At 71.9% G+C, this 54486-nt stretch carries 53 protein-coding genes and 1 pseudogene; 31 read left to right on the forward strand and 23 right to left on the reverse strand.

The features are described from left to right. Window positions 1-278 precede the first annotated feature (278 nt). Window positions 279-863, reverse strand: a pseudogene (locus ACIG5E_RS26625) (DUF4185 domain-containing protein); the annotation flags it as partial. 68 nt (window positions 864-931) lie between these two features. Between ACIG5E_RS26625 and ACIG5E_RS26630 the strand changes: the two are divergent. Further along, window positions 932-1168 carry a zinc ribbon domain-containing protein gene (locus ACIG5E_RS26630; RefSeq protein ID WP_396537408.1) on the forward strand — a complete coding sequence of 79 codons (237 nt, stop codon included), beginning with the start codon at window positions 932-934 and terminating at the stop codon, window positions 1166-1168. A 296-nt stretch (window positions 1169-1464) separates the two neighbouring features. On the opposite strand, the gene ACIG5E_RS26635 is transcribed toward ACIG5E_RS26630, so the two are convergent. Next, window positions 1465-2064, reverse strand: a complete 600-nt coding sequence (locus tag ACIG5E_RS26635; protein WP_396537410.1) for a cysteine hydrolase — start codon at window positions 2062-2064, stop codon at window positions 1465-1467. A 93-nt stretch (window positions 2065-2157) separates the two neighbouring features. Continuing rightward, window positions 2158-3447 (reverse strand): MFS transporter, encoded by a 1290-nt coding sequence (locus ACIG5E_RS26640; RefSeq protein WP_396537571.1) that lies wholly within the window; start codon window positions 3445-3447, stop codon window positions 2158-2160. A gap of 157 nt (window positions 3448-3604) precedes the next feature. Here ACIG5E_RS26640 and ACIG5E_RS26645 point away from each other — a divergent pair, with 157 nt between their 5' ends. Further along, complete coding sequence (locus ACIG5E_RS26645) at window positions 3605-4540, forward strand: LysR family transcriptional regulator (protein ID WP_396537412.1); 936 nt, start codon at window positions 3605-3607, stop codon at window positions 4538-4540. A 67-nt stretch (window positions 4541-4607) separates the two neighbouring features. Here ACIG5E_RS26645 and ACIG5E_RS26650 read toward each other — a convergent pair whose 3' ends face one another. After that, window positions 4608-4901, reverse strand: a complete 294-nt coding sequence (locus ACIG5E_RS26650; RefSeq protein WP_396537414.1) for a hypothetical protein — start codon at window positions 4899-4901, stop codon at window positions 4608-4610. A gap of 147 nt (window positions 4902-5048) precedes the next feature. On the opposite strand from ACIG5E_RS26650, the gene holA reads away from it, so the two are divergent. After that, window positions 5049-6047, forward strand: coding sequence for a DNA polymerase III subunit delta (gene holA / locus ACIG5E_RS26655; RefSeq protein WP_396537416.1), 999 nt, complete (start codon window positions 5049-5051; stop codon window positions 6045-6047). Between the two features lie 64 nt (window positions 6048-6111). Here the strand turns inward: holA and ACIG5E_RS26660 are convergent, their stop codons facing one another. From ACIG5E_RS26660 to ACIG5E_RS26670, 3 genes are all read right to left on the reverse strand, one after another. Next, window positions 6112-6783, reverse strand: coding sequence for a hypothetical protein (locus tag ACIG5E_RS26660; RefSeq protein ID WP_396537418.1), 672 nt, complete (start codon window positions 6781-6783; stop codon window positions 6112-6114). Window positions 6784-7248: 465 nt separating this feature from the next. Beyond that, on the reverse strand, window positions 7249-7518 hold the full coding sequence (gene rpsT / locus ACIG5E_RS26665; RefSeq protein ID WP_030233686.1) for a 30S ribosomal protein S20: 270 nt from the start codon (window positions 7516-7518) through the stop codon (window positions 7249-7251). A gap of 152 nt (window positions 7519-7670) precedes the next feature. After that, window positions 7671-7976: an antibiotic biosynthesis monooxygenase family protein gene (locus ACIG5E_RS26670; protein WP_396537420.1), complete on the reverse strand. Its 306-nt coding sequence runs from the start codon at window positions 7974-7976 to the stop codon at window positions 7671-7673. A 248-nt stretch (window positions 7977-8224) separates the two neighbouring features. Here ACIG5E_RS26670 and lepA point away from each other — a divergent pair, with 248 nt between their 5' ends. Continuing rightward, window positions 8225-10093: a translation elongation factor 4 gene (lepA, locus tag ACIG5E_RS26675; RefSeq protein ID WP_396537422.1), complete on the forward strand. Its 1869-nt coding sequence runs from the start codon at window positions 8225-8227 to the stop codon at window positions 10091-10093. A 52-nt stretch (window positions 10094-10145) separates the two neighbouring features. Here lepA and ACIG5E_RS26680 read toward each other — a convergent pair whose 3' ends face one another. Together ACIG5E_RS26680 and ACIG5E_RS26685 are read right to left on the reverse strand one after the other, a co-directional pair. Next, window positions 10146-12170 carry an ABC transporter ATP-binding protein gene (locus ACIG5E_RS26680; protein WP_396537424.1) on the reverse strand — a complete coding sequence of 675 codons (2025 nt, stop codon included), beginning with the start codon at window positions 12168-12170 and terminating at the stop codon, window positions 10146-10148. Beyond that, window positions 12167-13900, reverse strand: coding sequence for an ABC transporter ATP-binding protein (locus ACIG5E_RS26685; protein WP_396537426.1), 1734 nt, complete (start codon window positions 13898-13900; stop codon window positions 12167-12169). The genes ACIG5E_RS26680 and ACIG5E_RS26685 overlap by 4 nt, the downstream gene beginning before the upstream one ends. A gap of 320 nt (window positions 13901-14220) precedes the next feature. Between ACIG5E_RS26685 and ACIG5E_RS26690 the strand changes: the two genes are divergently transcribed. The 3 genes from ACIG5E_RS26690 to ACIG5E_RS26700 are packed head-to-tail and all read left to right on the forward strand — an operon-like array spanning window position 14221 to window position 18043. Continuing rightward, entirely contained in the window at window positions 14221-16158 is a 1938-nt protein-coding gene (locus ACIG5E_RS26690; protein WP_396537428.1) for an AMP-dependent synthetase/ligase, read from the forward strand. 56 nt (window positions 16159-16214) lie between these two features. After that, complete coding sequence (gene hemW / locus ACIG5E_RS26695) at window positions 16215-17444, forward strand: radical SAM family heme chaperone HemW (protein ID WP_396537430.1); 1230 nt, start codon at window positions 16215-16217, stop codon at window positions 17442-17444. A 41-nt stretch (window positions 17445-17485) separates the two neighbouring features. Next, window positions 17486-18043, forward strand: coding sequence for a Uma2 family endonuclease (locus tag ACIG5E_RS26700; protein ID WP_396537432.1), 558 nt, complete (start codon window positions 17486-17488; stop codon window positions 18041-18043). On the opposite strand, the gene ACIG5E_RS26705 is transcribed toward ACIG5E_RS26700, so the two are convergent. After that, window positions 18034-18867, reverse strand: a complete 834-nt coding sequence (locus tag ACIG5E_RS26705) for a DUF3097 domain-containing protein (protein ID WP_396537434.1) — start codon at window positions 18865-18867, stop codon at window positions 18034-18036. The two genes, ACIG5E_RS26700 and ACIG5E_RS26705, sit on opposite strands and share 10 nt — an antisense overlap. A 162-nt stretch (window positions 18868-19029) precedes the next feature. On the opposite strand from ACIG5E_RS26705, the gene ACIG5E_RS26710 reads away from it, so the two are divergent. Further along, window positions 19030-19515 (forward strand): hypothetical protein, encoded by a 486-nt coding sequence (locus tag ACIG5E_RS26710; RefSeq protein ID WP_396537436.1) that lies wholly within the window; start codon window positions 19030-19032, stop codon window positions 19513-19515. Between the two features lie 28 nt (window positions 19516-19543). On the opposite strand, the gene ACIG5E_RS26715 is transcribed toward ACIG5E_RS26710, so the two are convergent. Together ACIG5E_RS26715 and htpX are read right to left on the reverse strand one after the other, a co-directional pair. Beyond that, window positions 19544-20131 carry a hypothetical protein gene (locus ACIG5E_RS26715; RefSeq protein WP_396537438.1) on the reverse strand — a complete coding sequence of 196 codons (588 nt, stop codon included), beginning with the start codon at window positions 20129-20131 and terminating at the stop codon, window positions 19544-19546. A gap of 32 nt (window positions 20132-20163) precedes the next feature. Further along, window positions 20164-21084, reverse strand: a complete 921-nt coding sequence (gene htpX, locus ACIG5E_RS26720) for a zinc metalloprotease HtpX (RefSeq protein WP_396537440.1) — start codon at window positions 21082-21084, stop codon at window positions 20164-20166. Between the two features lie 266 nt (window positions 21085-21350). Here htpX and hrcA point away from each other — a divergent pair, with 266 nt between their 5' ends. The 15 genes from hrcA (at window position 21351) to era (ending at window position 35721) form a co-directional block, all read left to right on the forward strand. Beyond that, a complete protein-coding gene (gene hrcA, locus ACIG5E_RS26725; RefSeq protein WP_396537442.1) occupies window positions 21351-22385 on the forward strand; it encodes a heat-inducible transcriptional repressor HrcA in 1035 nt (344 codons plus the stop codon). A 73-nt stretch (window positions 22386-22458) separates the two neighbouring features. Further along, window positions 22459-23598 (forward strand): molecular chaperone DnaJ, encoded by a 1140-nt coding sequence (gene dnaJ / locus ACIG5E_RS26730; protein WP_396537444.1) that lies wholly within the window; start codon window positions 22459-22461, stop codon window positions 23596-23598. 92 nt (window positions 23599-23690) lie between these two features. After that, complete coding sequence (locus ACIG5E_RS26735) at window positions 23691-24440, forward strand: 16S rRNA (uracil(1498)-N(3))-methyltransferase (RefSeq protein WP_396537446.1); 750 nt, start codon at window positions 23691-23693, stop codon at window positions 24438-24440. Window positions 24441-24544: 104 nt separating this feature from the next. After that, complete coding sequence (locus tag ACIG5E_RS26740; RefSeq protein WP_396537448.1) at window positions 24545-27772, forward strand: PDZ domain-containing protein; 3228 nt, start codon at window positions 24545-24547, stop codon at window positions 27770-27772. 130 nt (window positions 27773-27902) lie between these two features. Further along, window positions 27903-28628, forward strand: a complete 726-nt coding sequence (locus tag ACIG5E_RS26745; protein WP_396537450.1) for an RDD family protein — start codon at window positions 27903-27905, stop codon at window positions 28626-28628. A gap of 76 nt (window positions 28629-28704) precedes the next feature. Next, window positions 28705-29058, forward strand: coding sequence for a histidine triad nucleotide-binding protein (locus ACIG5E_RS26750; RefSeq protein ID WP_396537452.1), 354 nt, complete (start codon window positions 28705-28707; stop codon window positions 29056-29058). A gap of 6 nt (window positions 29059-29064) precedes the next feature. Continuing rightward, window positions 29065-29988: a ribonuclease Z gene (locus tag ACIG5E_RS26755; RefSeq protein WP_396537454.1), complete on the forward strand. Its 924-nt coding sequence runs from the start codon at window positions 29065-29067 to the stop codon at window positions 29986-29988. Window positions 29989-30290: 302 nt separating this feature from the next. Next, window positions 30291-31316, forward strand: coding sequence for a PhoH family protein (locus ACIG5E_RS26760; RefSeq protein ID WP_396537573.1), 1026 nt, complete (start codon window positions 30291-30293; stop codon window positions 31314-31316). A gap of 14 nt (window positions 31317-31330) precedes the next feature. Next, entirely contained in the window at window positions 31331-31825 is a 495-nt protein-coding gene (ybeY, locus tag ACIG5E_RS26765) for an rRNA maturation RNase YbeY (RefSeq protein ID WP_189917985.1), read from the forward strand. A 19-nt stretch (window positions 31826-31844) separates the two neighbouring features. Further along, complete coding sequence (locus ACIG5E_RS26770; RefSeq protein WP_396537457.1) at window positions 31845-33167, forward strand: hemolysin family protein; 1323 nt, start codon at window positions 31845-31847, stop codon at window positions 33165-33167. 33 nt (window positions 33168-33200) lie between these two features. Further along, entirely contained in the window at window positions 33201-33437 is a 237-nt protein-coding gene (locus ACIG5E_RS26775) for a hypothetical protein (protein WP_396537459.1), read from the forward strand. Between the two features lie 43 nt (window positions 33438-33480). Next, on the forward strand, window positions 33481-34032 hold the full coding sequence (locus ACIG5E_RS26780) for a DUF4383 domain-containing protein (protein WP_396537461.1): 552 nt from the start codon (window positions 33481-33483) through the stop codon (window positions 34030-34032). Between the two features lie 31 nt (window positions 34033-34063). Further along, the gene (locus ACIG5E_RS26785) at window positions 34064-34417 is read left to right on the forward strand and encodes a cytidine deaminase (protein ID WP_396537463.1); all 354 of its coding nucleotides are present in this window, start codon (window positions 34064-34066) and stop codon (window positions 34415-34417) included. 131 nt (window positions 34418-34548) lie between these two features. Further along, a complete protein-coding gene (locus ACIG5E_RS26790; protein WP_396537464.1) occupies window positions 34549-34731 on the forward strand; it encodes a hypothetical protein in 183 nt (60 codons plus the stop codon). Window positions 34732-34791: 60 nt separating this feature from the next. Next, window positions 34792-35721 carry a GTPase Era gene (era, locus tag ACIG5E_RS26795; RefSeq protein WP_396236059.1) on the forward strand — a complete coding sequence of 310 codons (930 nt, stop codon included), beginning with the start codon at window positions 34792-34794 and terminating at the stop codon, window positions 35719-35721. Window positions 35722-35759: 38 nt separating this feature from the next. Here era and ACIG5E_RS26800 read toward each other — a convergent pair whose 3' ends face one another. Both ACIG5E_RS26800 and ACIG5E_RS26805 read right to left on the reverse strand, forming a co-directional pair. Further along, window positions 35760-36026 carry a protealysin inhibitor emfourin gene (locus tag ACIG5E_RS26800; protein ID WP_396537466.1) on the reverse strand — a complete coding sequence of 89 codons (267 nt, stop codon included), beginning with the start codon at window positions 36024-36026 and terminating at the stop codon, window positions 35760-35762. A 100-nt stretch (window positions 36027-36126) separates the two neighbouring features. Further along, entirely contained in the window at window positions 36127-37149 is a 1023-nt protein-coding gene (locus tag ACIG5E_RS26805) for a M4 family metallopeptidase (protein WP_396537468.1), read from the reverse strand. A gap of 335 nt (window positions 37150-37484) precedes the next feature. Here ACIG5E_RS26805 and leuA point away from each other — a divergent pair, with 335 nt between their 5' ends. The 4 genes from leuA (at window position 37485) to ACIG5E_RS26825 (ending at window position 41939) form a co-directional block, all read left to right on the forward strand. Then, a complete protein-coding gene (leuA, locus tag ACIG5E_RS26810; RefSeq protein ID WP_396537470.1) occupies window positions 37485-39281 on the forward strand; it encodes a 2-isopropylmalate synthase in 1797 nt (598 codons plus the stop codon). Between the two features lie 239 nt (window positions 39282-39520). Further along, window positions 39521-40192, forward strand: coding sequence for a TerB family tellurite resistance protein (locus ACIG5E_RS26815; RefSeq protein WP_396537472.1), 672 nt, complete (start codon window positions 39521-39523; stop codon window positions 40190-40192). Between the two features lie 156 nt (window positions 40193-40348). Further along, window positions 40349-41095, forward strand: coding sequence for a DNA repair protein RecO (recO, locus tag ACIG5E_RS26820; RefSeq protein ID WP_396537474.1), 747 nt, complete (start codon window positions 40349-40351; stop codon window positions 41093-41095). Between the two features lie 4 nt (window positions 41096-41099). After that, window positions 41100-41939 (forward strand): isoprenyl transferase, encoded by an 840-nt coding sequence (locus tag ACIG5E_RS26825; protein WP_396537476.1) that lies wholly within the window; start codon window positions 41100-41102, stop codon window positions 41937-41939. An 87-nt stretch (window positions 41940-42026) separates the two neighbouring features. Here ACIG5E_RS26825 and ACIG5E_RS26830 read toward each other — a convergent pair whose 3' ends face one another. The 4 genes from ACIG5E_RS26830 to ACIG5E_RS26845 are packed head-to-tail and all read right to left on the reverse strand — an operon-like array spanning window position 42027 to window position 45194. Next, on the reverse strand, window positions 42027-42437 hold the full coding sequence (locus ACIG5E_RS26830) for a Fur family transcriptional regulator (RefSeq protein WP_030290780.1): 411 nt from the start codon (window positions 42435-42437) through the stop codon (window positions 42027-42029). Window positions 42438-42472: 35 nt separating this feature from the next. Further along, complete coding sequence (locus ACIG5E_RS26835) at window positions 42473-43432, reverse strand: metal ABC transporter permease (protein ID WP_396537478.1); 960 nt, start codon at window positions 43430-43432, stop codon at window positions 42473-42475. After that, window positions 43429-44193: a metal ABC transporter ATP-binding protein gene (locus tag ACIG5E_RS26840; RefSeq protein WP_396537480.1), complete on the reverse strand. Its 765-nt coding sequence runs from the start codon at window positions 44191-44193 to the stop codon at window positions 43429-43431. Before ACIG5E_RS26840 ends, ACIG5E_RS26835 begins: the two co-directional genes overlap by 4 nt. A 14-nt stretch (window positions 44194-44207) precedes the next feature. After that, window positions 44208-45194: a metal ABC transporter substrate-binding protein gene (locus ACIG5E_RS26845; protein WP_396537482.1), complete on the reverse strand. Its 987-nt coding sequence runs from the start codon at window positions 45192-45194 to the stop codon at window positions 44208-44210. A 191-nt stretch (window positions 45195-45385) separates the two neighbouring features. Between ACIG5E_RS26845 and ACIG5E_RS26850 the strand changes: the two genes are divergently transcribed. Continuing rightward, on the forward strand, window positions 45386-46768 hold the full coding sequence (locus ACIG5E_RS26850) for a glycine--tRNA ligase (RefSeq protein WP_396537484.1): 1383 nt from the start codon (window positions 45386-45388) through the stop codon (window positions 46766-46768). Window positions 46769-46858: 90 nt separating this feature from the next. On the opposite strand, the gene ACIG5E_RS26855 is transcribed toward ACIG5E_RS26850, so the two are convergent. The 5 genes from ACIG5E_RS26855 to ACIG5E_RS26875 form a co-directional block, all read right to left on the reverse strand. Next, on the reverse strand, window positions 46859-47989 hold the full coding sequence (locus ACIG5E_RS26855; RefSeq protein WP_396537486.1) for a hypothetical protein: 1131 nt from the start codon (window positions 47987-47989) through the stop codon (window positions 46859-46861). Between the two features lie 74 nt (window positions 47990-48063). After that, on the reverse strand, window positions 48064-48276 hold the full coding sequence (locus tag ACIG5E_RS26860; protein WP_396537488.1) for a hypothetical protein: 213 nt from the start codon (window positions 48274-48276) through the stop codon (window positions 48064-48066). Then, window positions 48273-48851 carry an NADAR family protein gene (locus ACIG5E_RS26865; RefSeq protein ID WP_396537490.1) on the reverse strand — a complete coding sequence of 193 codons (579 nt, stop codon included), beginning with the start codon at window positions 48849-48851 and terminating at the stop codon, window positions 48273-48275. Before ACIG5E_RS26865 ends, ACIG5E_RS26860 begins: the two co-directional genes overlap by 4 nt. A gap of 73 nt (window positions 48852-48924) precedes the next feature. Further along, window positions 48925-50058: a threonine aldolase family protein gene (locus ACIG5E_RS26870; RefSeq protein WP_396537492.1), complete on the reverse strand. Its 1134-nt coding sequence runs from the start codon at window positions 50056-50058 to the stop codon at window positions 48925-48927. Between the two features lie 106 nt (window positions 50059-50164). Next, complete coding sequence (locus ACIG5E_RS26875; protein WP_396537493.1) at window positions 50165-51166, reverse strand: LuxR C-terminal-related transcriptional regulator; 1002 nt, start codon at window positions 51164-51166, stop codon at window positions 50165-50167. Between the two features lie 162 nt (window positions 51167-51328). Here ACIG5E_RS26875 and ACIG5E_RS26880 point away from each other — a divergent pair, with 162 nt between their 5' ends. From ACIG5E_RS26880 to ACIG5E_RS26890, 3 genes are all read left to right on the forward strand, one after another. Continuing rightward, window positions 51329-51685, forward strand: coding sequence for a hypothetical protein (locus ACIG5E_RS26880; RefSeq protein ID WP_396537495.1), 357 nt, complete (start codon window positions 51329-51331; stop codon window positions 51683-51685). 146 nt (window positions 51686-51831) lie between these two features. Then, window positions 51832-51975 carry a hypothetical protein gene (locus tag ACIG5E_RS26885; RefSeq protein WP_396537497.1) on the forward strand — a complete coding sequence of 48 codons (144 nt, stop codon included), beginning with the start codon at window positions 51832-51834 and terminating at the stop codon, window positions 51973-51975. A 205-nt stretch (window positions 51976-52180) separates the two neighbouring features. Continuing rightward, complete coding sequence (locus tag ACIG5E_RS26890) at window positions 52181-54292, forward strand: hypothetical protein (protein ID WP_396537498.1); 2112 nt, start codon at window positions 52181-52183, stop codon at window positions 54290-54292. Window positions 54293-54486: the final 194 nt, after the last annotated feature.

The following is a 54486-nucleotide window of genomic DNA, read 5'->3' on the forward strand; positions in this document are numbered from 1 at the left end:
CGCCCGGCAGCGCGGGGTGCCGTACCCCGAGGCCGCCACCCGGGCGACCGCGGCGGGCATGATCGCGGGCGGACTGGCCCTCGGCACCGGGCTCGGGGGCGGGGGGGGGGGGGGGGGGGGGGGGGGGGGGGGGGGGGGGGGCCCCCGGGCCGGGGGGGGGGGGCCCCCCCGCGGCCCCCCCCCCCCCCCGCCGCAGCGAAACGCCCGCCCCGCGGGGCACCGCACCCACTGGTGAGCCGGGGCACCGCCCCCACCGGTGAGCCACCGAACGTGCAGCCTCAGGACAGCATGTTGATCCGGTACTGCATGATCCGGTAGTTCTTCGGGTCGTACCACTGGCTGACGACGATGTGGAAGTTGCCGAACGTCGAGCCCGGGATGACGAAGCCGCCGTACGGGCTGGCGACGAGGTTGCCGACCTCCTGGCCCGGGGTGCCGGGAAGGATCACGGTCTGCTCCAGCGTCCTGGTCAGGTCCGAGGTCGGGAGGGCGAAGACCATCGCCCTGATCGACAGCGGGTCCATGTTCAACCAGGTGAGGACGTACTTGCCGTCCATGGCGCGGAAGCACATCTCGCCCCACTTGCGGGTGCCGAAGACGGTCGTCGGGGAGGGGGCGTTCCACTGCCAGTTGCCGTCGGCGAAGCCCCAGGGCTCGTAGGCGCCCGGATTGCCGAGGCTCTCCTTCCGCACCCGGTGCAGCAGCATCCCCGATTCCACGGCGCGGTTGAAGACCGTGGACAGCACGTAGCAGTAGCCGTCGTCGGCCACGGCGTAGGTCTTCTGCTGGAACTGGCCGCCGTGCAGGTCGCCCGGCCACTGGCACAGGTACTCCCAGCTCTCGCCGTTGTCGGTGGAGCGCCAGCCACTCCTGGGCGTTCGCCCAGCTCGGAGCGTTCGTCGCCTACAAGGCCGAACGCGCGGGCGTTCCCGTGGTCCACGTGGACCCGAGGAACACCTCCCGCCAGTGCTCCTCCTGCCGGCACACCCACAAGACCAACCGAGTGGACCAAGCGACGTTCGCGTGCCGCGCCTGCGGCACCACGATGCACGCGGATGATGGGGGCACCTCCCGGCCGAAGGCTGGGGGAGCCTCCCGCAACATCCGCCACCGCGCGGACGCTGCGTGGCAGCGGGGCACAGCCAACTGCCCCACCAGCGCCCCGTAGAGCGCCGGTCAGACGCGGTGACCGCTGACGGGGCGACTCGCCAGGCACACGGTCAACCACAAGCCCGGGGACTTCAGTCCCGGGTAGTTGACGAGCGACTCCCGGAAGGCGGAGGGGGTGTTTCGGCAGTCGGTTGCCGTCCGCCACTGTGGATCAGGAGGCCCGGGCGCCGGTGGGGACGGCCGCCTGACACTCCGTCGATTCACCCGGTGGTGTGCGGTCCCGGTCATCGGGCGGCCGCCGTGCCGGGCAGGTCCGCCGCCCACGATCGGGGGCCTCCGGGGGGCGGGATCGTGTCAGCCGGCCCGGAGCAGCTCGGGCAGTCCGGCGGTGTCGACGAGGTGGGACCGGGTGGGGAGGACCTGGCGGAGCAGGACGTCGTGGACTTTGGGGTTCGGGTCGGCGATGGCGTCGGAGAGGACGTAGAGCAGGTAGTCGCGGTCGGCCGCGTCGAGGACGGTGGACAGGACGGCGCCGCTGGTGCTGATGCCGGAGACGACCAGGGTGGTGATGCCGCGTTCGCGCAGCTGCCGGTCGAGGTCGGTGGTGGACATGGCGCCGTACCGGGTCTTGCGGACGAGGATGTCGCCGGGGCGGGGGGTCAGACGCTCGTGGACGGCGGTGGTGGGGTCCTCGTGGTGCATGGCGCGGTGCCGGGCGAGTGGGCCGAAGGATTTGTTGGCGTCCGGGATGGCGTCCCAGTCGGCCTCGGTGAAGCCGACCCGTACATGGGCGACGGTGCCGCCGGCGGCCCGGACGTCGGCGACGGCCCGTTCGATGCGGCCGAGCAGGGCTTCCCGGGTGCCCTCATCGGGCAGGACGGCCAGGACGGCGGGCTGGCAGTCCAGGACGAGAAGAGCGGTGTGCGCGGGGTCGAGTGCGGGGGCGGCGCTCATGGGGGTGTCCTCCTTGCGGATGTGGATGTGGATGTGGATGGGGTGCGACCGGCGGCGACCGGCAAGCGACCGTCCGCCGGCCGAACGCTGGCGTCAGGAGTGGCTGAGGGCCGGCTCCGGCTCCTGCGCCGACGCGTGCTCGTGTCGGGGGAGCAGCAGCGGGGTCGCGAGGATGAGCAGCCCCGCGACGGCGAGGGCGGTGCGCGGGCCGGTGACGTCGGCGAGCAGCCCGCCGAGTGCGGTGCAGACGGCGATGGACGCCTGCTGGCCGATCGACCAGGCCGACAGGGTGCGGGCGACCAGGTGCTTGGGGGTGCGTTCGAGCCGGTAGGTGGCGAGCACCGGGTTGTAGAGGCTCATGTTGACGATGATCGCCAGCTCGACGGCCATCACGGTGACCAGGCCGACGACGCCGGGGCGGACGAAGACCAGGCCGATCAGCCAGGCGGCGCGCAGGGTGCCGACGGTCCGGAAGACCCGGTGGCGTCCGTAGCGGGCCACGACGCGCTGGGCGAGCCGCGAACCGATGAGCCCGCCGAGGCAGGGGGCGGCGAAGGCGAGGCCGTACTGCCAGGCGGGGAAGTGGAGTTGGCGCAGCAGGAGTACGGCCAGCAGCGGTTCGGTGGCCATGATCAGGCCGCCGACGAGCATGTTGTTGAGGTAGAGCGGCCGCAGGCCGGGGTCGCCCAGGATGTGCCGCCAGCCGTCGAGTACCGCGCCCGCCCGCACCGGGGCCTTGCCGGTGTGCTGCGGGGCCTCCTCCCGGCCGCGGATCGCGGTGATGCCGAGGGCGGAGAGCAGGTAGCTGAGGGCGTCGGCCACGATCGTGGTGACCGGTCCGAACAGGCCGATCGCGGCCCCGCCGAGCGGTGGTCCGACCGCGATGGAGCTCCAGTTGGTGGATTCGAACCGGGCGTTGGCCACCAGCAGGTCGTCCGGCCGGACGAGGGCCTTGAGGTGGGCGCCGCTGGCCGCGTTGAACGCGATCTTGGCCGCGGCGACGACGGCCGAGACCACCAGCAGCTGGACGAAGCCGAGCAGGCCGAAGGTGTAGGCGAGCGGGATCGTGGCCATGGCCGCGAACCGGATCAGGTCCATCGCGATCATCACCGGGCGCTTGCGCCGGAACTCCACCCATGGTGCGAGCGGCACCGCGATCAGCGCGCCCACCGCGGGGCCCACCGCGGACAGCGCGGACACCTCGGCCGGCCCGGCGTGCAACGCCAGTACGGCGATCAGCGGCAGGGCCCCGAACCCCAGCCCGGACCCGTACGCGCTCACCGCGTACGCCGCCCAGAGCCAACCGAACTGCCGCCCGAGCCGCTTCCTGCCCGTCCTGCCCACCTCGCCCTTCTTGCCCAACTCGCTCTTCTTGCCCACCATGCCCACCTTGCCCACCATGCTCGGCGCGCTCCCTCGACGTCCTGTTCGAACAAACCGACGTTGACCGGTGAGAGCTAACCGAGCGGCACAACCGCAGGTCAAACAACCGTCTCGCCGTCCCTCCACAACCGCCCGTTGTTCACTAAGGTGGATCGGCGTGGACCTCGAAGCCGTACGCACCTTCGCCGCCGCCGTGGAAGCGGGCCAGTTCCAGAAGGCCGCCGCCGACCTGGCGATCACCCAGCAGGCCGTCTCCAAGCGCATCGCCGCCCTGGAGCGCGATCTCGGCGTCCGGCTGTTCACCCGCACCCCACGCGGCGCCGAGCTCACCATCGACGGGCAGGCCTTCCTGCCCCACGCGCGCGAGCTGCTGCGCGCCGCCGAGCGCGCGGTCGCGTCCGTGGGCGCCGGCCGTCGCCCGCTGCGGGTCGACGTGATCGCCTCGCGCGGCGCGGCGGCGGGCCTGATGCGCGGGTTCCACGCCGCGCACCCCGAGTTCGACCTCGACGTGGTGATGCTGTTCGAGATCGAGGCGGCCGTCACAGCACTGCGCTCCGGTGCGATCGACGCGTCCTTCCGCGCCGTCGCCATGCCCGGCCGGCCCCTTCCCGAGGACATCGAGTCCGTCCGGGTGCTCGACGAGCCGCTGCAGCTCCTCACCGGCCCGGCCCACGCGCTGGCGGGCGCCCGCTCGGTGACCGTCGCCCAGCTCGTCGGGCACCGGATCTGGATGCCCGGCATCGTCCCCGGCACCGAGTGGGGCGCCTACTACGACGACCTCGTCGCCGGGTTCGGCCTCACCATCGAGGCGACCGGCCCCAACTTCGGCTCCGACGTGCTCCTGGACACGGTCGCCGACACCCCGGCCCTGGCCACCTTCATGAGCGAGCAGACCCGCCTCGTCTGGCCCGCCGGTCACGACCTCCGCCGCATCCCGGTGACCGACCCGACGCCCGTCTACCCGCACTCCCTCCTGTGGCACCGCGACAACCCCCACCCGGCCCTGGCCGCCCTCCGCGCGCACCTCGCCGCGACCAGGCCCGCCCTCGACGCCCCCGGCACCTGGCGGCCGGGCTGGGTGCTCCCGCGCTGATCGGCCGCCGGGGCCGGAGGGCGGGGGCCAGCGGACCGGGGTCAGCGGACGTCGACGAAGATGCTGGTCAGGCCTCTTCGCGCCAGCCGTCGTGGGACGTGGCGAGGGCGTCGACGGCGTGCAGCAGGGCGGGGGTCCAGCCGGTGGACGGCGGGTCGAGGACGACCAGCCACTGGGCGTCCTCGGCGTCGTCCTCGCCGGCCAGGGCGTCGCGGACGATCTCCAGTTCGCCGAGGTCCGGGTGGGCGGCGCTGAGTTCCTCGGCGGCCTCGTCGGCGGCGTCGCGGTCGGGCAGGACGAGCAGCTGGCGGACGAACGGGTCGTCGACGTCCGGGAGGTCGGGGGTGTGGTTCTCGGTCACCGGTCCATTCTCCAGGTCGGGCGGAACGGTCCGGCAGGGCGGTCGGCCGGTACGGTGGTCGGCCCGTACGGCGGTCGGCCGGTACGGCCGTCGGCCCGGACGGTCGCCGGGCGGGAGTGTCCGCGGCGCGTGGGATGCTGGTAGGCGATGGCCAGGAAGAGTGCACCCGACGACCTGCTCGCCCCGCTGACCCTCGCGGTCGGCCAGGAGGAGCTGCTGCTGGACCGCGCGGTCGCCCAGGTGGTGGCCGCGGCGAAGGCCGCGGACCCGGACACCGACGTACGGGACCTTCCGCCCGGCGGGTTGCAGCCCGGCAGCCTGGCCGAGCTGACCACCCCCTCGCTGTTCGCCGAGCGCAAGGTGATCGTGGTCCGGGCCGCCCAGGACCTCTCCGCCGACTCGGTGAAGGAGGTCAAGGCCTACATCGAGGCGCCGGCCGAAGAAGTGATCATGGTGCTGGTGCACGCCGGCGGGGCCAAGGGCAAGGGTCTGCTGGACGCCGGGCGCAAGGCGGGCGGACGCGAGGTGGCCTGCGCCAAGCTGGCCAAGGCGAGCGAGCGACTGGCCTTCGTCAAGGGCGAGTTCCGCACCCTGGGCCGCTCCGCGACCCAGGAGGCCTGCCAGGCGCTGCTGGACGCGCTCGGCAGCGACCTGCGCGAACTTGCGGCCGCGTGCAGCCAGTTGACCTCGGACGTCGAGGGCACCATCGACGAGACGGTGGTGGCCCGCTACTACAGCGGCCGGGCCGAGGCGACCGGCTTCGAGGTGGCCGACCTGGCGGTCACCGGCCGGGCGGCGGAGGCGCTGGAGCGGCTGCGCTGGGCGCTGGCCGTCGGCCAGCCGCCGACCGGCATCACCTATGCGCTGGCCTCCGGCGTGCGCAGCATCGGGCGGCTGGCCACGACCGGGCGGAACATGCGCCCGGCCGATCTGGCCCGCGAGTTGGGCATGCCGCCGTGGAAGGTGGACCGGGTCCGCCAGCAGATGCGCGGCTGGACGGGCGACGGGGTGGCCACCGCGCTGACCGCGATCGCCCAGGCCGACGCCGCCGTCAAGGGCGGCTCGGACGATCCGGCGTTCGCCCTGGAGCGCGCGGTGGTCGCCGTCGCCAAGGCCGCCCGGGCCGGCTCCCGGCCCGCGTACTGACACGCCCGACCGGCCCGCCCGCCGCCCGCCGCCCAGCGCCCGACAGGCCGCCCGTCGCCCCGCGCTACTTGCGCATGGCCCGGACGGCGTTGCCGGCGTCCGTCTGCAGCATGCCGCGCAGCTCGTCCATGGACGGCGGGGTGGTCTTCCCCTGGGTGTAGCTGGCGCTGTAGGTGATGTAGAAGGTCATCCCGCCGTCGCGGACGTCCACCTCGGCGTAGATGTCGCGGTACTTGTCCGCGCCGTCGTCCTTGTACACGAAGTACGCGTCTTCGCCGATCCCCGTGATGTTCGAGATCTGGTAGCCGCGCGACCGGTAGGTCTCCTTGTTGGCCGAGAGCTCGGGCGCGGGGTTCACCGCCTTGTGCAGGTCGGCGCGCAGGTAGACCGAGGCGTACTCGCTGTCGCTGGTGCCGCCGATCCGCTTGAGGGACATCGAGCAGTTCATGCTGTCCAGGGCCGGGTTCCGGTCGGTGTGGTGGCTCGGCGAGGTGCTGCTCGTGTTGACCGAGTACTTCCCCAGCAGCTGGTCGGGCTTCCCGACGGCGCAGAAGTCGTCCGAGACGTGGTAGCCGCCGAGGCTGCGCGGCGCGGAGTCGCCGCTGTTGCCGACCATGCCCGGGATGACCAGCACGGCGGTGGTCCAGCCGGCCGAGGCGAGCAGCGCGCCGACGAAGGCCCAGACGGCGTTGCGCCGCAGGTTGCCCCTGGAGCGGCCCCCGGACGCCCCACCCACAGGGCCGGGACCGGCGCCGGGAGCGGCCGCGGGAACACCCGTGGGAACGGTGACGGGAACGGCACCGGGAACGCCCGCGCCCGGCGAGGCGGGCAGTCCGGGCGGCGGACCGAAGCCGGTCGCCCCCGGTGCCTGCTGCGGAAACCCGTACCCCGGCCCGTTCGGCGCCGGGGTCGGCGGCGGTGGCGTCGTCATTGGATGTTCCCCCCTCGGGACTGGCGCCGGGATGCCCCCCGCATCCTCGGTCGCGCGTGATCGACCATAGCGGCCGGGGCGCGGAACGCGACAGGCGCCGCAGTCGGCCTCTGGGGAAGAGGCCGGCTGCGGCGCCTGCCGTACAGCTGGTGTGCACCGCACCCGCGTGGCGAACGCAGGCCGCGTGCGGTGCGAGTCTCGCACGCCTCAGGGGTCCGGGTAGAGGGCCGGGCCGTCCGGAGGCGGTGGGGGCCGGAGCCCCCGGAGGCGTCAGGCCTGGACGGCCGCGTTGACGCGCTTGGTGATGGCCGACTTCTTGTTGGCGGCCTGGTTGGCGTGGATGACGCCCTTGCTCACGGCCTTGTCCAGCGCCTTGGAGGCGGCGCGGGCCAGCACGGCGGCCTTCTCGGTCTCGCCGGCGGCAGCGGCCTCACGGGCCTTGCGCAGAGCGGTCTTCAGCGAGGACTTGACGGCCTTGTTGCGCAGGCGCGCCTTCTCGTTGGTCTTGTTGCGCTTGATCTGGGACTTGATGTTCGCCACGAAGGAGCCTCAGTCTTGTCTAAAAGGTTTGAACGGGCTGCACGTGAAGGCCGTCGGACCAGCTGAGAGGGCATGCCGGGGCCAGGTGCAGCTGACCACGCTACCAGGGGCCCGCCGCCCGCCCCAAACCGGCCGCCGGGCCCGCGGGCCGGTCAGGCGCTCAGCACCGGCTCCCCGTAGTGCTCGACCTCCGGGAACGGCCGGTAGAACCGGTGCAGCAGCTCCCGCCACTGCTGGTACTCGGCCGAGCCGCGGAACCCCTCGGTGTGGTCGGCGAGCGTCTCCCACTCCACCTGCAGCAGGAAGCGCGAGCCGCGCCCCTCGTCCAGACAGCGGTGCAGCCGGAGGGAGCGGAAGCCGCGCTGGACGGCGATCAGGGGACGGGCCTCGGCGAAGGCGGCGAGGAACTCGTCCTCCCGGCCGGGCAGGACGTCGAGCAGGGCGCTTTCAAGGATCATGGCAGCCCATCCTGCCGTCACTGCGGAGCGGGGCGGAAGCCCCCGGAAAACCCCCAGGAACACGCCTGGAACACCCCCGGGAATGCCCCGGCGGAGGGCCGCGAGGTGCCCGAACGGTGTCCGGTGCCGCAGTCGTGGGAAGATGGGAGGAACTATTTCGATCGGACGAGACTGTCCGGTCCCCGGGATAGCCGGTCAGCGATGATCCGGACACCCCCGGCCCCGGACCAACGGAGAATCGGACCAAGGTGCCCGCGACCCCCAGCAATGTGCCAGAGCCCAGCCGTACCGACCCGGCGCTGATCCGCAACTTCTGCATCATCGCCCACATCGACCACGGCAAGTCGACGCTCGCAGACCGGATGCTGCAGATCACCGGCGTCGTCGACCCCCGGCAGATGCGTGCCCAGTACCTCGACCGCATGGACATCGAGCGCGAGCGCGGCATCACCATCAAGTCGCAGGCGGTCCGCCTCCCGTGGGCCCCGAAGACCGGGCCGGACGCCGGGACGACGCACATCCTCAACATGATCGACACCCCCGGCCACGTGGACTTCACGTACGAGGTGTCCCGCTCCCTCGCGGCCTGCGAGGGAACCATCCTGGTGGTCGACGCGGCCCAGGGCATCGAGGCGCAGACCCTCGCCAACCTGTACCTGGCGCTGGAGAACGACCTCACGATCGTCCCGGTCCTCAACAAGATCGACCTGCCGGCCGCCCAGCCGGAGAAGTACGCGGCGGAGATCGCGCACATCATCGGCTGCGACCCCTCGGACGTCCTGCAGGTCAGCGCCAAGACCGGCCTCGGCGTCGAGGACCTGCTGGACCACATCGTCAACACCATCCCGGCCCCGGTCGGCGTCGCGGACGCCCCGGCCCGCGCGATGATCTTCGACTCGGTGTACGACTCCTACCGCGGCGTGGTCACCTACGTCCGTGTCGTGGACGGCCAGCTCACCAAGCGCGAGCGCATCCAGATGATGTCCACCGGCGCCACCCACGAGCTGCTGGAGATCGGTGTCATCTCGCCCGAGCCGAAGGTCGCCGACGGCCTCGGCGTCGGCGAGGTGGGCTACATCATCACCGGCGTGAAGGACGTCCGGCAGTCCAAGGTCGGTGACACGATCACCTCGATGCACAAGGGCGCCACCGAGCCGCTCGGCGGCTACAAGGACCCGCGCCCGATGGTGTTCTCCGGCCTGTACCCGCTGGACGGCTCGGACTACCCGCTGCTGCGCGACGCCCTGGACAAGCTGCGGCTGAACGACGCCGCCCTGGTGTACGAGCCGGAGACCTCGGTCGCGCTGGGCTTCGGCTACCGCTGCGGCTTCCTCGGCCTGCTGCACCTGGAGATCATCCGGGAGCGCCTGGAGCGCGAGTTCAACCTCGACCTGATCTCCACCGCCCCGAACGTGGTCTACCGGGTGGTGATGGAGGACGGCACCGAGCACACCGTCACCAACCCGAGCGAGTTCCCGTCCGGCAAGATCGCCGAGGTGTACGAGCCGGTCGTGCGCGGCACCATCCTCGCGCCCAACGAGTTCGTCGGCGCGATCATGGAGCTCTGCCAGTCCCGCCGCGGCAGCCTGCAGGGCATGGACTACCTGTCCGAGGACCGGGTCGAGCTGCGCTACACCCTGCCGCTCGCCGAGATCGTCTTCGACTTCTTCGACCAGCTGAAGTCCAAGACCCGCGGCTACGCCTCGCTCGACTACGAGCCCATCGGCGAGCAGACCGCCGCCCTGGTCAAGGTCGACATCCTGCTGCACGGCGACGCGGTGGACGCCTTCTCCGCGATCGTGCACAAGGACAAGGCCTACGGCTACGGCGTCATGATGGCCGGCAAGCTGCAGAAGCTGATCCCGCGCCAGCAGTTCGAGGTGCCGATCCAGGCGGCCATCGGCTCCCGGGTGATCGCCCGCGAGACGGTCCGCGCGATCCGCAAGGACGTCCTCGCCAAGTGCTACGGCGGTGACATCTCCCGCAAGCGGAAGCTGCTGGAGAAGCAGAAGGAGGGCAAGAAGCGGATGAAGATGGTCGGCAGCGTGGAGGTCCCGCAGGAGGCCTTCATCGCCGCGCTGTCCACCGACGCCGAGACGCCGAAGGACAAGAAGTAGCGACGACGGAAGGGCCCGGGGCGATCGGCCCCGGGCCCTTCCGCGTACCCGGTCAGTCGACCTCGGCCACGGCCTCCGCGAACTGCGCCTGGTAGAGCCGGGCGTAGGCGCCGTCGGCGGCGATCAGCTCGTCGTGCGAGCCCTGTTCCACGATGGAGCCGTTTTCCATCACCAGGATGACGTCGGCGTCGCGGATGGTGGAGAGGCGGTGGGCGATGACGAAGCTGGTGCGGCCGCTGCGCAGCCGGGCCATGGCCCGCTGGATGAGCACCTCGGTGCGGGTGTCGACCGAGCTGGTGGCCTCGTCCAGGACCAGGATCGACGGCTGGGCGAGGAAGGCCCGGGCGATGGTGATCAGCTGCTTCTCGCCCGCGCTGACGCCGGTGCCCTCGTCGTCGATGACGGTGTCGTAGCCGTCCGGGAGGGTGCGCACGAACCGGTCGACGTGGGCGGCCTTGGCGGCCTCGATGACCTGTTCGCGGGTGGCCGACCCGGCCCCGTACGCGATGTTGTCGGCGATGGTGCCGCCGAACAGCCAGGTGTCCTGGAGGACCATTCCGATGCCGGAGCGCAGGTCCTCGCGGGACATCGCCGCGATGTCGACGCCGTCGAGGGTGATCCGTCCGGAGCTGACCTCGTAGAACCGCATCAGCAGGTTGACCAGGGTGGTCTTGCCGGCGCCGGTGGGGCCGACGATGGCGACGGTCTGGCCGGGTTCGACCTTGAGCGAGAGGTCGTCGATGAGCGGCTTGTCGGGGTCGTAGCGGAAGGACACGTCCTGGAAGGCGACCCGGCCGTGGACCGTGTCCGGCTTCTCGGGCATGGCCGGTTCGGGGCTCTGCTCGGGGGCGTCGAGCAGCTCGAAGACGCGCTCGGCGGAGGCGACCCCGGACTGCACCAGGTTGGCCATGCTGGCGACCTGGGTGAGCGGCTGGCTGAACTGCCGGGAGTACTGGATGAAGGCCTGGACGTCGCCGATGGACAGCGAGCCGCTGGCCACCCGGAGCCCGCCGACCACCGCGACCAGCACGTACTGAAGGTTGCCGATCAGCATCATCGCGGGCTGGATGATCCCGGAGATGAACTGGGCGCGGAAGCTGGCGTGGAACAGCGCGTCGTTGTGCTCGCGGAAGGTCGCGGCGGACTCGCGCTGCCGGCCGAACACCTTGACCAGGGTGTGGCCGGTGTACATCTCCTCGATGTGGGCGTTGAGTTGGCCGGTGGACTTCCACTGCTGGACGAACTGCGGCTGGGCCCGCTTGCCGACCTTGGCGGCGACGACCACCGACAGCGGCACCGAAATCAGGGCGATCAGCGCCAGCAGCCAGGAGATCCAGAACATCATCGCCAGCACGCCGACCACGGTGAGCAGCGAGTTGACGACCTGTCCCATGGTCTGCTGCATGGACTGGCCGATGTTGTCGATGTCGTTGGTGACCCGGCTGAGCACCTCGCCGCGCGGCTGCTTGTCGAAGTAACTGAGCGGCAGGCGGGCGAGTTTGGCCTCGACGTCCTGGCGCAGCCGGTAGCCGGCGGACTGGATCGCCTTGGTGGCCAGGCGGCCCTGGAAGATGCCGAAGACGGCGGAGGCGACGTAGATGCCGAGCACCCAGAGCAGGATGGAGCCGATGGCGCCGAAGTCCATGCCGTGGCCGGGGGTGAAGTCGACCGCGGAGAGCAGGTCGGCGACGCCGCCCTGGCCGTGGGCGCGCAGCCCCTCGATGACCTCGGCCTTGGAGGTGCCGGGCTGGAAGCGGGCGCCGATGACGCCGGCGAAGATCAGGTCGGTGGCGTCGCCGAGGATCTTGGGGCCGGTGACGGCGCAGCTGATGCCGAGGACGCCGAGCACCAGGACGCCGATCAGCAGCTTGCGTTCGGGGCGCAGCAGGCCGAGGACGCGCTTGCCGGAGCCCTTGAAGTCCATGGACTTCTCGGCGCCCTGGCCGCCCATGAAGCGGCCCGGTCCGGCCGGGCCGCGGCGGGCGGCGGCGGCCTGGGAGTCGCTGGGCAGCCGGTCCTGCGGCTTGCCGGACGCAGCTTCGGCCGTCGGCCCGGCGGGCCTTCCTGGGGTGGTCACGCCGCCTCCTGCTCGGTGAGCTGGGAGAGCACGATCTCCCGGTACGTCGGGTTGTCGGCCATCAGTTCGTGGTGGGTGCCGCTGCCGACGACGGCGCCCTCGTCGAGGACGATGATCCGGTCGGCGTCGCGGATGGTGGAGACGCGCTGGGCGACGATCAGGACGGTGGCGTCGGCGGTCTCGCGGGCGAGGGCCTTGCGCAGCTTGGCGTCGGTGGCGTAGTCGAGCGCGGAGAAGGAGTCGTCGAAGAGGTAGACGTCGGGCCTGCGGACGAGTGCCCGGGCGATGGCCAGGCGCTGGCGCTGGCCGCCGGAGACGTTGCTGCCGCCCTGGGCGATGGGGGCGTCCAGGCCTTCGGCGAGCTTCTCGACGAACTCCTTGGCCTGGGCGATCTCCAGGGCGTGCCAGAGTTCCTCGTCGGTGGCGTCGGGGTGGCCGTAGCGGAGGTTGCTGGCGACGGTGCCGGCGAACAGGTACGGCTTCTGCGGGACGATGCCGACGCTGTCGGCGATGGCGTCGGCGGAGAGCTCGCGCACGTCCACGCCGTCGAGCAGGACCTGCCCGGAGGTGGCGTCGAAGAGCCGGGGGACGAGGCCGAGCAGGGTGGACTTGCCGCTGCCGGTGGAGCCGATGATGGCGGTGGTCTCGCCGGGGCGGGCGGTGAGGTCGATGCCGCGCAGCACCGAGGCCTCGGCGCCGGGGTAGCGGAAGTCGACGTCGCGCAGTTCCAGGTTGCCGCGGCGCAGCAGCTCGGTGACCGGGGCGGCGGGCGGGACGACGCTGGAGGAGGTGCCCAGGACCTCCTGGACGCGCTCGGCGCAGACCTCGGCGCGCGGCACCATCATGAACATGAAGGTGGCCATCATGACGCTCATCAGGATCTGCATCAGGTAGGAGAGGAAGGCGGTGAGCGCGCCGATCTCCATGTCGCCGCTGTCGATGCGGTGGGCGCCGAACCAGAGCACCGCGACGCTGGAGACGTTCACGACCATCATCACGGCCGGGAACATGACGGACATCAGCCGGCCGACCTGGCGGGCGGTGTGGGTGAGGTCCTCGTTGGCGTCGGCGAAGCGGGTCTGCTCGTGGTCGTCCTTGACGAAGGCGCGGATGACCCGGATGCCGGTGATCTGCTCGCGCAGCACCCGGTTCACGGTGTCGATCTTCACCTGCATGCTGCGGAACTTCGGCCGCAGGGCGCGCACCAGCAGGGCGACGACCACGCCGAGCGCGGGGATGACGGCGAGCAGCAGCCCGGACAGCGGGACGTCCTGGTTGAGCGCCATGATGATGCCGCCGACGCACATGATCGGCGCGGCGACCATCAGGGTGAAGCTCATCAGAGCCAGCATCTGGACCTGCTGGACGTCGTTGGTGGTGCGGGTGATGAGGGAGGGGGCGCCGAACTGGCCGACCTCGCGGGAGGAGAAGCCCTGCACCCGGTCGAAGACGGCGGCCCGGAGGTCGCGGCCGAAGGCCATGGCGGTGCGGGCGCCGAAGTAGACGGCGCCGATCGAGCACAGCGCCTGGACCAGGGTGACGCCGATCATCACGGCGCCGAGGCGCAGGATGTAGCTGGTGTCGCCCTTGACCACGCCCTTGTCGATGATGTCGGCGTTGAGCGTCGGCAGGTAGAGCGCCGCCAGGGTGGATACCAGTTGGAGGATCACCAGCAAGGTGATCGGTCGGGAGTACGGGCGCAGGTACGCCCGGAGCAGTCTGATCAGCACTGGCCCACTCTTGTCGTCGCCGGTCGGGTTCGCACCCCAATTCTCGTCGTTCTGTAGCGTCGTACAGACGATTCGCGGGCTGTCCGGCTGAGGTTTGCCGGGCCTTTGCCATTGCCGCGGCCGGTCCGGGCATCGGCCCCGCGGGGGCGTGCCAGCTGGATCCGCCCCCTTACGGAATGACCGATTTCCCCCTAGGCTGCTGACTGCGCCCTTGTTACTGACCGGTATGGCTCTCCGCTCAGGTGGACCGGGGCCCGGCGGCCGCCCCCACGGACGCCGCGACAATCCCTCAGACGGCCACCCGCCCCCGGAGGTCCTCGTTGAGTTCCGCGCAGTCCCTGATCGACTCCGGCAAAGCCGACATCGTCGCCGGGCGTCCCGCCTCCGTCGCCCACCTGTTCCTGGAACGCGTCGCCGCCACCCCGAACGCCGAGGCCTACCGCCACCCCGCCTCCGTCGACGAGCAGGCCGCGGACGGCGCGCCGGGCGCCGAGCAGTGGCGCTCGCTCACCTGGGCGCAGACCGCGGTCCGGGTCAAGGCGGTGGCCGCCGGCCTGATGGCGCTCGGCATCCAGCCGGAGGACCGGGTCGCGCTGGCCTCCTCCACCCGGATCGAATGGATCCTCACCGACCTCGGCGCGATGTGCGCGGGCGCGGCCATCACCACGGTCTACCCGAGCACCAACGCGGACGAGACGGCCTTCATCCTCTCCAACTCCGGCTCCCGGGCCATGTTCGCGGAGAACGCCGCCCAGCTGGCCAAGGCCGTCGACCACATCGACCAGCTGCCCGAGCTGCGCACCGTGATCCTCTTCGACGCCCCCGCCGAGGAGCCCCGGCCTGAGACACTCCAGACGGCCGGCCTGGACCTGATCACCCTGGCCGAGCTGGAACGGCGCGGCGCCGAGTACCTGGAGCAGCACCCGGACGCGGTCGAGAAGGCCGTGGCCGCGCTCGACAAGGAGCAGCTGGCCACCCTCATCTACACCTCCGGCACCACCGGCCGCCCCAAGGGCGTGCGCCTGGTGCACGACTGCTGGTCGTACGAGGGCAAGGCCCAGGAGGCCAGCGGCCTGCTCGGCCCCGACGACGTCCAGTTCATGTGGCTGCCGCTGTCGCACGTCTTCGGCAAGACGCTGATCTCCGGCCAGATCGCCACCGGCCACGTGATGGCGGTGGACGGCCGGGTCGACCGGATCATCCACAACCTGCCGGTCATCCGGCCCACCGTGATGGCCTCGGCGCCGCGCATCTTCGAGAAGGTCTACAACGGCATCGCCGGCCGGGCCCGGGCCGAGGGCGGCGCCAAGTACAAGATCTTCATGTGGGCCGCCCGGGTCGCCCGCGAGTACGCCCGGGTGGTCCAGGAGAACCGGATCGCCACCGGCACCGAGAGCGCCCCGCTCGGCCTGCGGCTGCAGCACGCGCTCGCCGACAAGCTGGTGTACGCGAAGATCCGGGCCGCCTTCGGCGGCCGGATGCGCGGCGCCGTCTCCGGCAGCGCCGCGCTCGCCCCCGAGATCGGCTACTTCTTCCTCGGCGCCGGGGTGCCGATCCTGGAGGGCTACGGGCTGAGCGAGACCAGCGCCGGCTCCTGCGTCAACCGCAAGGAGGACGTGCGGATCGGCACGGTCGGCCGCGCGCTGCCCGGCACCGAGGTGCGGATCGCCGAGGACGGCGAGGTCCTGCTGCGCGGCCCCGGCGTCATGCGCGGCTACCACGACCTGCCGGAGAAGACCGCCGAGGTGCTGGAGCCGGACGGCTGGTTCCACACCGAGGACATCGGCGAACTGACCCCCGACGGCTTCCTGCGGATCACCGACCGCAAGAAGGACCTGTTCAAGACCTCCGGCGGCAAGTACGTGGCGCCCAGCGAGGTCGAGGGCAAGTTCAAGGCGGCCTGCCCGTTCGTCAGCAACATCCTGGTGATCGGCAACGGCCGCAACTACTGCACCGCGCTGATCGGCCTGGACGAGGCGGTGCTGATGCCGTGGGCCGCCGAGCGCGGCCTGGCCGGGAAGAGCTACGCCGAGCTGGCCGTCGAGCCGGCCGTGCACCAGCTGATCGAGGGCTTCGTCAAGCGGGTCAACGCCGACCTCCAGCGCTGGCAGACGATCAAGAAGTTCCACCTGCTGCCGCGCGACCTCGACATCGAGCACGGCGAGCTCACCCCCAGCCTGAAGATCAAGCGCCCGGTGGTCGAGCGGACCTACGCGGACGCCGTGACGGCCATGTACGAGGGCGCCAACGAGGCCTGAGCCCGGCTCCCGTACGGTCCGCGCGGGGTTCGCGGGCCGTACGGGACAATGGGGTCATGCCCTCCGCACTCCCCGACGGCGAACCGGTGCCGTCCGACGGTTCCCTGCCCACCGACGCCCTTGCCGGGCTGGGCCGGCGGCCGTTCGGCTTCTACCTGCATGTGCCGTACTGCGCCAGCCGCTGCGGCTACTGCGACTTCAACACCTACACCGCCACCGAACTGCGCTCCTCCGGGGCGGTCGCCTCGCAGGAGACCTACGCGGACAACGTGGTCGCCGAGATCCGGCTCGCCCGCAAGGTGCTGGGCCCCGTCGACCTCCCGGTGCAGACGGTGTTCCTCGGCGGCGGCACTCCCACCCTGCTGCCGGCCCGCGACCTGGTGAAGATGCTCGCCGCGCTGCGCGAGGAGTTCGGGCTCGCCCCGGACGCCGAGGTCACCACCGAGGCCAACCCGGAGTCCGTCGACCCCGCGTACCTGAGCGAGCTGCGCGAGGGCGGCTACAACCGGATCTCCTTCGGCATGCAGAGCGCCCGCCCGCACGTCCTCCAGCTGCTCGACCGCCACCACACCCCCGGCCGCCCCGAGGCCTGCGTCGCCGAGGCCCGCGCGGCCGGCTTCGAGCACGTCAACCTCGACCTGATCTACGGCACCCCCGGCGAGTCCGACGACGACTGGCGGGCCTCCCTGGACGCCGCGATCGGCGCCGGGCCGGACCACGTCTCCGCGTACTCCCTGATCGTCGAGGACGGCACCAAGCTGGCCGCCCGGGTCAAGCGCGGCGAACTGCCGATGATCGACGACGACGTGCACGCCGACCGCTACCTCATCGCCGAGCAGGCGCTCGGCGCGGCCGGCTACAGCTGGTACGAGGTCTCCAACTGGGCCACCACCCCCGAGGGCCGCTGCCGCCACAACGAGCTCTACTGGACCGGCGCCGACTGGTGGGGCGCCGGCCCCGGCGCCCACAGCCACGTCGGCGGCGTCCGCTGGTGGAACGCCAAGCACCCCGCCGCCTACGCCCAGGCCCTCGCCGAGGGCCGCACCCCGGCGCTCGGCCGCGAGGTCCTGAGCGACGAGGACCGCCGGGTCGAGCGCATCCTGCTGGAACTGCGCCTGGTCGAGGGCGTCCCGCTCGACCTGCTGGCCCGGGCGGGTCGCGAGGCTGCCGCCAAGGCCCTCGTCGACGGCCTCCTCGCCCCCGAACCCTACGAGGCCGGCCGCGCCGTCCTCACCCTCCAGGGGCGGCTGCTGGCGGACGCTGTTGTACGTGACCTGGTGGACTGACATTCGTTAACGTGGGTGTCAGCCGTCGGAGGGAGCGTGCGATGACCGCCATCGATGATCGGATGACCGGGATCTTCGAGAACCTGGAGGTTCCGGAAGGCGTCAAGGCCGAACTCATCAGGGGGGAAATCGTGATGATGGCCGGGCCTGACATGGTCCACAACCTCATCGTTTCCGCGATTCAGCACCAGACCCCGTACGCCCGGTGGCGGGCGCTTCAGACCCAGGATCTGATCATCTCCGGCGAGGCCAGCGAACCCCAACCGGATCTGGTCGTGTTCGAGCGCGGTGTCGTCCCGGAGGCGGGCCGTCTGCTGTCCGCCTCCGCGGTGACCTTGGTGGTGGAGGTGGTCTCCAAGACCAGCGTGCACCGGGACTACCGGACCAAGCGTGAGATGTACGCCCAAGGCGGGATTCCGGCGTACCTCATCGTCGATCCGCTCAAGGGCGTGTGCGTGCTCCTCACGGATCTGACCACTGACACGCCTTCGGGTACCCCGGTGTACTGGTCCGAGCGGACCACCAAGTTCGGTGACCCGATTCATGTCGACCTGCTTGACATCGCCCTGGACACCTCGGAGTTCCAGACCTACTCCTGACCGGGCAGGGCGGTGAAGTCGATCAACTCCTCGACCTTCGCGAGGAGTTCGGGCTCCAGGTCCTTATAGGAGTTCACCTTCGACAGGATGTGCTTCCAGGCCGCCGGGGTGTCCGTCGGCCAGCCGAGGCGGCGGCAGGTGCCCTCCTTCCAGTCCTCGCCGCGGGGGACGGCGGGCCAGGCGGGGATGCCGACGCTGGAGGGCTTCACGGCCTGCCAGATGTCGATGTAGGGGTGGCCGACGATCAGGACGTTCTCGCCGGTGACCTGGGCGGCGATGCGGTGTTCCTTCGTTCCCGGGAGCAGGTGGTCGACCAGGACACCGAGGCGGCGGCCGGGGCCGGGGGCGAAGCCGGCGACGATCGCGGGGAGGTCGTCGATGCCCTGGAGGTACTCGACGACGACGCCCTCGATCCGCAGGTCGTCGCCCCAGACCCGTTCGACCAGTTCGGCGTCGTGCCGGCCCTCGACGTAGATGCGGGACTCGCGGGCGACCCGGGCGCGGGCGCCGGGGACGGCGACGGAGCCGGAGGCGGTGCGGCCCGGCGTACGGGCGGGGGCGGGGCCGGTCGGGCGGACCAGGGTCACCACTCGGCCCTCCAGCAGGAAGCCGCGCGGCACCATCGGGAACACCCGGTGCTTGCCGAAACGGTCCTCCAGAGTGACGGTGAAGCCCTCCGCGGTCTTCTCGCAGCGCACCACCGCCCCGCAGAAACCGGTGGCCGCCTCCTCGACCACCAGGTCCCGCTCGGCGGCCACCTCGGGTGCCGGCTGCTGCTTCTTCCACGGCGGGGTGAGGTCGGGTCCGTACTGGTGGCTGCGCATGGAGGCGACTATACGGACGGGCCGTCAGAGACGCCGCCGGGCATCGGGGCGAAGGGGTAGAACGTGCCCTCACTCGACCCTTGTACACGGACACGGCGCGCCACATTGCGCACAACATAATTCCTGTTCGCCAACTGGCTCGACCGGTGCACACTGCTCGGCGTGACAGAGACCGAAGAGAAGACCAGTCAACCCATTGAGTGGTGCGTCATCGCCAACGTGGCGCGCCTGACCACCCATGGACCCGGCGGAGAGGAGGTCCAGTCCGGCCTCAAGCACTTCCCGCCCGGAGCGAAGCTCCGGGTGCTTCCGCCCCGCTACCAGGACGAGGACGATCGGCTCCAGGTGATCGGGATCCACCGTGGGGGTCGCAGGCGGCAGATCTCCATGGTCCTCTTCCGACGGCACCTGGAGAACTTCCGGGTCAAGGCCGTCTACAGCCCTGCGGTGCAGAAGGTACGGGAAGAAGGCGGTTACTGGAACTGGGGCCGCGTGTGGTGCTGCCCGGAGATGGCACAGCCCTGGGCCGATCGATGGAACGCTCTTGCCGCCGGGCAACCGTCCCAGGAGTTTCCGCCATGGCCGGTCCGGTCGACCTTCGGTCCTGACGCCGGGCCCTGTCCTCACCAAGTTCCAGGAACCGTCTGAGGAGCTGAGGCATCGCTGATCACAGCTCTCACTCCTCCATGCCCGGGGCGCCCCAGACGGGGAACCAGCGGGACAGGTCCGGCTCGATCCGAAGATCATTCTTGAGGAGGTTGGAGATCTCGATCTCCAGAGGGTTGTTCCGTTTCTCCTGGCCAGGCTGTTTACACACCGGGTAGAAGGTGCCGCGCTTGTAGAGGTAGACCAGGGCCAGCGACTGCCCCTCCGGATTGCGGAAGCCGACCAGCGAGCAGAGCAGCTGCGGGCCGAAGCCGTTCGCCTCCAGCTCGCTGTTGACCGCGTGCAGGTCGTTCACCAGTTCCGGCAGTTCCTGGGGGGTGTGCCGGGCGAGCAGCCAGGAGTAGCCGTAGCCGTCCTTGGAGGCCTCCACCGGGACGCCGCCGCGCTCGGTGTCGGCGTCCAGCAGCGCCCGGACCTGCTGCTCCACCTGGACGAAGGACGCGCCCTCGACGGCAGCGAAGCAGACCGAGCCGAGCCCGGTGGGCAGGAACCCGGCCGCGGCCTCCAGGGTGAGTGCGGCGGACGGCACACCGAACAGCTGGTCGAGGTCGGGCTTGACGGGCTTGGTGCGGCCGAACAGGGCGTCCAGGAATCCCACGGGGGTCCTTTCGTGAACGGGGTCGTAACGGGTCAGCGGCCGAGCTGCTCGGAGATCTTCGCCAGCTGGGCCAGTCGCTTCTCCAGCGTCGGGTGGGTGGAGAGCAGCTGGGAGGCGGTCTCCTTGGCGTTCAGCGCGGGGGCGAAGTAGAAGGCGTTGTAGGGCTGCGACTTGCGCAGGTCCTCGGTGGGGATGGCGGAGATCTGCCCGGTCACCTTGGTGAGGGCGGAGGCCAGGGCGCTGGGCCGTCCGGTGAGCTGGGCGGCGGCCCGGTCGGCGGCCAGCTCGCGGTAGCGGGAGAGCAGCCGGGTGAGCAGGAAGCTGATGGCGTAGACGACCATCGACACCAGCGGGATGATCAGCGCCGCGATGGCCGCGTTCTGGTCGTTGTTGTTGCGGCCGCCGCCCATGAACCCGCCGTACATGGCGATCCGGGTCATCGCCCCGGCGAGCACGCCGAGGAAGCCGGCGATGGTCATCACCGCGACGTCCCGGTGGGCGACGTGCGACAGCTCGTGCGCCAGGACGCCCTCCAGTTCCTCCGGTTCGAGCCGGCGCAACAGGCCGGTGGTCACGCACACCACGGCGTTCTGCGGGTTGCGGCCGGTGGCGAAGGCGTTGGGCATGTCGTTGTCGGCGACCGCCACGCGGGGCTTGGGCATGTCGGCCAGGGCGCAGAGCCGGTCGATGGTGCCGTGCAGCTGGGGGTACTGCTCCTCGGTCACCGGCCGGGCGCCCATGGCCCGCTCGGTGATCTTGTCGCTGAACCAGAACTGGGCCACGAACAGCCCGCCGGAGATCAGCACGATCAGCGGCCAGGCCCCGCGCAGCAGCGCGATCAGCAGGCCCGTGAAACCGACGTACAGCAGCCCGATCACGAACATCGTCGCGACCATGCGGCCGGTCAGGCCGCGGTCGGGCGCGAAACGGGTGTGCTGGCCCGAGCTCGACATCTCTTGCTCCTCCGTTCGCCGTCGCTTTCGATGCTGCCACCCGGACGGCCCCGGGGCACCACCCCCGCACGCGGAGTGTCGTGGTGGCCGTCCGGAACTGCGGGCAGGATCACCCTGGCCGGGCCGTTCCTGCGGTAGGACCCGGGCCGTACACTGGCAGGTACGGTTTTGGCACTCGTGTGCGCAGAGTGCCAAGGTCGGGCCCTCCGAGGAGCGGCTCGCAGCATCACAGACGGACAACGTGCGAAGACGGAGGTGCGTGCCCCATGGCCGGTGAGGTCCGCCAGCTGGACGACCGCAAGCTCGCCGTGCTGCGCGCGATCGTCCAGGACTACGTGGGCACCGAGGAGCCGGTCGGCTCCAAGGCCCTGGTGGAGCGGCACAACCTCGGGGTGTCCCCGGCCACGGTCCGCAACGACATGGCGGCGCTGGAGGAGGAGGGGTACATCCACCAGCCGCACACCAGCGCCGGGCGCATCCCCACCGACAAGGGCTACCGGCTGTTCGTCGACAAGCTCGCCGAGATCAAGCCGATGAGCTCCCCGGAGCGCCGGGCGATCCGGCACTTCCTGGACGGCGCCGTCGACCTGGACGACGTGGTCAGGCGCACGGTGCGGCTGCTCGCCCAGCTGACCCGGCAGGTCGCCGTGGTGCAGTACCCCTCGCTCACCCGCTCCACCGTCCGGCACATCGAGCTGGTGGCGCTCGCCCCGGCCAAGGTGATGCTGGTGCTGATCACCAACACCGGCCGGGTCGAGCAGCGGATGATCGACTGCCCGGGCACGGTCGGCGAGACGGTCCTGGCGGACCTGCGGGCGCGGATCAACGCGCGGGCGGCCGGCCAGCGGCTTCCGGACGTCCCGGGACTGCTGGAGGAGCTGCCGGGGATCTTCGAGCAGGTCGACCGGCCGACCGTCAGTACTGTCCTGGCGACGCTGTTCGAGGCGCTCGCCGAACAGAACGAGGAGCGGATCATGCTGGCCGGCACGGCCAACCTGACCCGCTTCGGGCACGACTTCCCGCTCACCATCCAGCCGGTGCTGGAGGCCCTGGAGGAGCAGGTCGTCCTGCTCCGCCTCCTGGGTGAGACCGCGGACGCCGCGATGACGGTCCGGATCGGGCGGGAGAACGCGTACGAAGGGCTGAATTCCACCTCGGTCGTTTCGGTCGGCTACGGTTCGGGCGACGAGAGCGTGGCGAAACTGGGCGTGATCGGTCCGACCCGGATGGACTACCCGGGCACAATGGGGGCGGTGCGAGCGGTGGCACGGTACGTGGGGCAGATCCTGGCCGAGTCGTAGCAAGCAACCGCCGTCGGAAGTCCGGCGGCGGTGTCCAGTCGCACTACTACAGGCGGAACAAGCGGAGCATTTGGTGGCCACGGACTACTACGCGGTACTCGGCGTCCGACGGGATGCGGGGCAGGACGAGATCAAGAAGGCGTTCCGGCGCCTGGCACGCGAACTGCACCCGGACGTCAACCCGGACCCGAAGACGCAGGAGCGGTTCAAGGAGATCAACGCCGCCTACGAGGTGCTCTCCGATCCGCAGAAGCGCCAGGTCTACGACCTCGGCGGCGACCCGCTGTCGCCCGGCGGCGGTGGCGCGGGCGGCTTCGGCGCCGGCGCGGCGGGCTTCGGCTTCTCCGACATCATGGACGCCTTCTTCGGCGCCGCGGCCGGCCAGCGCGGCCCGCGCTCGCGCACCCGCCGCGGCCAGGACGCCATGATCCGGCTGGAGATCACCCTGGAGGAGGCCGCCTTCGGCACCACCAAGGAACTCCAGGTCGACACCGCCGTCACCTGCACCACGTGCAACGGCGAGGGCGCGGCCCCCGGCACCTCCGCCCAGACCTGCGACATGTGCCGCGGCAAGGGCGAGGTCTCCCAGGTCACCCGGTCCTTCCTGGGCCAGGTCATGACCTCCCGCCCGTGCCCGCAGTGCCAGGGCTTCGGCACCGTCGTGCCGACCCCGTGCCCCGAGTGCGCGGGCGACGGCCGGGTGCGGGCCCGCCGCACCCTGACGGTCAAGATCCCGGCCGGTGTGGACAACGGCACCCGGATCCAGCTGGCCGGCGAGGGCGAGGTCGGCCCCGGCGGCGGCCCGGCCGGCGACCTGTACGTCGAGATCGCCGAGACCAGCCACAGCGTCTTCCAGCGGCGCGGGGACGACCTGCACTGCACCGTCACCATCCCGATGACGGCCGCCGCGCTCGGCACCCAGGTGCCGCTGCAGACCCTGGACGGGCTGGAGGAGGTCGACATCCGGCCCGGCACCCAGTCCGGCCAGTCGATCCCGCTGCACGGCCGGGGCATCACCCACCTGCGCGGGGGCGGCCGGGGTGACCTGATAGTGCATGTCGAGGTGCAGACGCCCACCAAGCTCGACCCCGAGCAGGAGGAGCTGCTGCGCCGGCTCTCCATACTGCGCGGCGAGGAGCGGCCGTCCGGCCAGTTCGCGCCGGGCCAGCAGGGCCTGTTCTCGCGCCTGAAGGACGCCTTCAACGGCCGGTAGTCGTCCGGGAAGGGGTGCCGGGGGCAGTTCCCCGGCACCCCTTCCGTGTTGTCCCCATTCGGCCGCAGGCCCCTCCTGGAAAGGTCCTCGTCATGACCGCGCCCGTCTTCGTCGTCGAGACCGAGCGGATCGCCGCCGCCGCGCCCGGGACCGTGGTGCGGCTCGACGGCGCCGAGGGGCGGCACGCGGCGGCGGTGAAGCGGCTGACGGCCGGCGAGGCGGTGACCCTGGCGGACGGGCTGGGCCTGGGCGTGGACGGCACCGTCGCCGAGGTACTGGGCAAGGACGCCATCGACGTCACGGTGGACGCCGTGCGGCGGGAGCCGGAGCCGGCGCCGCGGATCGTGGTCGTCCAGGCGCTGCCCAAGGGCGACCGCGGCGAGCTGGCCGTGGAGACCATGACCGAGGTCGGCGTGGACGTGGTGATCCCGTGGGCCGCCTCCCGGTGCATCACCCAGTGGAAGGGCGAGCGCGGCGCCAAGGCGCTCGCCAAGTGGCGGGCCACCGCCCGGGAGGCGGGCAAGCAGTCCCGTCGGCTGCGCTTCCCCGAGGTGCGCGAACCGATGACCACCCGGCAGCTGGCGCCGCTGCTCGCCGGGGCCGCCCTCGCCGCCGTGCTGCACGAGGAGGGTGCCGAGCCGCTCGCGCAGACCGCGCTGCCCGCCGGCGGGGACATCGTGCTGGTGGTCGGCCCGGAGGGCGGGGTCTCCCCGGAGGAGCTGGCCGCCTTCGCCGAGGCGGGCGCCAAGCCGTACCGGCTGGGCCCCTCGGTGCTGCGCACCTCGACCGCCGGGGTGGCCGCCGGGGCGCTGCTGCTGGGGCGCACCGGCCGCTGGGCGTAGGGCTTGTCGGACGCGCCTCAGGGCCCGTCCGCGCTCCCCGTGCGCCCGCCGGGAGTCTCGGGAAAACGGAGCGGCTCGTACCCGCACCTGCTTACGCTGACCGGGTGACGGACTCCCTGAGCACCACCGCGGGCGCCTATCTGCGCCACCCCCATCTGCACGGTGAGCTGGCCGCCTTCGTCGCCGAGGACGACCTGTGGCTCGCCCCGCTGGACGGCGGCCGGGCCTGGCGGCTGACGGCCGATCACCTGCCGGTGCACCACCCCAGGTTCTCCCCGGACGGGCGGCACATCGCCTTCACCTCCACCCGGGACGGCGCCCCCGAGGTGCACGTGGTGCCGGTGGACGGCGGTCCGTCGAGGCGGCTGACGTACTGGGGCAGTCAGCAGACCCAGGTGCACGGCTGGACGGCGGACGGGCGCCCCATCGCCGCCACCACCGCGGGCGAGGCCACCCTGCGCCGCACCCACGCGTACGCCGTGCCGCTGGACGGCGGCGAGCCGCAGCGGCTGCCGTACGGGCTGGTCGGCGGGCTGGCCTTCGAGCCGGACGGCGACCGGGTGCTGCTGGTCAGTGCCAACAACCGCGAGCCGGCCTGGTGGAAGCGCTACCGGGGCGGCCGGGCGGGCAAGTTGTGGCTCGGCCGGGACGAATTCGTCCGGATCCACGAGGAGTTGGACGGTCAGCTCGGCTCGCCGCTGTGGGTCGGCGAGCGGATCGGGTTCCTGTCCGACCACGAGGGCGTCGGTGAGCTGTACTCCAGCCGCCCGGACGGCTCCGACCTGCGCCGCCACAGCACAGACCCGGACGGCTTCTACGCCCGCAACGCCAGCACCGACGGCACCCGGGTGGTCTTCCACCGGGCCGGCGACCTCTGGCTGCTGGACGACCTGGAGGGTGCCGCGCCCCGCCGCCTGGACGTCCGGCTGGCCGGCCCGCGCGCCGGCCGGCGCCCCCGCCCGGTCCACGCCGGGCACTGGCTGGAGACCGCCGCCCCCGACCGCACCGGCCGGGCCTCCGCCGTGGTGGTGCGCGGCAGCGTGCACTGGCTGACCCACCGGGAGGGCCCGGCCCGGGTGCTGGACGAGACGCCGGGCGTGCGCGGGCGGCTGGCCCGGGTGGTGCCGGGGGAGGACGGCGCCCAGGGCGTGCTGTGGGTCTCGGACGCCGAGGGCGAGGACGCGCTGGAGTTCGCGCCCGCCGTGGACGGCGCCGCGCGCCGCCGGCTGGCGGCCGGGCGGCTCGGCCGGGTCAACTCGCTGACCGTCTCCCCGGACGGCCGGCAGGCCGCGCTCGGCGTGCACGACGGCCGGGTGCTGCTGGTGGCGCTCGCCGACGGCGCCGTGCACGAGCTGGCCCGCAGCCGGGACGGCGAGGTCAGCGGGCTGACCTTCAGCCCGGATTCGGCCTGGCTGGCCTGGTCCCGCCCGGTGCACGGCCTCGGCCCGTACTCGCTGCGCCACATCGTGCTGGCCGACCTGGCCACCCGCACCGTCAGCGAGGCCACCCAGCCGCGCTTCTTCGACACCTCGCCGGCCTTCACCGCGGACGGCCGCCACCTGGCCTTCCTGTCGGTGCGCAACTTCGACCCGGTGTACGACTCGCACGGCTTCGACATGGCCTTCCCGGGCGGCTGCCGCCCGTACCTGATCACGCTGGCCGCCGACACGCCCTCGCCGTTCGGGCCGCAGCGGGCCGGGCGCCCGCTCGGCGGGGAGGAGGACGAGCCGCGCGGCAAGAAGGAGGACGGCGAGACCGACGCCCTGCCGGTGACCAGGGTCGACCTGGACGGCCTCGCCGACCGGATCGTGCCCTTCCCGGTCGAGGGCGGCCGTTTCGGCCGGCTGCGCGCCGCCAAGGACGGCGTGCTGTGGACCCGTTCCCCGCTGCTCGGCGAACTGGGCGACGACGCGGCCTCGTTGGACGACGAGCGGCCCCGGCCGGTGCTGGAGCGGTTCGACCTGAAGCGGCGCCGCGCCGAGCAACTGGTGCACGGCCTGGACGACTTCGCGGTCAGCGGGGACGGCACCCGGGTCGCCGTGCTGGACGAGGGCGAGCTGCGGATCGTCCCGGCCGACCACAAGGCGGGCGGCGAGGACGACGAGACCGCCGTCGACCTCACCCGGCTGAGGGTGACCGTCGATCCGGCCGCCGAGTGGCGCCAGATGTACTCCGAGAACGGCCGCCTGATGCGCGACAACTTCTGGCGCTCGGACCTCGGCGGCCTCGACTGGGCGGGCGTGCTGGAACGCTACCGCCCGCTGGTGGAGCGGATAGGCTCGCACGACGAACTGGTCGACCTGCTCTGGGAGGTGCACGGCGAACTCGGCACCTCGCACGCCTACGTGCTCCCGTACGGCCGACCCACCGAGCCGGCCCGCCGGCAGGGGCTGCTCGGCGCCGACCTGGTCAAGGACGGCGAGCAGTGGCGGGTCGCCCGGATCCTGCCCGGCGAGTCCTCCGACCCCCGGGCCCGCTCGCCGCTGGCCGCGCCCGGCGCGGCGATCCGCTCGGGCGACGCGGTCCTCGCCGTCAACGGGCGCCCGGTGGACCCGGTCACCGGGCCGGCGCCGCTACTGGCCGGCACCGCCGGGCAGCCGGTCGAGCTGACCGTGGCCGGCAAGGACGGCACGGACCTCCGCCATCCGGTCGTCGTCCCGCTCGCCGACGAGGAGCCGCTGCGCTACCACGACTGGGTGGCCGGCCGGCGGGCCGCCGTGCGCGAGCTGTCCGGCGGCCGGCTCGGCTACCTGCACATCCCCGACATGCAGTCGGCCGGCTGGGCCCAGCTGCACCGCGACCTGACCACCGAGATGGCCAAGGAGGGCGTGATCGTCGACGTGCGGGAGAACCGCGGCGGTCACCTCTCGCAGCTGGTGATCGAGAAGCTGGCCCGCCGGATCGTCGGCTGGGACTTCGCCCGGGACATCGCCCACCCGATGCCGTACCCGGCCGACGCCCCGCGCGGACCGGTGGTCGCGCTGGCCGACGAGTTCTCCGGCTCGGACGGCGACACCGTCAACGCCGCGATCCAGGCGCTCGGGATCGGCCCGGTGGTCGGCACCCGCACCTGGGGCGGCGTGATCGGCATCGACAGCCGCTACCGGCTGGTCGACGGGACCTTGGTCACCCAGCCCAAGTACGCGTTCTGGCTGGAGAAGTACGGCTGGGGCGTGGAGAACCACGGCGTCGACCCGGACGTCGAGGTGCCGATCGCCCCGCACCAGCGGGCGGCTGGCGAGGACCCGCAGCTGGCCGAGGGCGTCCGGATCGCCCTCGCCGCCCTGGCCGAGACCCCGGCGCGCACGGCACCGGCGGCGCCCTGGATGTAGTCGGGAGGTGCAGTCCCGGAGCGGGAAGTCGGCGAGGTCGACCTCCCGCTCCGGGGCGTGGGTAGGATGCGGGGCTGTTCTTGATCGCGATCTTGCATCATCTGATCGACAGCTCACGGGGGATCACACCATGGCGCAGGGCTATCCGCCGCCGCAGTACCCGCAGTACCCGCAGAACGGCTACGGGCCGAACCCGTACGGCCAGCAGCCGCAGCCCCAGCCGTATGCCCAGCCGCAGCCCCAGCCGTACGGCCAGCCGCCGCAGCCGTACGGCCAGGGCCCGTACCCGCCGCAGGGCTACCAGCAGCAGCCCTACGGGCAGCCCGAGCAGTTCCAGCAGCCGTACGTGGAGCAGCCGCACGCGCAGCCCGCGCTCCCGCCGTGCCCGCCGGAGGCGAACGGCGGGCGGCGCTTCCTGGCGATCGTGCTGGACTTCGTCCTCGTCTTCAGCCTCGGCTTCGCCGCCGCCATCGCCGACGACAACACCGCGAAGCACGCCAAGCCCGTCGTGCACGCGGTCGGCCACGCCGCCACCCAGAGCCCGGTGGTGCCGTTCTGGGTGGCGTTCCTGGGCGTCGGCCTGCTGGCCTCGTTCCTCAACCAGGTGGTGCTGGCCCGGCTGACCGGCTTCAGCGTGGGCAAGGGGATCATGGCGATGCGGGTGGTGCGCCGCAAGCGGGTGATGCGCCCCAACATGTGGCGGCTGACCAGGCGCTGGCTGCTCGGCTTCGTCTTCCTCGCGGTGGTGATCATCTCCGAGGACGTCGAGGTGTCCGAGGGGGACATCGTCGGGATGCGGTCGGTGCGTTGGAAGCACCTGCAGGAGTACCAGCAGGCGGTCGGGCGGCTCGGCTAGGCTGCGCCCGTACGGCCCCAATTCGACGAAGACCCAGCGACCTTCAACGAAGACCCAGCGACCCGAGGAGAAGCCGATGGCCGGCGAGCCGCAGCCCGACTGCCTGTTCTGCAAGATCGTGGCGGGCGAGATCCCGGCGACCGTGGTGCGCAAGACCGAACGCACCCTCGCCTTCCGCGACATCGCCCCCAAGGCCCCGGTGCACGTCCTGGTCATTCCGCACGTCCACTACCCGAACGCCGCCGCGCTGGCCGCCGCCGAGCCGGAGATCGCCGGCGAACTGCTCGCCGAGGCGGGCGCGGTGGCGAAGGACGAGGGCATCGAGGACTACCGGCTGATCTTCAACACCGGTGCGGGCGCCGGGCAGACCGTCTTCCACGCCCACGTGCACCTGCTCGGCGGCAAGCGCATGACCGAGAGCATGGTCTGATCCCAGGTGTCGCAGCGCGAACTCGTCGTCCTGGGCACCGCCAGCCAGGTGCCCACCCGGCACCGCAACCACAACGGCTACCTGCTCCGCTGGGACGGCGAGGGCCTGCTGTTCGACCCCGGTGAGGGCACCCAGCGGCAGATGCTGCACGCCGGGGTCTCGGCCACCCAGATCACCCGGATCGCGGTGACCCACTTCCACGGCGACCACTGCCTGGGCCTCGCCGGGGTGATCCAGCGGATCAACCTTGACCGGGTCCCGCACCCGGTGGACGTCTACTTCCCGGCCTCCGGCGAGGTCTACTTCGAGCGGCTGCGGCACGCCACCGCCTACCACGAGACCGCCGTGCTGCGGCCCCGGCCGATCGACGAGCCGGGCCCGCTGCCCGCGCCCGGCGCCCGCTTCGCGCTGGACGCGGTCCGGCTGGACCACCCGGTGGAGTCCTTCGGCTACCGGCTGTCCGAGCCGGACGGCCGCCGCCTGGTGCCCGAGCGGCTCGCCGCGCTCGGCGTGTACGGCCCGGCCGTCGGCCGGCTCCAGCACGAGGGCGCGATCGACGTGGAGGGCCGCACCGTCACGCTGGACGAGGTCAGCGAGCCGCGACCGGGCCAGAAGTTCGCCTTCGTGATGGACACCCGGCTGTGCGAGGGCGTGCACCGACTCGCCGAGGGCGCCGACCTGTTGGTGGTCGAGGCCACCTTCACCGACGCCGACGCCCAGCTCGCCGAGGACCACGGCCACCTCACCGCCGGCCAGGCCGCCAAGGCCGCCGCCGAGGCCGGGGTGCGCACCCTGGTGCTGACCCACTTCTCCCAGCGCTACCCGGACCTGAGCCAGCACCTGGCCGACGCCCGCAAGCACTTCGACGGGGAGCTGGTGCTCGCCGAGGACCTCGCCCGGGTGCCCGTCCCGGCCCGCCGCCACCCGTGACCGGCGCGCCACCGCCCGGGCCCGGTACGGAAGTCCGACGGAAAAAGGGTTCGCGCCACCCTGCGATCTGCCGCAGCATCGTCGGGTGCGGCCCCGCCGCCCGCCGCAGCGATCACGCTCGCGGCGTACCCTGGTGCCCCGGAGAGACCGAGCGGCACACGAGACCACGGATGGGATGAGGCAGGCCCCAGCGCCGACCTATGAGTGACACATCGCAGACCCGTACCGATGGGCAGTCGCGCCCCGAACCGGCCGACGACGGCCGTGTGAGCGCCCGGATCGTGATCCCCGAGAAGCACCCGATGGTCACCCTGCTCGGCACGGCGGACTCGCTGCTGCGCGTGATCGAGCAGGGCTTCCCCGCCGCCGACATCCACGTCCGCGGCAACGAGGTGACCGCCACCGGGGCGCGTGCCGAGGTCGCCCTCGTGCAGAAGCTCTTCAACGAGATGATGCTGGTGCTGCGCACCGGCCAGCCCCTGACGGAGGACTCCGTGGAGCGCTCCATCGCCATGCTTCGCGAGGAGGGCCCGGACAGCCCGGCGCCGTCCCAGGTGTTCACCGCGAACATCCTCTCCAACCGGGGCCGCACGATCCGCCCCAAGACGCTCAACCAGCAGCGCTACGTCGACGCGATCGACAAGCACACGATCGTCTTCGGCCTCGGCCCGGCCGGCACCGGCAAGACCTACCTGGCGATGGCCAAGGCCGTCCAGGCCCTGCAGGCCAAGGAGGTCAACCGGATCATCCTGACCCGCCCGGCGGTCGAGGCGGGCGAGCGGCTGGGCTTCCTGCCCGGCACCCTCTACGAGAAGATCGACCCGTACCTGCGCCCGCTGTACGACGCGCTGCACGACATGATGGACCCGGACTCCATCCCGCGCCTGATGGCGGCCGGCACCATCGAGGTCGCCCCTCTCGCGTACATGCGCGGCCGCACCCTCAACGACGCCTTCATCATCCTCGACGAGGCCCAGAACACCTCGCCCGAGCAGATGAAGATGTTCCTCACCCGCCTCGGGTTCAACTCCCGGGTGGTGGTCACCGGCGACACCAGCCAGATCGACCTCCCGGGCGGCACCCGCAGCGGTCTCAAGGTCGTCCAGGAGATCCTGGCCGACGTCCCGGACATCCACTTCTCCGTCCTCACCAGCACCGACGTGGTCCGCCACAAGCTGGTCGGCCGGATCGTGGACGCCTACGAGCGCTGGGACGCGCGGCAGGAGGCCGAGGAGAACGCCCCGGCCCCCCGCAAGCCCGCCCAGCGGCGCCCCGGCAAGACCACCGTGGCGCGCGCACCCCGACAGTCCCATCGCACCGAAAGCTGAGCACACAGCCCGTCATGTCGATCGACATCGCCAACGAGTCCGGCTGGGACGCCGATGAGGAAGCCATCCTCGACGTCGCCCGCTTCGCCCTGGACAAGATGCGGATCCACCCGCAGTCCGAACTGTCCGTGATCCTGGTGGACGGTGCGGCGATGGAGGAGCTGCACATCCAGTGGATGGACCTGCCCGGCCCGACCGACGTGATGTCGTTCCCGATGGACGAGCTGCGTCCCGGCAAGGAGGGCGAGGAGCTGCCGCAGGGCCTGCTCGGCGACATCGTGCTCTGCCCCGAGGTCGCCGAGCAGCAGGGCAAGGCGGCCCCCTCCAAGCACTCGATGGACGAGGAGCTTCAACTGCTCACCGTCCACGGCGTGCTGCACGTCCTCGGCTACGACCACGAGGAGCCGGACGAAGAGGAGGAGATGTTCGCCCTCCAGAAGCGCATCCTGGACGACTGGCGGGCGGGCCGCGGCCTCGGCGGCATCTCGCCGGCCCCCACCACCCACTGAGCGCGGAGCCCGAACCCCTGTGAGTGGTGAGAGTACGAGCTTCATCCTCGGGGCCGTGGCCCTGGTCGTGCTCGGCTGGCTGGCCGCGTGTGCCGAGGCGGGCATCTCCCGGGTCTCCCGGTTCCGGGCGGAGGACGCCGTGCGCAACGGGCGGCGCGGCTCCGCGCGGCTGCTGGCCGTCGCCTCCGACCCGTTCCGCTACCTCAACCTGGCCACTCTGATCCGGGTGGCCAGCGAGATGGCGGCCGCGGTGCTGGTCACCGCGGTGTGCGTGCGCAACATCCACCCGACCTGGCAGGCCGTGCTGCTGGCCTTCGGCGTGATGGTGCTGGTGTCCTTCGTCGCGGTGGGCGTCTCGCCGCGCACGATCGGGCGCCAGCACCCGATCTCCACCGCGACCGCGGCCTCCTTCGTGCTGCTGCCGCTGGCCGCGGTGCTCGGCCCGATCCCGCGGCTGCTGATCCTGCTGGGCAACGCGCTGACCCCGGGCAAGGGCTACCGGGAGGGGCCGTTCGCCTCCGAGGCGGAGCTGCGGGCGCTGGTCGACCTCGCCGAGAAGGACGACCTGATCGAGGACGAGGAGCGCCGGATGGTGCACTCGGTCTTCGAGCTGGGCGACACCATCGTGCGCGAGGTGATGGTGCCGCGCACCGATCTGGTGATGATCGAGCGGCACAAGACCGTCCGGCAGGCGCTCACCCTGGCGCTGCGCTCGGGCTTCTCGCGGATCCCGGTGGTCGGCGACAACGAGGACGACGTGGTCGGCATCGTCTACCTCAAGGACCTGGTGCGCCGCACCCACATCAACCGCGAGGCGGAGGCCGAGGAGGTCGGCGCGGTGATGCGCCCGGCCGTGTTCGTCCCGGACTCCAAGCCGGCCGGCGACCTGCTGCGCGAGATGCAGCAGCGCCGCTCGCACGTCGCGATCGTGATCGACGAGTACGGCGGCACGGCGGGCCTGGTCACCATCGAGGACGTCCTGGAGGAGATCGTCGGCGAGATCACCGACGAGTACGACCGGGAGATCGCGCCGATCGAGGACCTCGGCGACGGCTCGTACCGGATCACCGCCCGCCTGCTGGTCGAGGACCTGGGCGATCTGTTCGGCATCGAGCTGGAGGACGAGGACGTCGAGACCGTCGGCGGCCTGCTGGCCAAGCACCTCGGCCGGGTGCCGATCCCCGGCTCCTCCTGCGAGATCCCGCTGCCCGAGCCGGTCGCGGACGGCCTGACCGGCATCCTGCTGACGGCCGAGTCCTCGGCCGGGCGCCGCAACCGGATCGGCTCGATGGTCGCCTCGCCGGTGCGCGGGGCGGAGGCGGCGGGGGCTCCGGGCGAGTAGCGGGTGGGCGGTGGCCGCGCGACCATGGAGGGCATGACGCACAAACTGCGCGCGGAGTACGGCCCGCAGGGGGCGGCCGGCGGGGTCAGGTCCTGGCACGTGGTGCGGGACGAGGACCCGTCGACGGCGCTCTGTGGCCGGACCATGCCCGACGACGCCGAGACGCGGCCCGAGCAGGAGTGGGGCACCGGGCTTCGTTGCTGCCAGCAGTGCGGCTCGCTCTACATGCACGAGACGCCGCACATGCAGGGGAGCCATCCGTACAGCTAGCCGTCCGTACGGCTGGCGAGTCGCCGAAGCTCTGGAGGTCGCCATGAAGCTGCAAGACGAACTGCCGACCGTCGATCGCCGGCTCGCCCTGGTGTGGCGGGTCGGGGCGGGGCTGGGGGGGATCTTCCTGATCGTGTTCGGGATCCTGGGGCTGGCCGACCACCCCGGCTTCCTGGCCACCCACGGTGACCGGATCGCCGGGCTGTCGACCAACGGGGCGCTGAGCATCCTGTCCATCGTGGCGGGTGCGATCCTGCTGGTCGGGGCCGTGATCGGCGGGAACTTCGCGTCCAACCTCAACATGGTGGTCGGTGTGCTGTTCGTCCTGTCCGGCTTCTACGGACTGACGGTGCTCGGCCGGCCGGACGCGAACATCCTCAACTTCCGGATGTCGAACGTGCTGTTCGCGTTCGTCTTCGGGATCGTCGTGACCACCTTCGGGATGTACGGCCGGGTGAGCAGCCACCTGCCGCACGACAACCCGTTCTGGCGCAAGCGGATCTCGGACGAGGAGCAGCTGCCGTCCGGGGCCGCGAAGACCTTCGTCAAGGTGCTCAACCCGAACCGCGGGCGCACCCACCCGGTCGGCCACTGAGGCCGGGCCGGGGCCGCCTATGCTCGGCGGCATGAGTGACATCGTCGAACTCGACCCCGAAGACAAGAAGATCATCACCCTGGCCCGCTCGGCCCGCGCCCGCAACGGCGTGACCGAGGGGGCCGCGGTGCGTGACGAGACCGGCCGCACCTACGTGGCCGGGACGGTCGCGCTGGAGTCGCTGCGGCTGAGCGCGCTGCAGACGGCGGTGGCGATGGCGGTGGCCAGCGGTGCGAAGTCGCTGGAGGCGGCGGCCGTGGTGAGCGAGGCCGAGCAGCCGGCCGAGGCCGACCTGGCGGCCGTGCGGGACCTGGGCGGGGCCGGGACGCCGGTGCTGCTGGCCGGTCCGGACGGAACGCTGCGGGTGTCGGCCCAGGCCCGCTGAGGGGCCGCTGAGGGGCCGCTGCGGGGCCGCTGCAGGGCCGTCGCAGGACTGTCGTGGGGCCGTCGTCGGCCTCCTGGGGCCGTAGGACGGGCCTTGCCCCCATGTGTTCAGCCGATAATCTCACCGGGGGAGTGGACTCGGTGAGGGGCTGGGGCATGGGGGCGTTGGCGTTCGTCGCCGGGCTGGTGCTGTTCGTGATGGGGATGGGCAAGTGGCAGGAGACCGGCACGGTCTACTGGCTCTGGGGCTCGCTCGCCTTCCTGGTGCTGCTGGTGCTGTTCTCACTGGTCGGGCGGGGCGGCCGCAAGGGCTGAGCGGAGCGTGACGACCGACCCCGGACGGCGCGGCTCCGGTGATCAGGGAGAATGGAGCCCATGAATGCCCCTTCCTCCTCGTACCGCTCCGGGTTCGCGTGCTTCGTCGGCCGTCCCAACGCGGGCAAGTCGACCCTGACCAACGCCCTGGTGGGGACGAAGGTCGCGATCACCTCCGACCGCCCGCAGACCACCCGGCACACCGTGCGCGGCATCGTGCACCGCCCGGACGCCCAGCTCGTGCTGGTCGACACCCCCGGTCTGCACAAGCCCCGCACCCTGCTCGGCGAGCGCCTCAACGACCTGGTCCGCACCACCTGGGCCGAGGTCGACGTGATCGGTTTCTGCCTGCCCGCCGACCAGAAGATCGGCCCCGGTGACAAGTTCATCGCCAAGGAGATCGCCGGGATCAAGAAGACCCCCAAGGTCGCCATCGTCACCAAGACCGACCTGGTCGACTCCAAGCGGCTGGCCGAGCAGCTCATCGCCATCCAGCAGCTCGGCGTCGAGCTGGGCTTCGAGTGGGCCGAGATCATCCCGGTCTCCGCCGTCGGCGACAAGCAGGTCGAGCTGGTCGCCGACCTGCTCACCAAGCTGCTGCCCGAGGGCGACCAGCTCTACCCGGAGGGCGACCTCACCGACGAGCCCGAGCAGATCATGGTCGCCGAGCTGATCCGCGAAGCCGCCCTGGAGGGCGTGCGGGACGAACTGCCGCACTCGCTGGCCGTCGTGGTCGAGGAGATGCTGCCCCGCGAGGGCCGCCCCGCCGACCGCCCGCTGCTGGACATCCACGCCAACGTCTACATCGAGCGGCAGAGCCAGAAGGCGATCGTGATCGGCGCCAAGGGCGCGCGGCTCAAGCACGTCGGCACCACCGCCCGCAAGCACATCGAGGCGCTGCTCGGCACGCCGGTCTACCTGGACCTGCACGTCAAGGTGGCCAAGGACTGGCAGCGCGACCCCAAGCAGCTGCGCAAGCTCGGCTTCTGACCAGTTCGGCTTCTGAAGTCGCCGGTGCGGCGCGGGGGTCAGGCGCCCTCGCGCAGCACCAGCGACACCAGCTCCCGCTGCGAGTCGGTGAGCTTGGGGTCGGCGCAGTACACCGTCCGCCCGTCGACGGTGATCTCGTAGTGGAAGCCGTCCGGCACGCCGTACGAGGGGGCGCGCAGCCCGCCCGCGACGGCTTCGCGGGCGAGCGCGTGGACGTGCGGGGCGTCCGTGCGGTCGACGGTGTCGAGCTCCGCGTGGCGGAAGATTCCGGCGAGGCCGCCGGTCCGGGTCACCTGGATGCGCATGGTGTCCATGGTGCTACGCAGGGAAGGCTTTTGCGGCACTTTTCCCGGACCGTGACCTTGAGCCCGGCTCAACCCGCTCTTCGTCATGAGGGGCTGGGGCTCAGCCGGGGCTGACGCCGACCTGGGCCCAGGCGGCCGTCACGGTGTCCGCGATCGAGGCCTGGTCGGGGTAACGGGCCTTGGCGGCGGCCACGGTGGCCCGGGCGAAGGCGGTGAAGTCGGCGTCGGCGGGCAGCCCGCCGCCGGTCAGGGCGTCGTACCAGATCCGCCCGGCGCGGTCCCAGGACTGGCCGCCGAGGGTGGTGGCCAGCAGGTAGAACGCGTGGTTGGGGATGCCGGAGTTGATGTGCACCCCGCCGTTGTCCTCGGCGGTGTTCACGTAGTCCCGCATGTGCGCGGGCTGCGGGTCCTTGCCGAGCTGGGGGTCGTCGTAGGCGGTGCCGGGGGCCTTCATCGAGCGCAGCGCCACGCCCTGGATGCCGGGGGCGAGCAGCCCGGCGCCGATCAGCCAGTCGGCGTCGGCGGCGTTCTGGTGCAGCGCGTACTGCTTGACCAGCGAGCCGAAGACGTCGGAGACCGACTCGTTCAGCGCGCCGGGCTGGTCCTGGTACTCCAGGCCGGCGGTGAACTGGGTGACGCCGTGGGTGAGTTCGTGGCCGATGACGTCGATGCAGGCGGTGAAGTCGCCGAAGATCTCGCCGTCGCCGTCGCCGAAGACCATCTGCCGGCCGTTCCAGAAGGCGTTGTCGTAGTTCTGGCCGTAGTGCACGCTGGCGTCCAGGCGCAGGCCCCGGCCGTCGACCGAGTCGCGGCCGAAGGCCTGGGAGTACAGCGCGAAGGTGTCGCCGAGGCCGTCGTAGGCGTGGTTGACGGAGGGGTCGGTGACCGGGGCCCGGCCCTCGGTGCGGACGGTGCGCCCGGGCAGCTGCTGGCCGTGCCCGGCGTCGGAGATCACCCGGTTCAGCCCGGGGGCGCCGGCGGTCGGCGGGGGAGCGGCGAGACGGGCCGCGCGGTGCGCGGTGTCGAGGGCGAGGGAGCGGACGGCGGGCTCGTGACCGGCCTCGGCGAGGCGGTCCAGGACGTACGGCGGGACGATCGCGCAGATCGGTACTGCTGCTGTCATGTAGCCCAGAGTGAGGCCTCGATGACCGGTTGTCACCATCTTTGGCAGGATCGATCGACGTCTCAAGGAGTGGAACGGAAGCCCGGATCACTTCGGGGGCGCGCGGCGCTGGGTTACGCTGGGTCCCATCATGCGCAACGGGCTGCTTCTTCTTAGCTGCCGCGTCGAGGGCCTGTAGTCCACTGGGGCCGGCTCCCTCGCCGCGGGGAACGAGCTGTGCGCGGAATCCGCGATCCAACGGCGTATCGCGAGCGGCAGCAGAGGCCGGCCAGTCGGTGTTGATCCCTCCCGACCCGCCCGTACCACGCATCCACAGGAAGCCGAGAGTCACCTCCATGACCGAGCAGACCTCCGCCGCGTCCGTCCCCGCCGCTCGCGCCTTCGTCGACCGGCCGACCCCGATCACCGCCGCCTCCGTCCGCCAGCGGCCCTCGGGCATGCGGCACGGGCGCTACCTGCCGTTCGGCACCGTCGACCTGCCGGACCGCACCTGGCCGGACAAGGTGATCACCAAGGCGCCGCGCTGGCTCTCCACCGACCTGCGGGACGGCAACCAGGCGCTGATCGACCCGATGTCCCCGGCCCGCAAGCGGAAGATGTTCGACCTGCTGGTCGCCATGGGCTACAAGGAGATCGAGGTCGGCTTCCCGTCCTCCGGCGCCACCGACCACGCCTTCGTGCGGTCGCTGATCGAGGAGGGGGCGATCCCGGAGGACGTCACCATCTCGGTGCTGACCCAGGCCCGCGAGGAGCTGATCGAGAAGACCGTGGAGGCGCTGGTCGGTGCCCCGCGGGCGACCGTCCACCTGTACAACGCGACCGCCCCGCTGTTCCGCCGGGTGGTGTTCCGCAACGACAAGGCGGCCACCAAGGCGATCGCCGTGGACGGCACCCGGCTGGTGATGGAGTACGCGGAGAAGCTGCTGGGCGACGACACCGTCTTCGGCTACCAGTACTCGCCGGAGATCTTCGTGGACACCGAGCTGGACTTCGCGCTGGAGGTCTGCGAGGCGGTGATGGACGTCTGGCAGCCGGGTGAGGGCCGCGAGATCATCCTGAACCTGCCGGCCACCATCGAGCGGGCCACCCCGAACGTCCAGGCCGACCAGTTCGAGTGGATGTCGCGCAACCTGTCCCGCCGCGAGTTCGTCTGCCTGTCGGTGCACCCGCACAACGACCGCGGCACCGCCGTCGCCTCCGCCGAACTCGCGTACATGGCGGGCGCCGACCGCATCGAGGGCTGTCTGTTCGGGCAGGGCGAGCGGACCGGCAACGTCGACCTGGTGACGCTGGGGATGAACCTGTTCTCGCAGGGCATCGACCCGCAGATCGACTTCTCCGACATCGACGAGGTGCGCCGCACCGCCGAGTACTGCAACCAGATGGAGGTGCACCCGCGCCACCCGTACGCCGGCGACCTGGTGTACACCTCCTTCTCCGGCTCGCACCAGGACGCCATCAAGAAGGGCTTCGAGGTCCTGGAGGCGGACGCCAGGGCGGCCGGGGTGCCGGTGGAGGAGCACACCTGGGGCGTGCCGTACCTGCCGATCGACCCGAAGGACGTCGGCCGCACCTACGAGGCGGTCATCCGGGTCAACAGCCAGTCCGGCAAGGGCGGTGTCGCGTACGTCCTGAAGAACGACCACAAGCTGGACCTGCCGCGCCGGATGCAGATCGAGTTCTCCCGGATCATCCAGGCCAAGACCGACGCCGAGGGCGGCGAGGTCACCCCGGCCGAGATCTGGCGGGTCTTCGAGGACGAGTACCTGCCGACCCCGGCCAACCCGTGGGGCCGGCTGTCGCTGGCCGGCTCGCGCAGCCTGACCACCGAGGACGGCCGGGACGCGCTGACCGCCGAGGCCGTGGTGGACGGCGCCCCGGTGACCCTGTCCGGCGCCGGCAACGGCCCGGTCTCCGCCTTCGCGGACGCGCTGGCCCGGATCGGCGTGGACGTACGGGTGCTGGACTACGCCGAGCACGCGCTGAGCGAGGGCGGCGACGCCCAGGCCGCCGCGTACGTGGAGTGCGCGGTGGACGGCAAGGTGCTGTGGGGCGTGGGCATCGACGGCAACACCGTGCTGGCCTCGCTGAAGGCGATGATCAGTGCCGTCAACCGCTCACAGCGCGGCTAATTCGTACGGGTGGTACGCGAAGGGCCGTCCTGGCGGGCGGCCCTTCGCCCTACGGGTCGCACATTGTGGCCTGCGCCACATTTTTTCGGATCGGAAGCCGTTCGAGGTACTGACACGTGCCGGTAACCATGGCAACATCGATCCACCGGAAAGCCGGGTCGGTGGGACGGCCTCGGTGTCCGGTCGCGTGACCTGCCCATAGTTGTGCAGGCCGCCTGCCATGTCTGGGGAGTGGCGCCGTGACCAGGTTGTGGGGTGTTCGCCCGAGGTGGCGGACTGACGTTCTCGGTGACTTCTTCTGCCCGGGCTGCGGCGGGGACCGCAACTACCGGCGGCAGCACGGCCGGCGGTGGCTGCGGCTGCTGGGGACACCCGTCCTCCCGCTCGGGCCGGTGATCGGCAGCGTGCAGTGCACCAGCTGCCACGGGCGCTACGGCGTCGAGGCCCTGGAGCAGCCCACCAGCGTGCGCCTCGGCGCGATGCTGCGGGACGCCCAGTACACCATCGCGCTGGCCCTGCTCGCGGCCGGCGGCACCGCCCACCGGGCGGCCCGCGAGGCGGCCTGCACGGCGGTGCGCGAGGCCGGGTTCGAGGACTGCGGAGAGGCCCAGGTGCTGGCCGCGCTCGCCGCGCTGTCCGGGCTCGGCGGAGAGCTCTACGACGCCCACGGGATGGCCGGCGGCCTGGCCGTGGAGCTGCACGCGGTGCTCGAACCGCTCGCCCCGCACCTGGCCCAGCAGGGCCGGGAGCGGCTGCTGCTGCTGGGCGCCGCGATCGCCCTGGCCGACGGGCGCTACCTGCCGCAGGAGCGCGACGCGCTGGCCGCGGTCGGGAGCTGTCTGGACCTGCCGAAGAGCCAGGTGCCGGCGCTGCTGGAGGCGGCGACCCGGGCGCCGTACGAGAACCTGTAGGACCCGGCGCCCGGGCACCCCGTAGACCTTCCGCATCCCCCACAAACGGGCCCGATCCCCCCTCCGGGCCCGCCGTGACCCGCATCGCAGTGGTCTCCCCCACGGCCCCCGGTGCGGGCAACACGGCTGTCCGTGGGCTGGGGGACAATGGACCGCATGAGTCTTTTCCGGGACGACGGCGTCGTGTTGCGGGCGCAGAAGCTCGGCGAGGCCGATCGGATCATCACCCTGTTGACCCGCCAGCACGGCAAGGTGCGCGCGGTGGCGCGCGGGGTGCGGAAGACCAAGTCCAAGTTCGGGGCCCGCCTGGAGCCGTTCTCGCACGTCGACGTGCAGTTCTTCAGCCGGGGGAGCGAGCTGGTCGGCCGCGGGCTGCCGCTGTGCACCCAGGTGGAGACGATCGCCCCGTACGGCGGTTCGATCGTCACCGACTACGGCCGCTACACCGCCGGCACGGCGATGCTGGAGACGGCCGAGCGCTTCGCCGAGAACGAGGGCGAGCCGGCCGTCCAGCAGTACCTGCTGCTGGTGGGCGGGCTGCGCACGCTGGCGGCCGGGCTGCACGAGTCGCACCTGGTGCTGGACGCCTTCCTGCTGCGCTCGCTCGCGGTCAACGGGTACGGCGCGAGCTTCACCGACTGCGCCAAATGCGGCCTGGACGGGCCGAACCGTTTCTTCTCGCTCCCCGCAGGGGGGGTGCTGTGCGCGGACTGCCGAGTGCCCGGATGTGCCGTACCCTCCCCTGAGACACTGGTACTGCTCGGGGCACTGCTGTCAGGGGACTGGCGGACGGCCGACGCCTGCGAGCCGCGGTACTGGCGGGAGGGCAGCGGCCTGGTCGCGGCCTATCTGCAGTGGCACCTGGAGCGGGGCATCCGCTCGATGAGATACGTGGAGAAGTGAGCACATGGTAGCGCGACGGCTCTTCGGCGGCGGCAAGCAGCGGGTCTACGAACCCCCGACCCCGCACCCCAGCGGCGCAAAGCCCCCGAAGATCCCCGGCGAGCTGGTCCCGGACCACGTCGCCATCGTGATGGACGGCAACGGCCGCTGGGCCAAGGAGCGCGGGCTGCCCCGCACCGAGGGCCACAAGATCGGCGAGTCCGTCGTGCTGGACGTCCTCAGGGGCGCGATCGAGCTCGGCGTCAAGAACATCTCGCTGTACGCGTTCTCCACCGAGAACTGGAAGCGCTCCCCCGACGAGGTGAAGTTCCTGATGAACTTCAACCGGGACGTCATCCGCCGCCGCCGCGACGAGATGGACAAGATGGGCGTGCGGATCCGCTGGGCGGGCCGGATGCCCAAGCTGTGGAAGAGCGTCGTCCAGGAGCTGCAGGTCGCCGAGGAGCAGACCAAGGGCAACGACGCGGTGACGCTCTACATGTGCGTCAACTACGGCGGCCGGGCCGAACTCGCCGACGCGGCACAGGCGATCGCGCTGGACGTCGCGGCCGGGAAGCTGGACCCGAAGAAGGTCAACGAGAAGACCCTCGCCCGCTACATGTACCACCCGGACATGCCGGACGTGGACCTGTTCCTGCGCCCCAGCGGCGAGCAGCGCACCTCCAACTTCCTGCTCTGGCAGTCCGCGTACGCCGAGTTCGTGTTCCAGGACGTGCTCTGGCCGGACTTCGACCGCCGCGACCTGTGGCGCGCCTGCGAGCAGTTCGCGATGCGCGACCGCCGCTTCGGCGGGGCGATCCCGAACGAGCTCCCCGCGCCGGGCGTGCTGCCCGCCCAGCGCTGACGGCCTCCCGGGCACGAGGAGGGGCCCGCAGGAACGATTCCTGCGGGCCCCTTCCGGCTGCCCGTACCGGCTGCCCCGGTACGGGCTTCAGTCCTTCTTCGCGCAGTCCGCGCAGGTGCCGAAGATCTCCAGGGTGTGGGCGATGTCGCTGAACCCGTGCTCGGCGGCGACCGCGTTGGCCCAGCGCTCGACCGCCGGGCCCTCGACCTCGACGGTGGCGCCGCAGTGCCGGCAGACCAGGTGGTGGTGGTGCCCGCTGCTGCACCGGCGGTAGACGGCCTCGCCGTCCGCGGTGCGCAGCACGTCCACCTCACCGGCGTCGGCGAGCGACTGCAGGGTGCGGTAGACCGTGGTCAGACCGACGGAGTCCCCGCGGTGCTTGAGCAGGTCATGGAGCTCCTGCGCACTGCGGAAGTCCGCGATCTCGTCCAGGGCCGCCGAGACGGCGGCACGCTGCCGGGTCGAGCGGGCGCGCGGCGACGGGCCTGCGGTGGTCACCGTGGGTCCTCCTGGGGTCATGGGCGTCACGCACCTCATTGTGCCAGCCCGGCCCGCCGCTCCGGGGTGGTCGTGTCGGAGGAAGTCTTTCCCGGCTCTTGGCCGGGGGTTTGGCTTGGGAGCTGACCAGGGATCCGGACGTCGCAGACCTGCGGTCCCTGCTCGGTGTCGCCGCGGCGGTGGCGGCGGCGGGCGAGCGGGGCGGCGATCACGCTGAACACCGCGAAGACCGCGATGGCGAGCAGCACGATGGCCGGGCCGGAGGGCACGTCGAGCTGGTAGGAGCCGGTGACGCCGGCCAGCGAGACCACGACGCCGAGCGCGATCGAGGCGGCCTGGGTGGCGGCGAAGGAGCGGGTGAGCTGCTGGGCGGCGACCACCGGAACCACCATCAGGGCACTGACCAGCAGCAGCCCGACCACCCGCATGGCGACCGTGACGGTGACGGCGGCCATCACCGCGAGCAGCAGGTTGAGCGTGCGCACCGGCACGCCGGTGACCCGGGCGAAGTCCTCGTCCTGGCAGATCGCGAAGAGCTGGCGGCGCAGGCCGACGGTCACCGCGATGACCACGGCGCCGAGCACCGCGATGGTGACCAGGTCCTCGGGGGCGACGGTGAGGATCGAGCCCCACAGGTAGCTCTCCAGGGAGCCGGCCCCGGCCTGGGCGGACATCGAGACCAGCAGCTTGCCGCAGGCCATGCCGCCGTAGAAGAGCATCGCGAGGGCGATGTCGCCGCGCTGGTTGCCGCGCGAGCGGACCAGCTCCATGGTGACCGCGCCGAGCACGCAGACCAGCACGGCCATCCAGACCGGGCTGGTCTGGAAGATGAAGCCGAGGCCGACGCCGGTCATCGCGACGTGGCCCATGCCGTCGCCCATCAGGGCCTGGCGGCGCTGCACCAGGTAGATGCCGACGGCGGGGGCGGTGATCCCGACCAGCACGGCGGCGAGCAGGGCGCGCTGCATGAAGTCGTAGGAGAGCATCTCGGTCATGCGAGCAGCCTCGGCGGGGTGAGGTCGGCGTGCGGGTGGACGCGGTCGTGGCCGGGCAGCGCGTGCAGGCCGGTGTTGGGCACGGGCGGGCCGTCGTGCGCGACGCAGCCGTCCCGCAGCACCACGGCGCGGTCGATCAGCGGCTCCAGCGGCCCGAGTTCGTGCAGGACCAGGAGGACGGAGGCGCCGCGCTCGACCTCGGTGCGCAGGGTGTCGGCGAGCACCTGCTGGCTGGCGGCGTCCACACCGGCCATCGGCTCGTCCATGATCAGCAGGTCGGGGGTGCCGACCAGGGCGCGGGCGATCAGCACCCGCTGCTGCTGGCCGCCGGACAGGTCGGCGACGCCGTCCCCGGCCCGGTCCAGCATGCCGACGGCGGCCAGCGCGCGGTCCACCGCGGCGCGGTCCTTGCGGCGGAAGGGCAGCAGCCGGTGCTGCGCCAGCCGCCCGGTGGAGACCACCTCGCGCACGGTGGCCGGGACGCCGGAGGCGGCGGTGGTGCGCTGTGGGACGTACCCGATCCGGTGCCAGGCGCGGAAGGAGCCGTACGGGATGCCGAACAGCTCCAGGGTGCCCTGCTCCAGCGGCACGGAGCCGATCACGGTCTTGACGGTGGTCGACTTGCCGGAGCCGTTGGCGCCGAGCAGCGCGACGACCTCGCCCGGTCGGACGGTGAGGTCGACGCCGCGCAGCACCGGCCGGCCGCCGCGCGAGGCGACGGCGTCACGGAGGCGGACGGCCGGGGGTATCGGGTGGGTCATGGTGGTGCTTCCCGTCAGCTGGTGGCGGCAGGGCTGGGAGTGCCGGCGGGGGCGCCGAGGGCGGCCTGGAGGTTGGCCAGGTTCTGCCGCATGACGCTCAGGTAGTCGTCCTTCGAGGGGTCCTTGACGCCCTCCAGCGGATCCAGGACGGCGGTCTTGAGGCCGAGGTCCTTGGCGACGGTGTCGGCGAGCTTGGGGCTGACCAGGGTCTCGAAGAAGATCGTGGTGACGCCGTTGTCCTTGGCGGCCTTCTGCACCTCGGCGAGGCGCGCCGGGGTGGGCTCGGACTCCGGGTCGACGCCGTTGATGGCGACCTGGGTGAGGCCGTAGTGGTCGGCGAGGTAGCCGAAGGCGGCGTGGCTGGTGACGAAGGTCTTGGTCTTGACGTCCTTCAGCCCGGCCTGGAACTCCTGGTCCAGGGCGGTGAGCTTGGTGACCAGCTCGTCGGTGTTCTTCCTGTAGTCCTCGGCGTGGGACGGGTCGGCCTTGGCGAACCCGTCGCCGACGCTCTTGGCGATCGCGGCGTAGCGGGCCGGGTCGAGCCAGATGTGCGGGTCGCCGGCCGGACCCTTGTCCTTGTGGGCGTCCCCGCCCTCGGAACCCTCGTCGAGATGGTGGTCGACCAGCGGGCTGGCGGCGGTGGCGTCGACCTTCGTCTTGGCGGACGACTGGTCGACGGCCTGGTCGACGGTGGGCTGCAGGCCCTTGAGGTAGACGATCGCGTCGGCCTTCTGGACGCCGGCGACCTGCTTGGCGGTGAGCTCCAGGTCGTGCGGCTCGACGCCGGGCGCGGTGAGGTCGGTGACCGAGACGTGGTCCTTGCCGATCTGCTGGGCCAGGAACTCCATCGGGTAGAAGGAGGCGACGACGTTCAGCTTGCCGTCCGTGCCCTTGGCGCTGCTGCTGCCGCCGCAGGCCGTGAGGGCCAGCGAGGCGACGAGTGCGGTGGTGGTCAGGGCAATGGTCGTGCGGGTCCGGCGGCCAGGCAGTCCGATCATCATGACAATCATTCTCATCTGAATTGGAAATGATTGTCAACTCACTCGGTTGGGTGAACGGGAGGTGGCCATGGGTGGGGGGAGCCGGGCGATACCGATTTGAACCCCGTACCCGTCTGGCCGGTAACCTGAGGTACTCGGGTACGCGCAACCAGCCGTGCCCTGACCGTGCCGTACGTACTGAAGAGAGCACTGTGGCCGCCGACAAGATCGACACGATCGTCAGCCTGAGCAAGCGCCGTGGCTTCGTCTACCCCTGCAGCGAGATCTACGGCGGCACGCGTGCCGCCTGGGACTACGGACCGCTGGGTGTCGAGCTCAAGGAGAACATCAAGCGCCAGTGGTGGCGCACGATGGTCCAGGCCCGTGAGGACGTCGTCGGACTCGACTCGTCGGTGATCCTGGCCCGCGAGGTCTGGGAGGCCTCCGGCCACGTCGCCACCTTCAACGACCCGCTGACCGAGTGCCTCTCCTGCCACAAGCGCCACCGGGCCGACCACCTGGAGGAGAAGTACGAGGCCAAGCACGGCTTCCCGCCGCCGAACGGCCTCAAGGACGTCAACTGCCCCGACTGCGGCACCAAGGGCCAGTTCACCGAGCCCAAGGACTTCTCGGGCATGCTGAAGACCCACCTCGGTGTCACCGAGGAGGCCAGCGGCCTGGCCTTCCTGCGCCCCGAGACCGCCCAGGGCATCTTCACCAACTTCAAGGCCGTCCAGACCACTTCGCGCAAGAAGCCGCCGTTCGGCATCGCCCAGACCGGCAAGAGCTTCCGCAACGAGATCACCCCCGGCAACTTCATCTTCCGCACCCGCGAGTTCGAGCAGATGGAGATGGAGTTCTTCGTCAAGCCGGGCGAGGACGAGCAGTGGCACGAGTACTGGCTCCAGCAGCGCTGGGACTGGTACGTCGGCCTCGGCCTGCGCACCGAGAACATGCGCTTCTTCGAGCACCCGAAGGAGAAGCTCTCCCACTACGCCAAGCGCACGGTGGACATCGAGTACCGCTTCAACTTCGGTGGCAGCGAGTTTTCGGAGCTGGAGGGCGTCGCCAACCGCACCGACTACGACCTGCGGGTGCACAGCGAGGCCTCCGGCCAGGACCTCAAGTACTTCGACCAGGAGAGCGGCGAGCGGTACTTCCCGTACGTCATCGAGCCGGCGGCCGGCCTCAACCGCGCCATGCTGGCCTTCCTGATCGACGCCTACTTCGAGGACGAGGCGCCGAACGCCAAGGGCGTCATGGAGAAGCGCGTCGGCATGCGGCTCGACCCGCGCCTGGCCCCGGTCAAGGTCGCCGTCCTGCCGCTGTCGCGCAACGCCGACCTCTCCCCGAAGGCCCGCGGCCTGGCCGCCGACCTGCGCACCGCGTGGAACGTCGAGTTCGACGACGCGGGCGCGATCGGCAAGCGCTACCGCCGCCAGGACGAGATCGGTACGCCGTTCTGCGTCACGGTCGACTTCGACACCCTTGAGGACAACGCGGTGACCGTTCGCGACCGCGACACCATGTCGCAGGAGCGCGTGTCGCTGGACCAGGTGAAGGGCTACCTGGCGGCCCGTCTGATCGGCTGCTGAGTCCGGTACCCCGGGGAGCCCCCGGCCGTCCTCCTGCACGGGGGCGGGCGGGGGCTCCCCGCTTTCCGCCTGCCCGGTGGCGGCGCTCGCTTACTGGCGCCGGCCCCAGCGGGAGCGCTGGGCGCCCGGCAGGGCGGTCGACAGCCCGGCGCTGCGCAGGGCGGCCAGGGTGGTGCGGTGGCGGGACCCGTCCGCGAGCAGCGCGCCCAGCAGCTGTTCGTAGAGGTCGGGGCGGCGGTCCAGTGCGGCGGCCAGGCGGACCAGTTCGACGGGCGGGCGCAGGGTGGCCAGCTCGTGCAGCAGGAGGGTGGCGAGCGCGGGCGGCAGCTCCGTCGCGAGGCCGGCGAGGTCGGCGGTCGGGCGGCCGGCGGCCTGGCGCAGCAGGGTCCGGACGTCGGCGGGGCGGCCGTGCTGCTGGAGGCAGGCGGCGAGGGAGGTCAGCTCCGGCGTCGGGGCCGATCCCCATTCCCAGAGCAGTGTGGCGCGGTCGGCGTGCTGCCCGGCCTGCTCCAGCGCGGCGAGCAGGGCCGGGACGGTGGACGCCGGGTAGCTCCAGAACGCGTGGAACAGTTCGGCGGCCTCCTCGGCCAGGCCCAGTTCGCGCAGTTCCGCCAGTACGGCGACCGCGTGGTCCGGGGAGCCGTCGGCGGTGGTGCGGGCCAGGTGGAGCGAGGCGCCGGTCGGGCCGCGCTGGGAGAGCATCCCGACCAGTAATGCGGCGTCGGCGGGGGCGAGGCGGGCGGCGGCCTGGTTCAGCAGTTCCTCGGCCTCGGGGAAGGCGCCGCGGCGGTGGAGGCCGGTGACCCGCTCGGTGAGGGTGCCGAGGTCGGGCCGGGCGGGCGGCGGTGGCGGCGGGGCCTGGCGAGACTGCGGCTCCGGGGGGAGCGGGGGTTGCGGGGGTTGTGGGTGCTGCGGGGGTTGTCGGTCTTCCGGATGCTGCCCCTGTCTGAGGTGGGACTCCAACTCGTGGAGTTGGTCGCTCAGTTCGAGGCAGCGTGCGCCCAGGCCCTCGCGGAGGGTGCGGGCCTGGGCGAGCTGCCGCAGCAGGTCGCCGTCCGGGCGCCGGCGGCCGGGGGCCGCCCGTATCGCCTCGTTCAGCCGCCGTTCGCGTTGGCCCGCGTAGCGGCTCGCGCTGAGCAACTCGTCCAGTTCTGCCCGGAGTTCGGCGGCCCGTTGCTCGCCCTCCGGCTGCCGGCCTGCGGATTCTTCCGTCGACCGCATGCGCATGATCGCCCCAACCTGTCCATCTGAACCCTGACTTCGGGCCATCCTGGCGTCGGAATGTGGCGAAGGAGTTACGGGAGCGCGGCCAGTCGTGCCCGAGTGGTGTCAAGGGGCGTGCAGAGGGCGGCCGTTGAGAGAAGTGCGCCGGTCGTGCTCCGGAGGAGGGTCGCCTCGTAGTGCGGGCGGGGGGTGAACCGCGCGACCGCGTAGCCGACCGCGAGCAGCGGGGCGGTGGCGGTCGAGACCGCCACCGCCCCGTCCGGCAGTGCGACGACCGGCCTCATCCGGCCAGCCGTGCCCGCGCCTCCATCAGGGCGAACCCGAGCAGGTTCAACCCCCGCCACTCCAGGGGGCGTTCGGCCCGGATGTCGTCCGCGGCGAGCCCGATGCCCCAGATCCGGTCCACCGGGCTGGCCTCGACCAGGACGCGGCCGCCGGTGCCCAGCAGGTACTCCCGCAGGGTCTCGTCCTGGCCGAACTTCGCGACGTTTCCCTCGATCACCAGGTCGAACCGGCCCGCCAACCAGGTCTTCTCGTCGAAGTCCTTGACCAGTCGGCCCAGCTTCTTGGCCTCGGCGGGCGTACGGGCCTCCAGCACCCGCTGCTCGACGGCCTCGTCCCCGAACATCCGGGCCTTCCCGGCCATCATCCAGTGCTCGGCGGAGGCGTACGTCACCCCGTCGACGGTGAACCGCCCGGGCCACCACTGGCTCAGGCACTCCTGTCGTGGCTCACGGCCCTTGCGTACGGTGTGCCCCCAGAACATCACCCACTTCGGCTGTGCCCCGGTGGTCATCAGGGCCGCCAGCTCCTCGCGGTCGCGGACGTCGGCGAAGCCCCCCACATGCTGCTTGCTCATAATCGTCATTCTGACACAAAGGGTCGGGTGCCCGCCAACCCTTTGCCGGTGCGGGGTTCGGTGACGTCGCCGGTCAGGCCTGGTGGGCGGCGGGGCTCCCGTTCTCGGCTGCGACCAACTCCAGGAAGCGCAGGCCGAGTTCGGTCACCTCGCCCGGCGTCCAGTCCTGCGCCGGGCCTTCGAGGCTCACCTCGGCCATCGCGAGGCCGGGGGCGGCGTCGGTCCAGTCCAGGAACCAGGTCTTCTCCTGCTCGGCGAGGGCGAGGGCGGCGGCGTTCAGGGCGTTCGCGGGGTGGGGCAGCCAGAGCTGGAACTCGTGGGTGGGCGGCGCCGCCGGGTGGATCCGGGCACCGGGGAGGGCGGCCAGGGCCGGGACGAGCGTCGCGGCGTGGGCGGCGTAACCGGCAAGCCGGGGGAGCGCGGTGTCCAGCCCGGAGAGCGCGGCGAGGGCGGCCGGCCACTGCTGGTAGAGCTGGCCGCCGTAGCGGTGGCGCCAGGTGCGGGCGTAGGCGGTGAGCGCCTCGTCCCCGGCGAGGGCGGCGCCGCTGATGCCGCCGAGGTCCTTGTAGAAGGAGACGTAGACGCTGTCGGCGAGCGCGGCGATCTCGTCGAGCCGCTTGCCGAAGTGGGCCGTGGTGTTCCAGAGCCGGGCGCCGTCGAAGTGCACCCGGGCGCCGGATTCCCGGGCGGCGGCAGTGAGTTCGGTGAGCTCCTCCCAGGTGGGGAGGAGGTAGCCGGGGTCCCGCAGGGGGAGTTCGACCACCAGCGTGCCGAAGGGCTCGCCGAGGGCGCGCAACTCCTCGGGCGTCGGCTGGCGCTGCTCGGTGGTGGGCCACAGGCCGCGCAGCCCGGTGAGCTGGGTGTGGGCGTGGCGCTCGTGCCGCTCGATGTGGCTGAGCGGGTGGAGGGCGACGGCCCGGTTGCCGGTCCGCTCGGCGTGATAGCGCAGGGCGACCTGCTGGGCCATCGTGCCGGTGGGGAAGAAGACCGCGCCCTCTGTGCCGAGGAGCGCGGCGGTGCGCTCCTCCAACTCGCCGACCGGGCCGCCGTTTCCGTAGAAGTCGGGGCGGACGTCCGGCTCGGTCGCGGCGATCAGGGTGGTGAGCCGCTCGTGGATGGTGAGGGGGCGGCTGCCGGAGAGGAAGCGGGTGCAGGCCCGGCGGGCGGCTCGGAAGCGGTCCCAGTCGATCTGGTCATCGTCGGTCATCCGGCGATTGTCGAACGGCGTACGGCGGTCGGACCACCGGATTTCGGCGGCGGACCACCCCCTCACCCGACAGATGGGGTTCCGGAACCGCCGGGCCGTACGGTACTTAAGCCCGAGCCGGCAGCCAGCCGTTCTGCACCGCCCGCACCCCGAACTCGAAGCGACTGCGCGCCCCGAGCCGGTCCATCAGTTCCGTCGCCACCCGCCGTGCCGTGCGCGGTGACACCCCCAGCCGCTTGGCGATCGCATCGTCCGTCAGCCCCTGCGCCAGCAGCCGCACCACGGTGGTCTCCTGTGCGCTGAGGGCGCCGTCCTCCTTCGCCGCGGCCGTCGCTCCGCCCAGCGGCTGCGCCTGCACCCACACGTGCTCGAACAGGGCGCACAGCGCCACCAGGGTGCCGTGCCCGGTCAGCACCACGGCTCCGGCGCGGGTGTCCTCCCCGCTGACCGGGATCAGCGCGGCCTTCCGGTCGAAGATGATCATCCGGGTGGGCAGCTCCGGCATCGTGCGCACCTGCCCGCCCAGCTCCGCCAGCCACTCCACGTACGCCACCGTCGGCAGGCTGTTGCGCACGCTGTCCTGGTACACCGTCCGCATCCGCACGCCCCGGGCCAGCAGTGCCCGGTCGTGCGGGCGCGAGGCCTCGATGCTGGCCGGGCTGTGTCCGCCGCCGGGCGCGAAGGTCATGATCTCGGTCGTCAACTCGCGTGCCAGGGAGGCGATCCGGTCCCGGATCTGATCGAGTCCGACCAGCTGCTCCACCCCGGCGTGCACGGCGGCCGGCTTCAGGTCCGCGTACTCCGCGATCAGCTGGGCCGCCGCCGCGCGGGAGGCCTCGATCCGCAGCTGCTGCGCCGCGAGTTCGGCCTGCTGCCGGGCCATCAGCAGCTCCATGCCCACCTCGGGCGGCACGGCCCGCAGCTCGCCCTCCCGCTCGTAGGAGACACGCAGCAGGGCGAGCTCGCTCAGCAGGTCGAGGCTGCGGCGGATCTCCTCCTCGCCGTGTCCGAGCCGCTGGGCCAGTGCTCGCACCCCGTCACCGGGATGCGCCAGCATGGTGCGGTAGACCGACTCCGAGACAGCGTCCAGCCCAAGCGCCGCAAGCATGCCCGTTCCCCCTGTGCGTAAAGCGTGAATCGCCGCGCACGCGATCATTCCACACGGTGTTCGACCGGACCAGAACGGCCGGTGGACGGTTCCGGACAGCGCCGGAACCGTCCGCGTTGCCCCCCTATGCTGCGATGCCGCCGGTTCGGCAGAGTCCGTCCCATGTACCTGATCCACGCCGAACTCCGGGCCCCCGCCCCCGGCGCGGCCCTCGGGGCGGACCTCGCCCGGGCCCTGCTGGCCGCCGCCCTGCCCGCCGAGCGCATCGAGCACGTCGTCGTGCACGAGGACACCGGCTCCGGCGCCGTGCTCGGTGTCTACGTGCTCGCCGAGCGGCTCACCGAGGCCGAATCCGCCGTCGCGGGCTTCTGCCGCCGCGCGCTGCCGGCCCTCCCGGCCTTCGGGGGGTGGACTGTCCTGCGCGTCGGGGCCCCGCTGGTGGCCCCGTTCTATGAGCGCCTGCTGTCCGGAAGCGGCCCGGCTGGACGGAATCGGTCACTGCCGTTTCCGTCCATCTGAAAGCTCTTCCACCCGCCCTGAGCTGCGGCGAAAGTAGTACTCGTCAGCCGGGAGCACAGCCCGGAAGGCACGGTGAAGCGTCAACCGCGGGACGCGAGACCGGCCGCACCACCCCTTCGTTCCAGCTCCCGAAAGGTTCCACCACCATGCTGCGCTCCTCCCTCGCCAAGGCCGCCGCGGTCACCGCCCTCGCCTTCACCGCCCTGCTCCCGCTCGCGGGCCAGGCGTCCGCCAACACCATCTGGGACGCCCCCACCGCCGCCGCTCCGGCGAACACCATCTGGGACTGACGGCCCGGGCCCCGCAGGCCCGCCCGCTCCCACCGCGCGGCCCCAGGCCCGCCCGCTCCACCCCGCGCCGCCCAGGCCACCCGACCGCTGCTCCTGCAGGGCAGCCGTCCCCGCCGGGCGCCCGCCCCACCGACTTCCGCGCCGACCACCGGTGTCCGCGCGAGCACCACCCCGGACCCTTCACGCCGTCAGGACTCACTCCGCCATGCCTTCGTCCAAGCTGTCCAAGCTCACCCGCGTCGCCCTCGCCGCCTCCATCGCCGCCTCCGGCGCGATAGCCGTGACCGCCTTCACCACCACCGTCGCCAGCGCGGCCACCACGTCCACCGTGGGCGGTCAGATCAGCCGGTCCGAGATCCTCTCCCGGGCCCAGTACTGGTTCAACCAGAACCCGGGCCTGACGTACAACCAGGGCGGGACGTTCCGCGACTCCAGCGGCCGCAGCTACCGCACGGACTGCTCCGGCTACGTCTCCATGGCCTGGCACATGGGCTACAGCGCCGACACCCGGGCGCTCTGGGACAGCGAGAGCTACGAGATCCCGCGCAGTGACCTGCGCCCGGGCGACATCCTCGACAGCTACTACAACCACGTCATCCTCTTCGAGAAGTGGGACGACGACGCCCACACCACCTTCTCCTACTACTCCTTCGGCTCCACCCCGGTGAAGCACCGCACCGGCATGTCCATCAACGGCACCCTCGACTCCCACCCCAACAGCGAGTACCACGCCCGCCGTTACAAGAACGTCGTCGAGGACGTCAACGTCTCGCCGTCCTCGCTGCCCGCCGGCACCCTGGTCAAGTCGCCGAACGGCCCGTCCGTCAAGGTCATCATCAACGGCGCCGGCGTGCCGGTGGCCGGCTCCGACGTCGCCGCCGACGGCTACGACCTCAACAAGATCGTGACGGTGGACGACGGCGCGTTCAACGCCCTGCCCACCGTCCCGCCGCCGGGCACCGTCGTGCACGACCAGGCCGGCGGCTCCGCCCGGTACGTCGTGGTGGGCGGCTCCGCCCTGCCGATCTCCGGCAACGACTGGACCGCCGACGGCTACAACACCCGCTCCGACATGGGCGTGCCCACCTCCTGGCTGCAGGGCGCCGTCGGCAACACCCTGTCCACCGGACTCGTGGTGATGGACCAGTCCGGTGCCGACCCGGGCCGCTACGTCATCATCAACGGCACCGCCCTGCACATCTCCGCCGACGAGTGGACCGCCGACGGCTACGACAAGCAGACCCTGATGGGCGTGCCCGGCGACTGGCTGAAGAGCGCCGCCGCCGGCTCGCTGACCTCCGGCACCGTGGTGATGGACCAGTCCGGCGCCGATTCGGCCCGCTACGTGATGGTCAACGGCGCCGCCCTGCACATCTCCGCCGACGAGTGGACCGCCGACGGCTACAACCTCCGGCCCCTGATGGGCGTGCCCGGCCAGTGGCTGAACGCCGCCGCCGCCAAGGCCCCCGCCAACGGCACCGTCGTCATGGACGAGGCCGGCGGCGCGGCCCGCTACGTGATGGTCGGCGGCGCCGCCGCGCCGATCTCCGGCACCGAGTGGACCGCCGACGGCTACGACAAGCAGCCCGTCCTGGGCGTGCCCGGCGCCTGGCTGGGCACCGCCGCCGCCAAGGGCCCCGCCGACGGCACCGTCCTGGCGGACGCCGCGGGCACCGACCCGGGCCGCTACGTGATGGTCGGCGGCACCGCCGCCCACATCTCCGGCGCCGAATGGACCGCCGACGGCTACAACGGCAAGCCGCTCGCGGCGGCCCCCGGCAGCTGGCTCGGCACCCTCGCCAAGAATGGCGTCGCCGACGGCACCCTGATCAAGGGCCAGGCCGGCACCGACCCCAGCGTCTACGTCGTCGTCAACAACTCCGCCCTGCCCCTGACCGGCGCCGAGTTCACCACCTCCTACGCCAACCAGCCCGTCCTGGGCGTCCCGGAGGAGTGGGAGGCCGCCCAGGCCGCCCGCCCGCTCGCCAACGGCACCCTGGTCAAGAACGCCAACGGCACCGACCCGAACGTCTACGTCATGGCCGGCGGCATGGCCGTCCTCCTCAGCGGTGCCGACTACACCGGCTACGGCTACGACAAGCTCCCGCTGCGCGCCGTCCCCGGCACCTGGGAGCAGGCCGCCGCCGCCAAGGCCGCCCCGGCGGACGGCACCCTGATCCAGTCCTCCGACAGCGCCACCGTCTGGCAGGTGGTCGGCGGAAGCAAGAAGGCCGCCGCGGCCGGCAGCTACAACGCCGCCGACGTGGTGAAGGTCCCCACCGCGCTGACCGCGAAGCTCCCCACGGTCACGGCCTGAGCAACCGTCACAGCCTGAGCGGTCGGCCACGGTCTGAATCGCCGTGACCGCCTGATCCACTCCGCCGCCGCCGGGGGGGCCCGCCCCCCCCCCCCCGCCCCGGCCCCCCGCCCCCCCCCCCCCCCCCCCCCCCCCCCCCCCCCCCGGGGGGGCCCCCCCCGCCCCCCCCCCCCCCCCCCCCCCCCCACCAGCCC

The sequence above is a fragment of the Kitasatospora sp. NPDC053057 genome, from assembly GCF_044546945.1.
In the GTDB taxonomy this organism is placed as follows: domain Bacteria; phylum Actinomycetota; class Actinomycetes; order Streptomycetales; family Streptomycetaceae; genus Kitasatospora.

Bases quoted from the DNA above. Each gene is read 5' to 3' on its own strand.
- ACIG5E_RS26635 (WP_396537410.1), bottom strand. From the start codon at position 2,064: ATGAGCGCCGCCCCCGCACTCGACCCCGCGCACACCGCTCTTCTCGTC.
- ACIG5E_RS26640 (WP_396537571.1), bottom strand. From the start codon at position 3,447: ATGGTGGGCAAGAAGAGCGAGTTGGGCAAGAAGGGCGAGGTGGGCAGG.
- holA (WP_396537416.1), top strand. From the start codon at position 5,049: ATGGCCAGGAAGAGTGCACCCGACGACCTGCTCGCCCCGCTGACCCTC.
- ACIG5E_RS26670 (WP_396537420.1), bottom strand. From the start codon at position 7,976: ATGATCCTTGAAAGCGCCCTGCTCGACGTCCTGCCCGGCCGGGAGGAC.
- hemW (WP_396537430.1), top strand. From the start codon at position 16,215: ATGCCCTCCGCACTCCCCGACGGCGAACCGGTGCCGTCCGACGGTTCC.
- ACIG5E_RS26700 (WP_396537432.1), top strand. From the start codon at position 17,486: ATGACCGCCATCGATGATCGGATGACCGGGATCTTCGAGAACCTGGAG.
- ACIG5E_RS26705 (WP_396537434.1), bottom strand. From the start codon at position 18,867: ATGCGCAGCCACCAGTACGGACCCGACCTCACCCCGCCGTGGAAGAAG.
- htpX (WP_396537440.1), bottom strand. From the start codon at position 21,084: ATGTCGAGCTCGGGCCAGCACACCCGTTTCGCGCCCGACCGCGGCCTG.
- hrcA (WP_396537442.1), top strand. From the start codon at position 21,351: ATGGCCGGTGAGGTCCGCCAGCTGGACGACCGCAAGCTCGCCGTGCTG.
- ACIG5E_RS26735 (WP_396537446.1), top strand. From the start codon at position 23,691: ATGACCGCGCCCGTCTTCGTCGTCGAGACCGAGCGGATCGCCGCCGCC.
- ACIG5E_RS26745 (WP_396537450.1), top strand. From the start codon at position 27,903: ATGGCGCAGGGCTATCCGCCGCCGCAGTACCCGCAGTACCCGCAGAAC.
- ACIG5E_RS26750 (WP_396537452.1), top strand. From the start codon at position 28,705: ATGGCCGGCGAGCCGCAGCCCGACTGCCTGTTCTGCAAGATCGTGGCG.
- ACIG5E_RS26760 (WP_396537573.1), top strand. From the start codon at position 30,291: ATGGTCACCCTGCTCGGCACGGCGGACTCGCTGCTGCGCGTGATCGAG.
- ybeY (WP_189917985.1), top strand. From the start codon at position 31,331: ATGTCGATCGACATCGCCAACGAGTCCGGCTGGGACGCCGATGAGGAA.
- ACIG5E_RS26775 (WP_396537459.1), top strand. From the start codon at position 33,201: ATGACGCACAAACTGCGCGCGGAGTACGGCCCGCAGGGGGCGGCCGGC.
- ACIG5E_RS26780 (WP_396537461.1), top strand. From the start codon at position 33,481: ATGAAGCTGCAAGACGAACTGCCGACCGTCGATCGCCGGCTCGCCCTG.
- ACIG5E_RS26785 (WP_396537463.1), top strand. From the start codon at position 34,064: ATGAGTGACATCGTCGAACTCGACCCCGAAGACAAGAAGATCATCACC.
- era (WP_396236059.1), top strand. From the start codon at position 34,792: ATGAATGCCCCTTCCTCCTCGTACCGCTCCGGGTTCGCGTGCTTCGTC.
- ACIG5E_RS26800 (WP_396537466.1), bottom strand. From the start codon at position 36,026: ATGCGCATCCAGGTGACCCGGACCGGCGGCCTCGCCGGAATCTTCCGC.
- ACIG5E_RS26805 (WP_396537468.1), bottom strand. From the start codon at position 37,149: ATGACAGCAGCAGTACCGATCTGCGCGATCGTCCCGCCGTACGTCCTG.
- leuA (WP_396537470.1), top strand. From the start codon at position 37,485: ATGACCGAGCAGACCTCCGCCGCGTCCGTCCCCGCCGCTCGCGCCTTC.
- recO (WP_396537474.1), top strand. From the start codon at position 40,349: ATGAGTCTTTTCCGGGACGACGGCGTCGTGTTGCGGGCGCAGAAGCTC.
- ACIG5E_RS26825 (WP_396537476.1), top strand. From the start codon at position 41,100: ATGGTAGCGCGACGGCTCTTCGGCGGCGGCAAGCAGCGGGTCTACGAA.
- ACIG5E_RS26835 (WP_396537478.1), bottom strand. From the start codon at position 43,432: ATGACCGAGATGCTCTCCTACGACTTCATGCAGCGCGCCCTGCTCGCC.
- ACIG5E_RS26840 (WP_396537480.1), bottom strand. From the start codon at position 44,193: ATGACCCACCCGATACCCCCGGCCGTCCGCCTCCGTGACGCCGTCGCC.
- ACIG5E_RS26845 (WP_396537482.1), bottom strand. From the start codon at position 45,194: ATGATGATCGGACTGCCTGGCCGCCGGACCCGCACGACCATTGCCCTG.
- ACIG5E_RS26855 (WP_396537486.1), bottom strand. From the start codon at position 47,989: ATGCGGTCGACGGAAGAATCCGCAGGCCGGCAGCCGGAGGGCGAGCAA.
- ACIG5E_RS26860 (WP_396537488.1), bottom strand. From the start codon at position 48,276: ATGAGGCCGGTCGTCGCACTGCCGGACGGGGCGGTGGCGGTCTCGACC.
- ACIG5E_RS26865 (WP_396537490.1), bottom strand. From the start codon at position 48,851: ATGAGCAAGCAGCATGTGGGGGGCTTCGCCGACGTCCGCGACCGCGAG.
- ACIG5E_RS26870 (WP_396537492.1), bottom strand. From the start codon at position 50,058: ATGACCGACGATGACCAGATCGACTGGGACCGCTTCCGAGCCGCCCGC.
- ACIG5E_RS26875 (WP_396537493.1), bottom strand. From the start codon at position 51,166: ATGCTTGCGGCGCTTGGGCTGGACGCTGTCTCGGAGTCGGTCTACCGC.
- ACIG5E_RS26880 (WP_396537495.1), top strand. From the start codon at position 51,329: ATGTACCTGATCCACGCCGAACTCCGGGCCCCCGCCCCCGGCGCGGCC.
- ACIG5E_RS26885 (WP_396537497.1), top strand. From the start codon at position 51,832: ATGCTGCGCTCCTCCCTCGCCAAGGCCGCCGCGGTCACCGCCCTCGCC.
- ACIG5E_RS26890 (WP_396537498.1), top strand. From the start codon at position 52,181: ATGCCTTCGTCCAAGCTGTCCAAGCTCACCCGCGTCGCCCTCGCCGCC.